Here is a 57,671-nt window from a genome sequence, read left to right on the forward strand (position 1 = left end):
GGTCGGCGAACGGGAACCGATTCGTGCACGCGGCACCGGCATGTTCTGCGGTTCCTGGTGGGATATCACGACAACGTAACAGAACCGTTGGTCGCGCTCGGCAATCTCCCAGGCCAGCTGTTGCTCGTCACCGTTGGTCTCTGCAACGGGCTTGAGGTCCGACATCTGATTGTGAGGAACAGCATAGAACCATAGCCGCAGGTTGCCCATTTGCTCCAGTGGAGAAAATTCAAATTTCCCAAAGGGTTTCGCCACAGCGATTCGTTGCAACAGATCATCGCGTTCTGCTTCCAGCGTCTGGATACGAGACTGCAGTTCGAGCGCCTTCTGCTCGACCTCGACCGCATTAAACAGGGTGTGGTCGCTCACCTGACGGCGACGTTGGGGCGAAGTGAGCAGGAATTTGAGAGCCTCACGTGCGTCACTCGATGGACCAACCTCGGCGCTTGAGTCCGTACCGCTGCCGAGCGGAATGATTTCCAGCGAACCGAATCGGTGCAGATCATCCAACAGCGCCTCTTTGTCGCCGGTCAATCCAACAAACGTCGCATGCTCCAAGGGGACAATGCTCATAATTCGTCGTCCTCCTCAGTATCCCAACCGCTGCCTTTTTGAAGTTGCTTGACCTTGGACAGCTTTGAGGTAATCACCGCCGCTCGCTCGGCGTCGCCCAAGAAGATGCGGATCCGCTGGATATTTTTCTTAGCAGTCGGAATGAGAATCTTCTCAAACAGGTTGACCCGCTGCGTAATCCTCCGCAGGGCTTGGTTGAGTATCTCGACACGTTGGCTGGCGATGCGGGCTTGAATACGTGCTTCGGCCGCATCCTTTAATCGCTGCACAAAAATATCGACCCAAGCAGGCGTGGCCAGTCGCGAGTACTCGAAGATCACAAACTCCAAATGCTCCAAAGTCGGCAATCGCGTACCGACGACGTTTTGTTCGCCCGTGCGATAACCCTTCATTTCGACGAGATCTGAAAAATCAATATCCTCGTCCGCCAGCATGGGGAGTTCTTCTCCGATCCTGGCATCGAGCGCCTCGGCCGCCCGCATGGCCGCTTGATGTTCACGTCTGGCTTTTTGTGCTTCGACTGTGAGTTGACGTCGCTTTAAATCCAACGATGGCAGCAGTCGCTGATACAGTTTCAGCTGCTGTTGCTGTTGTTGAAGCGAGTTCTTGCTAAGTCGAAGTTTTGCCATAATCCAATCAGCCGTGCAATGACCCAATACCAGGCTACGGGCGGAAATGCCGTTGGGCGGCTGCAATGCCCGCAGTGCGACGACTTAGGGAAATATTTGTCAATCAGGTTTTGTTTCATCAGCAACTCCTCGGAATCAAAGCATTCCGCTAGCGTTTTCCAGCAAAGATCCAACGCCTCAATAACACCCATCGATACCCGGATATCCATAAACCGCTCGCAGAAAAGCTTCCCGAATTTTAACAATTTCGAATCGAATGCCGACAACTCAAACGCCATCGCCTGCTTGCGTTGAGATTCGACGGCTTCGGAATAGAGCCGAATCATCGTGTTCATAATTTGCGAGTGATCTTCGCGCGTCGCCTTGCCGACCACATGTTGCTTCAATCGCGATAGCGACCCGAACGGGTCGATGATTCCACCATGCAAGTAAAACTGCCCTTCGGTGATGTAACCCGTATTGTCGGGCACGGGATGGGTCACATCGTCACCCGGCATCGTGGTTACGGTAAGAATCGTGACTGATCCTGCCCCTTTGAAGTCGCACGCTTTTTCATAGCGTTTGGCAAGCTGCGTGTACAAGTCGCCCATGTATCCTCGCACGGCCGGGATCCGTTCTTGCGCTACGCCGATTTCTTTCATCGCATCCGCATAGGCGGTCATATCGGTCAGCAGCACCAGGACACGCTTGTTTTCTTCGACGGCAAATTTTTCGGCGACCGCGAGAGCCATGTCAGGCACCAGCAACCGCTCGACAAGAGGATCCGAGGCTTGATTGACAAACATCACGGTCCGCCCAAAGACGCCGTGCTCTTCGAACGAGGAGCGGAAGAAGTGGTAATCGTCGAAGATTAATCCCAGCCCGCCGAAGACCAACACATCGGCATCGGCCTGGAAACCGATGCGCGCCAACAGTTCGCTATGTGGTTCGCCGGCGACCGAAAAGATCGGAATTTTTTGGCTCTCGACCAGACAGTTAAACAAGTCGATCATCGGCACCCGCGTTTCGATCATCTTGGTGGGCATCACGCGCATCACCGGATTGACCGTGGGGCCGCCGACGTTGATATGCGGCTCGGCGGAGAGGTCCGGCCCGCTGTCCAATGCTTCCCCTGAGCCTCTAAAGATCCGCCCCAAAATATTCGGCGAAAAGACGACATCAAGCGGCCGACCGAGGAATTGAACAGTCGCGTCAGTGGACAACCCTTTCCCACCTGCAAATACTTGTAAGCTGGCGAGTTTATGGTCCAAGCCGATGACACGTGCCAACGACCTTTCGCCATCGGTATTCTCGACTTCCGCCATACCTCCCAAGTCGACACCCGACGCCTGCAGTCGAATCACGTCTCCCACAATTTCCTGGATGCGCGTGTAGCGGACCAATTGCTCTAGATCACCCGCCATGAACCGTCTCCTACTTATCCGGTGCCGAAATTCGATACAGCAGCGTGTAAAGCGTGGGCACCATGACCATCGTCAGCAGTGTGCCGACGATCAGACCAAAGAAAATCGTGACGGCTAAGGCTACCCAGAAGACGTCCTGCAGCATAGGCAAGCCCTCCCAGCACGGTCGTCCCTGCTGCATTGACCACTGGATTCAAACGTGACACGGCGGCCTCGAACACCGCGTTGTACGGGGCCAAACCTTGACCGTCCGCACAGGGCGGATCGGTTCAGGTCCCGCTGAAAGTTTTGAGAAGCCACCATAAAACCACTCTAACAAGTCAAAAACTTCTTGATTATCACTTTGCGGAAATCATTTCACAGAGTTATCCCTTAGAGAAATGCAGCGGGTCCGATCCTTTGTCATCGCCCAGCATATAGAAGTCGAGTTGCCCTGCTTTCAGAATCACTTGGGCCAGCATGACCCCCTCGTCGTTCATCTCTAGTGCGAGAATGCCGTTTTCGTCGACACTCCACACACCGGTCACTTGGCTGGCCTTCCCTTGTTCATCAAACTTCCAAGAGAATTTACCGTCTTCCTGCAGTGACATTTCAAATTTTCCGTTACCACGTTTTGCGGTCCAAGTCCCGTACAGATCGCTGGCTTTGATCGTTGCCTCGGGTTGGGGCGGTTCGACCTGTTTGGCTGGATTGGGAACTTCCGCATTCGGATCCAAACCCAGCAGCAACTGTTTCGCCAGCTGATCGTTGGGGTTAATTTCCAACAGTTTTTTCAGTTGCGCAATTGCGGGATCGTTGTGGCCGGCCGTGGTATAATGATACGCGAGCAAAAACCTCGCGGCAGCGTCTTGCGGATTCTTGTTGCGAAACTCTTCCAATTTCCGCAGTTGCTCGGTGTACGTACTGACATCGGGATAGAGGCCGATCAATGTCGTCCAGTCGAACCCCGGTCCGACGCTCAGCACGGGGTACAGTGTCGCGGCCGAATCCTGATATTTTCCCATCGCAAATAGGATCAACGCGCGAAACTCATGAATGACAGCGTCGTTCGGAAGTTCCTGAAGCGCCGCATTGGTCGAGGCAAGAGCAGCCTCATAGTCACCGGTAAAAAACTGCTGCCGTGCCTCGTCGAAATTCGAAAGTTGTTCGGGCGTCACCTCGGCCGGCGGAGCGGTATCGCTGGGATCAGCCGCCAATGTTTCCTCCATCGGTGCCATCACAATCGGCTCGGAATAATCATAGCCGCCGTAATCACCTCCGTCAGAGTAATAGGGGTTCGAGTAATCCGAATAACCGAACGCCCACCCCACACGATTGACCGCCCAGGTTGTAATTCCAAAGGCTGTCAACGCGGGATAGTTGTCCCACCAATAATCCCAACGAGCGCCCGATCCCCACGCACCATGCCAGCCGCCGTGATACCAATCGCCATGATGGTCGTGCCATTCATCATGCCGATTCTCCCAACGATCTTGGCGGTCCTGCAATCGATCGTCGCGGTTCCCTTGACGGTTATCCTGGCGGTCTCCGCGATTCCCTTGACGATTCTCTTGGCGGTCCCCACGATTCCCTTGGCGATCTTCGCGATTACCCAAGCGGTCCGAAGTCCGATCGCCGCGGTCAGCAAGTCGGTCTTGCAATTGGCTTTGGCGATCAGCGACTCCCGGTCGTTCGCCTCGCCCAGGTCGTTCACCGCGACCCGGTCGTTCACCAGCACCAGGGCGATTCCCCAATCCCGGCAACGTCGCAGCAGCGGCACCACCGGCAATCCCTGCGGCGATCCCGCCGCGTCCGCCCCCGCCCCGACCAGGACGCGTTGATGGCAACTGCGAGGGTCGCTGAGAACCACCGGGCCGTGTGCCACTGGGTCTTCCGCCCCCGGCTTGTGGGCGGTTTCCGGCATTGGGACGACTAGGACGTTGCCCAGGCTGGATCGGGGGACGTCCTCCGCCAGGCCGTTGCAGATTGCCCGACCCGACACCTGGACGACCGCCTGTGCCAGGGCGGCTGCTGATCGGCGGTCGACTACCACCAGGCCGACTACCACCGGGTTGGCTGCCTGATGGGCGATTACCCACCGAAGGCCGCGAACCCCCACCGGGACGCGATGCTCCCCCTCTGCTGGGCCGGCTAAAGCTCGGGCTGGAGGGGCGCGAAGGCCTGGACGGGCGCGAAGAAGGCCTGGACGGGCGAGCCCCGCCATAACTTCCACGACTTCTGCCGCCTCCACCACGACTTCCGCCACCGCCGCGGAAACCGCCTCCGCCACCGCGTCCACCACCACGCCCGCCGCCCCCGCGTCCCCGCGCGTGGATCTCAAGGGCCAGCATTGATGTCACTGTCACCGCGACTATTAGATAGATGAAATATCGTTTCATGGCAAATTGCCTTTTTGATAGGAGATGTATGCGAATGGGGTTGATCACGCTCTGGTTAGCGTCCACTCAACTATTTGGCTGTGCTCTTTGGCTCGGGCGGTCGGGGAACCATGGTCACCAGCGGCCCTGTGCCGATGATCTCCTTGCCCACGACGATATTCTGCAACTGCCACGTCACCATTTCCGCATCGATCACGGTGTAAACGGCGGTTCCCGAAACCGCTTTGCCGTCAGCATTGACTCCCGAATTGATCAGCAGCCAACGGTTTCCGTCGCGCGTCCATTCGCCAGTGAGGTAGCCCCCTTCCGAATCGAACGTCCAGGACCGCAGCTTCTTCTGATCTCCGTCCCAACCGATACGCTGCAGGCCGTCCAAAGTGCGACCGTCGTAAGTTTCCACTGTGAATCGCCGCAATAGAAAGTTTCCGTCCTCCGAAAATTCGCAATCCGTATGCACCACCGAATCGCGATCTTCATTGACCCACTCCCCGATTAACCAGGACAATTGAGCCAGCTGTTCTTGCCGGCTTGCTTCCTCGCGCGGGAGGTCTTTGAGCGTATTTATCCGCCACGTCCCGTCTTTGTCTTTTTTATGGATCGCAACATATTTGTTTCGATAAAGGGGACCATCATCGTAGTCGGAAGCAACGACCTCGCCTGACTCAATCACGACGTCGTCGCTGATGTGCTTCACGCGTTCGATGACGATTCCTTCAATCATCGCTTGCGCGTCTGTGTCGAACACGTCCTGGAACATCGCCACGATTGCCCCACGCCCTTCGGTCTGCTCGCCAAATTCGTCGTAGAACTCCGCATCTTCAGTAAAAAGTTCGCCGATTGCGTTTGCATCCCTTTTTGCATAAGCATCCACATATGCCTGAGCGCTGTCCCAGAACGGTTTTTCAGCGGCGGGAATCACGAACGGTTTGTCGCCGCCGACTTTTTGGGAAACGGTCCCACTGGATTCTTGTGGCTTCGCTGGCCTGGCGGCAGCAACCGATAGCAATTCCCCCCGCGGCACCTCCGCACTGGGGCGCGGATTGTTGCCTTTTTTCGTGGGGCTCTCTCCGGTGGCGACGAGTGATAGCCCTAAATAGACACCCACCGCTAAACAGACCGGTGATATCAACATCGTGTACTTGGGAAGTTTCATCAGGAGTGCTCCTTGTTGAAGTCCAACAGGACAAAACGCAACACTTCACAACGCGCGGGCGCCGCTCGGGTTTCGCAGATGGAGAACCATTTCTCGACAGTTCGTCGTTGGCAGCATCGGTGGCAAAGGCCGTCTCGACCTGACCGATTCCAAAGTTTCAGCGGCGAAGAGCAGGCAATTCCTGCCATGGGCCGACGTTTTCATCAGTAAGAGATGTGGAGTCGTGGGATGTGTTGAGTAAAAAAAGTAATATAATCAATAAGTCTCGGCCACTCAAATAAACATTTACACGGATTATCTTGCAAGCAATCCTGGACGCCGTGCCCGACATAGCCGACGATGGAGATCGACATTACGCAAACGTTCCCAAGTTTTCCTCTCTGCCGACAACAAGTCGCGCAATTTCTCCACTGCTTCGTGAATCCGAACCAAAATCAAACGTTTCGAATATTGAAAATATGTCCAACTCAACAACCGACCGCAATCTGCTGTTTGGTTTGATTGCGATGCAAAGCGATCTGATCGACATGCGGCAATTCGTCGATGCTTGCACTCTGTGGGGATCGCGAAAGGAGAGTTCACTCGCCGAAATCTTAGTGGAACAACAATGGCTGCTGCCGGAAGACCGGGAACACGTAGAGTACCTGCTTGAGCGCCGCATGAAAAAAGCGGGCGGGAACGTACGCAAATCGCTCTCCGCAATTCCCGACGATGTGAAAACGGCGCTGCAGAGCATCGGCAACCGCGACATCGGGAAATCGCTGCAAGCAGTGCAAACCGATCAGCGAATCACGACGTCAGTCGCCATCACGCCACCGCACCGACCAGATGAGCGGATTACCCGGCGCGGCTTGCACTCGACGGGCGGAATCGGACACGTTTGGCTGGCCCACGACAAGCTGCTCGATCGCGAAATCGCGCTGAAGGAACTGAAAATCGATCAGTCCCAATCGGCAATCAACCGCGAGCGGTTTTTTCGAGAGGCGCAAATTACCGCCCAGTTGACACATCCGGGAACGGTTCCGGTTTTCGATTATGTCGACGACGGCGGGCGCAGCTTTTATACAATGAAATTCGTGAAAGGCCGCACTTTCACCGAGGTCATCGCGGACTTTCACCAATGGCGGCGACAAAATGCCAAAACCGGTGTCAGCAGCCAGTTGGTGCAATTGCTGACTCAGTTTGTCAGTATTTGCCACACAATCGCATATGCCCACTCGCAACGAGTGATCCACCGCGACTTGAAATCTGAAAACGTATTGGTCGGCAATTTCGGCGAAGTGGTCGTGCTCGATTGGGGACTCGCCAAGCGACTCGACGATCAAGAACAACTCGCCGAGACAATACCCGCAAACCCCGACGCCACAATCATCGCGTCGGAACGCGATCCCCGCCACTCATCCCAGACGATGCAAGGGGACAAACTAGGCACACCCGCATATATGTCGCCCGAACAGGCCCGCGGCGAAGTCGGCATGATCGATGAACGGACCGACATTTACGGGCTCGCTGCGATTTTATACGAGATTTTGGTCGGTGATCCTCCGTTTCTCGGAAAGAGTATCATCGAAGTGTTAGAGCACGTCATTCATGACGCACCCCGGCCGCCCAGTGATTGTGTGGATGGAATTCCGGCGGAATTGGAAAGGATGTGTCTTAAAGGATTGGCCAAGAAACGGGATGATCGGCAGCAGTCAGCTGAAGAATTGGCTGGAGAGATTCAATTATGGATTGCCGAACGCGCAGAACGAAAACGGACAGAGCAGGAACGTGAACGCTTCTTCAATTTGTCGCTCGACTTGCTAACGATTCTCGATACATCAGGTCGTTTGACGCAGACGAATCCAGCATGGGAAACGGTTCTGGGCTGGACGACCGCGGAACTAGAGGATAAGCCGGTCTGGGAATTGATCGACCCACTCGATCATGAGCGTGCGACCAAAAATCATGCGCGGATCCTCTCCGGCGAGCCGCTGACACAAATGGAATATCGCTGCATTTGCCGCGATGGCGGATATCGCTGGATCCTTTGGAATGCCAAATTGATCCCCGGCGAGTCCTCCATTTATCTAGTCGGTCGGGACATCACGGAACGCAAACAAACCGAGCAGACCTTTCAAAACCTGCTCGAATCCGCTCCGGATGCAATGGTCGTTGTCAACGACAACGGGACGATCGTTTTAGTCAATGCGCAACTCGAACGACTGTTTGGCTACCCGCGAGATCAGCTGTTGGGCCAGCCCATCGAAACCTTGGTCCCCGAGCAATTTCGCGCCGAGCATCCGGCGAAGGTCGCGGCTTTTATTGCCAATCCGAACGCCCGCCCCATGGGCGCCGGCCTTGAATTGTATGGTGAGCGAAACGACGGAACAATTTTCCCCGTAGAAATCAGTCTCAGCCCCGTCGAAACCGAACAGGGCATGCTGATATCCTGCGCTATCCGTAATATTGAAAAACGCCAGAAGGAACAGCAAAGGCTGCAAGCGATACTCGATTCAACACCCGATGCCATGGTGATCGTCGACCGGAGCCGCAAGATCATTATGGCGAATCAACAAGTGCAGCGTCTATTTGGTTTCGGCCCCGATGAGTTAGTAGGCGAAGAGATCGAGATTCTCGTACCGCAACGGTATCGCCCCGGCCACCCCTCAAAGTTCGCCGCCTTCGCTGAGAATCCGGAGTTCCGCCCGATGGGTACGAACCTGGAACTGTTCGGCCAACGTAAGGATGGATCAGAATTCCCCGTCGAGATCAGCCTGAGTTCGTTCACAAGCGACGACGAATCATTTTTCATCAGCACAATTCGGGATACCACCGGTCGCAAGCGGTCGTGAGAAGATTTGGCTCATTGTCGACCGCCGGATTGGCATGAGCCTTTTTTTACTCGGATTCGGGAACCAACTTCGGCGGCGTGATCTTGCCTTTAGTCGCATTCACTTCGCCACCATCGCGGACGCGTTGCAGCCCGTTGATGACCACCCAATCACTTTCCGACAAGCCGGACTCGACGACCTGTAAGCCATCGTCGGTCAGAACTCCCAATTCTACGGGCCTCTTCTCAACCCGATTCTCTGCATTGACCACCATGACGTACTTCAAATTGAGATCCGTACCAATAGCGGTATTCGGGACGAGCAATTTCGCTTGCGGCCCATCGGAGAGTGGCACACGCACACGGACAAATAGACCCGCTCTGAGATATTCGTCGGTGTTGACGAACTTTCCCCGCAACCGAACAGTTCCGGTTGAGGTGTCGACCTGATTGTCGACGAAGTCAATAAATCCCTCGTGTGGAAACCCCGTTTCGTTAGCCAACCCGATAAAGACCGGCCAATTTTGCTCGCGGACCGGAACATTGGGGACATCGGGATTTTTTATTCGGGACTGTTTGCGAACTTCGAGAATCGTAAATTCATCCACATCGAAATAAACATACATCGGAGTGACACTAACCAACGTCGTCAGCGGCGTCCCCAATGTTTGATCGGCGGTGATCAAATTTCCTTTGGTGACGAGGGCGCGACCGACGCGGCCTTTGACCGGTGCCGTGACCTTCGTGAAATCCAGATTGAGTTGCGCCTTTTCAACATCCGCTTGAGCGCCGCTCAGCCCCGCTTTTGATTCCAACACGAGTGCCTTGGCCTGATCGAAGTCTTCCTGCAAACCAGCGCCGGACTTCAGCAGTTGAGTTTGGCGAGCCAAGTCGGATTCGTTTTTAGCGATGGCCGCCTTCCAGCGATCGATCTCCGCATTCGCAGAGTTCAGCGCTTCCTGGAAAGGCCGGGCGTCGATTGTGAACAGCACAGTTCCTTCTTCGACGATGTCCCCTTCGACGAAATTCACCTCAGTGATATAACCGGTCACTCGCGCGCGAATCTCCACGCTCTCCTTCGCTTCCACGCGACCGGAAAACTCCCGCGACAGTATAATTTCCCGCTGAAGTGGCTCAGCGACTGTCACTTCAGGTGGTGGCACCGGGACCGGGGTCACCGTTCGTCCTTCGCAACCGAAAACCCCCATTGTCGCCAGACAAAGCCCCCAAGCACACGCTCTTAGCCAGCGCCCTCCTACCGCCCATGAAAATCTCATCACTCGCCTCGACACCGTAGGATGACTAGAAATGACCGTGCCAAAATCCACCAACTTCGGCAGACACGCTGTTTTGACGACGGTGCCCACCAAGATGCAGCTAGAACTGTAACTACTTTCTAGCTGGAAAACGTTGGATAAACCAGACTTCGTTACGTGAATTGCGGAATTCTCCGAGATTTTTGAAAACATCCCATCGGCTCACAAGCAGCGTCATCAACTTGGAAACCCGCGAAATATTCGTCACAAATTCGACGCTGCATCCCGATGCCGTCTGATTGGAACAACAGCCCCGTAATTTCTTGCTCTGTGGTGAGAAGCATCTCAACAATCTCGTCCGTGAATTCGTCCGCTATCACAACGACAACGCGCCTCTCTCAGATCGCGGATTTTGAAATGTTACAAGAAAAAGTTCTTTTTTTGAAAATTATTCCCAAATCGTGGCTCATGACGAGTGTGGTTGGGCATTTCAGTATAGAGCGGCAGCAACGCTGCTAAGTCCCACACACTGAACACGATTTTTTGGAAACCGAAAAGATGAGCCAATCCCGCTAGCAACGCAAAGCCCATAAACAACTCAGCCGCCGCATCAATAAATCACTGACGTTTGAGAACCTGGAAGAACGCAAACTGATGGCCGGGTCGATTGACTTAGATGGAGGCGTGATCACTATTGAAGGAACTGAAAGTAACGACGCGGTTACGGTATCCACAATGGGGCGCCAACTCCAAGTCTCATTGACACATGGAGACGAAATACATACGCAGAACTTTGACATCGATACGATCACTGAAGTGAACTTTAACGGTTACGAGGGCAATGATTCCTTCACAAACCATACGAATATCAGATCTGTTGTGAACGGTGGCAGTGGCAACGATACGTTGCGAGGGGGAACCGGGAGCGATCTGTTAATCGGCGAGATGGGCGTCGACATGTTGTACGGTGGAGCCGACAACGACACATTGAACGGCGGCGGCAACGGTGACTACCTGTTCGGTGAATCAGGCCACGATGTATTATTCGGGGAAGGTGGAACTGATTTCCTAGACGCAGGAGAAGGAAATGACACGCTCAACGGGGGATCTGGCAATGACACACTTCACGGGGGAGCTGGCGATGATGTCATGTCTGGAGACTGGGGCCATGATGTCATATTTGGGGACCTCGGCAATGACTCCTTATACGGCGGATCCGGCAACGACAGGTTGTATGGCGGCGACGGTAACGACTCGCTGAACGGAGATGCGGGCAACGACTCCATGTGGGGCGGACGTGGCTGGGACCGCTTCGACGGTGGTGACGGTTTTGATCGCATCAGAGACTGGATGTTCAAATTCCAGAATGATCAGTTCAGCTTCGAGTCGATGACCGGTGTCGAATGGCTCATGTAAGGCCTGAAGGTTGCCGCTGGAGCGCTTAAAAAACGAGGAGCAATCTTTGTCCACCTCATAACATTCAGGTCGTATTCTTGGAGTTATGTCACCTCATAACCCCACAGTCGCCTCATCACACACGAGTCGGGACGTGCCGAGAAAACAGAGACAATTGGCCAACCGATCGCAAGCGGGGACAAAGCGTGTCACGTGCGACAGGTGGGAGAGACAAATTGGCGAAACGTCACTCGTCGCAACTCTTTACCACAACTGGCGACAAAACGCAAAAAGCCGAGGCACAGGGCCTCGGCTTTGTTCGTTCACACGCGGGTCGAACCAGATTCGACAGCGTGCGTTAAATGGCGGGGACAGGATTCGAACCTGCGACCTCGAGGTTATGAGCCAACTTTTTCCGACCGCGAAAAGCCTGAAATTCCTCGGTGTTTATAGGCATTCTAGCCACCAAAACGCCTTTTGCAAACATTATTACTGAAGTGCATTGTTTCCCATGTTTTCGCGGTACTTTAAGAATCGGCCGGTAGCGAATCCGGTAGTCTACCGGTAGTCCCGCCTCGCGCGTGTGAAGAGGTAATTCGAGACTCGGACCAACAACACGGGTGACAATGTCCCCCTAGGCTCTTGACGAACCGGACAATGACGCCTCTCGCGTGCGTGCGTATAACGCTCAGTTTCAACTCCGCGCTCCCGGGCCAGAGTGACCTTCCCCGCGTCTCAATTCGCCTACGTTTGACTGTTGGCGTCTGGTTGTTACCTGAGGTTCTGAGTCGCTTCGCCCGTCCACGTCGATTCTAGGGGGGGCGTCTGGGCCTATTACTGCCGGAATGCCCGTTGGCGCGTATCCATCGCGCCGGATCGAGGGTGGTTTGTCAGCCATGGTCTCCATCCTCATTAGTCGATCGCCTTACCGCACGACGAACACGAACGGTTTACGTATACATCGAATCGTGGGAGTCTGTCGACGCAGTCGGGACACGGATCTCGGCCAAGTGCGCCGGGTTGCGCCGGGTCGAAACGGTTGCCTATAGAATTTGCCAAATCCATACGCGGACCAGATAAACCCGGCGCAACTTGGCGCAACCCCGTTTTTTCGAGGGTTTTTCAATGATCACCTCCCGGAGTGGTTTGGTCGAAGTCCTCGAAATCGTCCCGCAACCTCACACCCAGGTAGACATTCTTGTTTCGGTTTGGCCCGCTGGTCTCCTTGGTTTTTGTATACCTCTCGGCCATGGCCCGCCCGAACGCGGTAGAGCTCCACTTACCTCCGCTCTCTGAGTAGGTGTGGTACAGTTCCGAGGCCACGCCCACAGCTCCGGACTCCTCGACGCAATGTTCGGCGAGAAAGTCACCCAGGGGGTCGGAATCATCGCGATAGCGCCCGGTCGCTTCCGTAACGGTTTGGGGTTCCTGAAGTCCGACCTTGCGATACTCCAAGAATCCGCGGACCAGCCACGCGAGGATGCCGCGTCCTTCGTTCTGGACGAGCCAGACGTCGTAGTCGGGGATCGGGTCCACGACCTTCCGCAAGTCGACCGTGAAGGGGATCAGCTTCACGCGTCGCCAGATGCCGTCATCGGTGCCGTTGATGCGTGGCAGGTGGTTTGTGCTGAGCCAGAAGGTATGAGACCGCTCGAAGGACCAGAAGTCCTCTTTCATCCGCCTAGCGGTAATGGTGCGGTCGCCGGTCAGTTCTTTGACTCGGGCCTCTCGGAGCGACGAATTGTGTTCCGGTTCGGAGATGGCGACGAACCGCTTCTGGTACAGCGCCGCCTTCTCAGTTGGATGGTTGGTCTTTTCGCCAAGAAGCAGATCGTCATTGGCCAAGGTAGCGTACTCGCCCAGAAGATCGGTGACGACATTCCAGATCGTGGACTTCCCGTTGCAGCCCTTTCCCCAAGCGATGGGCAGGATATGTTCGCCCGTGTCGCCGCTGAGCGAGTAGCCAAGTAGTCGCTGGACGTAGCGGATAACGTCATCATCCTTATTGAACACAAGGGACAACATACGCTCCCAATTTGGGCATTTTGCGCTGGGATCGTAGGCGACATTGGCCAATTGAGTGATGCGGTCGGCCGGATTGTGGGGACGTAGTTCGCCCGTCTCTAGGTCGACGGTGCCATTGGGGACGTTGAGCAACTTCGGATCCGCGTTTAGCTCGTCGACTTGGCAGACAATTCTCTCATCGACAGCGGCAAGCTCAAGGAAGCTGCGAATCTTGCTCGCTTGGTTGGCCTGTTTAATGGCCGTGACGACTTTGGCCAGATCATCCCGGTCAAGATGCGGGGCGATTTTTACCACTTCCGCCCATAGTGCCTTGCTGTATCGCTTGGCTCGCTGAAGGACTCCGACGCCGCTGTCGTCCACCCATCGCGTGCCGTCCCAGGAGAGCCACCGCTTCCACGGTGGCACGTAGAGCACTTCTTGTTGGTACTGATCCACGAATCGGGTAGCGTGTGCCGAGTCGGTCTGGCCGTGAACGTAGGCAATCTCTGGTAGCTTGGCCTTGTACGGATCGGCCTCCCTTGGACGCTTCATCTCCTGTGCGTTAGAATCTGTTGTGGGCATCAAGATACCTCCTTGTTGCCTCGTGGAAACACGCAAGTGCCCGGCTCTGCCCCGGGCGTTTTTGCATATGCGAGGGTTAGACGTTGGCGTCGAAATCACGCTCAGCCTGCTGCATGGCCCGCTCCTGCTGTCGTGATGTCCGGACGGGCCGAGTGTCGCCGTCGGCTAACGCTGTTCGCCGATCGCAGAATCTTTGGACTGCCTCGGCAGAAACGAACCGCTTCCCGCCGATCAGAATGGATTCGAGCTTGATACCGCCAACGCCGTGCAACACCCAACGCCAGCAGCTTGCCTGAGAGGGACGCCCGGGAATATGTTTCGGTGCCTCAGAGACCGGAAATACGTCTTCGGTCGATAGGTCGATCATGATTTTGTCTCCACAACAAGTGACTAAAATGAGTCAACGATGAGGAGATTCAATCACAGAAGCATGGCGATACATCGGCCAGAACATGGCAATATTCGGCCAAAATATGGCGATGCAATTCTACGACTCGATTTCGAGCCAGCAACCTCGACCCTGTTCCGAGCGAAACAGGCTCCTGAGCTGGCGAGGAAGTGATTCCTTCACCCGCTTTGGCCGGATGTCACCATCAAGGTGGCTCGCAAATACCGGCTTTGGATGGGATTTCACGCACTCGTTGAGCAGTAATGCGGCGTTCGGAGAAACTTCGTACCACATGTCGTCGAGCCGCACTCGGCTATACGGGATATCCACCTCAATTCGGCCACCTGATGTTGTCGAGGCACCTGCGGTCGGTCCTTGTTCATCCGAGGGCTGGCCGTCCTTGTCCGGTGGGAACTGCTTTAGACGTCGTTCGATCGCTTCAAGTAGATTCTGCAACTCCTCCGCCAGAATGGCGCAAGCGGTTGCTTGAACATCTGCGCAAAGATTAAGTCGCCAGACGGCTAACTCTCTGGCATCATCGCTCACCGCCGCCGTGAAGGCTGCCGGGGGACCGTTCTGCTGCCCTCTGAGTTGGTCCACCGCCGTCGCGAACTCAGATTGCCAATCCGCCCGAAATCGGTTGTTGAAGGTTGGTGCTAGGTGCCAACGGATGAACGTAAACCACGAAAACACGTAGCGCAGTCGCGGTTCGCTCTCTTCTGGGAGGTAGAAATGGGGACGGTAGATCGAGAACATTCCACGACGCCAACACTGGCAGAGCAACTCTCCAGCTTGCACGGCGAACACGTTATTGACGTCGTGTTTCAAGATCTGTGGGGGGCTGCCACGGAGGGGAGCGAGACGAAACCGTCCAGCAAGGTCTTCAAAACTCCGAGCAGCTTCTCTAACTTTTCCCAGCAGAAAAACTAATTTGCCGATGTCCGCACATGCATCGATCTGAGAAATGTTGGCCACCATAATTCACCTAACTTCTAACCGGGCCGGACAGGGCAGGTGTCACCAATGGCAAGTGAAGACGGCAACGGCCTGCCGAGTCCGATTGAAGACCAAGGCGTTTGCAAGTCGCACGAGGCCATCCTGATACCGCCAGCATACCGCGAAATGGCCTGATCGACGAGCCTCACGCACCGGCACCAGAGATCCACCAAGGGCTGGCGGCCCCGATACTGTCTTCCCTATCTCTATTCAGTAGATGGTCCCAAGTCCTTCGGCACAAAAAAAGAACCGCTTATTGTGGGATTCGGGATCGCAAAACCGAACAATGTCTTGTTGGACATTGAAGTCCGATTATTATCCTCCTCCGGTTCTAGAAGGGGAATATAGAAAGGGACTGGCTAGAGCAGTTGTTAGCCCTATTCACTGAGTCGAGCTGGCCAACCGTCGCCAGTGGCATAGGTGCGAACCACGCAACGACGGCCAGTCGATCGCGGAAGCTACTCGCCACCAAACAACGCTCTTTGTTTTGACTTCTTCGGTATCCGTTTCGGTTTGGGTTTGGGTTTCCCGTTGGGCATCTCGATCATTTCCATTCTCATGCCCTGACGATGAACTGTAAAGTCCTTGCACTGTCGCAGGTCTGCCCTACCCACCGCGATCTTGAATGGGAACAACGACGGCAATGTCAGCAACTCGTCGGCTTCAATCATATTCTTGTCTGCGGCAGCATGTGATGCCTTTAGCAACCAGATCTGAAGTCTCTTTGAACGAGTGGAGTTTTGTGGGGCTGGGCCAAAGTGCCCTTTCGCTTCAGTGTCTTCGACCGTATTCCAATCAACCATGCTTCTGACAACACGCTGATATGCTCGATTCAGCGTCGCACGTTCCCCCCAACCTTGAATCAACTTTCTATGTAGCTGCCTTAGCGTGAACTCGTCTTGTAGTTTGAGCAGCCGTCCAATTGCCGAGGCGCAATCGTCAAACAATGGATAGGCCATCAAACTCATGCCCCAGTGCAACCAAATACGATCTTCCGCACGAATAGATTTCAGGAGGTCGAATGCTTCGTCTCGGACGTATTCATGATGTTCTGGTACTCTAGCCCAAATCCGCATCAGAACTGTGATTGTCTTGCCACGTGCTGTCTCCATTGGATGTTCGTTTTCGAGATATTCGTGAAGGTACTTGCGCAGCATGGCCGGGTCTTGGTCCTGAGCAACTTTGTCAGCGAAAGCGTCAAGCCAATCGAGTTTTACCTTCCTGTCGAAGCCAATCACTGCGGTCATTCTTCCTCCTTACAGAACCGAACAAACGGAACGATGATTTCCTCCAGAGCAATACCGCCATGCGATACCACATTTTTGTCTTTGAACGTAAATGCCGACAATCCTTCCGGCAACAAAGCGAAGCGGTCGGACGGTAGACCAACACCAGACCACTCCAGACTCGCTGGAATGTCCGCCTTGGCCTGTGCTCGAAGCGAATCACTTTCGTAAAGCCGGGCACGCTTGCCCGTGACTTCCGGCAACACACCATCGTCGGGCTTGCCGACACCCTTGGCAGCAATGTTGCCGTGATCGGCTGTCATAAAGACTTCGTAGCCTTCACCTATCAGCCGGTCCAAAAGCGAAATCACCCGTTTGGCTTCGAGTCGAACGGCATCGTGCATCCCTGCCGCTCCTTGCTTCTCGCCGTGCATGATCTCGTCAACGGTGTTGACTACGATGCCGACGATTGACTCGTTCGAGTTGGCAAGGCACTTATCCAGACTCTCCGTTTCACCAGATGTAACCTTCTTCGCATAGTGTACCAAATCGGCGGCGACCCCCTGATCCTCCCAAAACCGTTTCCAGTGACGTGGTTCAGGGCTGGTATCGTGCATCGATTTGGCGAAGTACATCGGCGGCTGAGCCGCAAAGATCGATTGGCGAGAAATCGACGTGAGCGATGGCACCCAAGCAAACACATTCGTCTCTTCGAGTCGCCACGTCGCACGTTGTTCCTGAATCAATCGACGCAGGATCAGCCACTGATCCAGTGCCAGCCCATCCATCACGACCAAGGCCAGCTTCCTCAATGACTCGTTATTCCTCACAGAGACGAGATAATGAGGAACATGGTGAACCATAACAGGATTCGGAAGAGACGGCAGGTTGTAGAGACTCCCGAAACGTTCTTTCATCCAGTCGGCGAATCGACACTCGACCTGAACGTGCAGGTTGTGCCAGCGATTACGGGCGGTGCTTTCGATGTGCTCGTCGATTTCCCAACGGAGCACAACAGCTTCAGCCCACGCGCGAGCAAACTTCTGCCAGTCGGAATGCGAAGCAGAACCTTTCGGGATGCCGGTCTCGGTCTGCTCGACAAGTTTCGCATAACGCTTCAATGAATCAGCCACAGGATCATGTTTAACGCCGACATGAGCCCACTGAGGCACTGCCGCCTTAGATTTGCAGTTGATGGGATTGAGGAGCCCTTCGAGGAACAGCGTATCAACGTAGGCTTGTACTTCAGGATGATCGAATGGAATCAACAACAAGTCTGCCGAATCCGACCATCCAAAGCTAGCATGCGATTCGTGAACCTGTAGAGTCGCCTCGCTAGCACCGTCAAATGATTCGATGAGGTGCTGCCACTGCTTCTGAACGAACTGAAGGAACAAAGATTGATTGGACAAAAAGTCGTCGAGTTCCCAGCCTACATACTTAACCTTCAGATTCTCGACCAGATGTTCGCTTAGAACCATGGGCAATATCCGACCGCTACGGTGCAACTTCAACAGGGCGACGGCCAGATCAGCCGCCGTGCCGATCATGCTCCGCTCGATGCCAAAACACCAACGGAGCACAAAATCGCTGGTCGCTTTCCGTCCCAGCGTCGATTCATGGTCCTGTTCGTAGGCGTCGAATAGCGGATCAAGCAGTGACCGATCCAATGCCTTCAGCACCGGGTAGTTCAGGTTTGGAAACAGTTTGTCGAGACTGAATTCCAGCTTCCGACCGGCCTTCAGCAAGTCATACGGCAACTGCTGAAGATCGTCTTCGTTGCGAAGGACGACGACCAGTTCTGTTTTCTCTCCACGATCCCAGATCGAGCGGTACTTCGACTCGTAGGCGTAGCGAAAAGCGACAGAATCCTCAAAGGGAATCAGATCAAACCCACGCTGTTTGATCTCCGTCAGCATTTGCTCTTCGGTCAGCAAACCGTCCGGGTCGGAAACCAGAGTGAGTCGGTAGATTTCCTTTTTGAACTCTTTCAGAATCGTCTTGCGCCAGTCAGCCATCGGATGCCTCCACGAAGAGGACACAGACAGGCTGGAGTTCCGGGAACACCCGTTCTCGCCGAGTCAGTGCGGCGGTCCATTCCCGTTCTTCTTCGTCCAGCTTGCGAATCCGAAACTGCCGAACTTCCGGCAGGCCAATTCGATTCAACGCCTGCCGACGAACATGAAAGGCGTAGCGTCCTTTCTCACGTTCGCTGCGAATGTTCTCCTGATGATGCGTGTGCAATTCACCAAACAGATTCTCGCCGTGCTTTTCCGCTTCTTGTCGCAGTTGCCCGAAGGCGGCTTGGCTCGCTTCGCCTTCGATGGTGCCCGTTTCTTCGATTTTGGGTCCACCTTGCAGTAGGTTTTCCCAGATCGTTCGTGCTGTTGGCAGAAACGTGCGACCTTCATTGTTGGTGAACAATGGTAGGATTCGCACATGGCCGCTGCCGATGCTGGGATTCCCTTCGCTACTTCTTAAAGCCACCTGCCACAGTGACCAAAAGCCCACAATCTTCGCCGACAGTCCGCCAATCGTAAGCTTTGGGATCGGTTCACCGGCGACGGCACGTGGCAGAAGTTCGACCAGTGCCCGCAGTTTGGAATTTTCCAAGCTGACGTGATTCAGCCCTTTGTCCTGTGCCTCACGACCGAAGAAGCAGATGTCGTTCATCTCTTCGCCGTCCGGCCACGTTAGGTCGTAGGCAAACAGCTTCTTCTCGACTCGACCGCCTTCGGCTTGGAGGTACGAAGTCGTCATCCGTTCGATCCAGTACGGCATCGGATGATTCACGTAGAGCGATGCCAGCTTTGCATCGAGTGATGATTTCTCATAAAGCGATTTTCCAGACTGCTCGTCTTCAGCCCGTTCCCGGACCTGCATCATGAGATTATCGACATTCTGTTCGATCCCATCTGGATTCACGATGGCCTTGGCAAACACTCGCTCAAAGTCCGCACCGCTCTCGGCAGAATCGAGCACATCGCCGGTCTTGTCTACTCCGAATTCAGCGTAGATGATCTTCAACTTCTCTTCGAGCACCTCGTGGACGCGAAGTTCCACACTATCCTCAAAGATCAGATTGAAGGCTTTCACGAGGTGCTTCTGGCCGATGCGGTCAACTCGGCCGATCCGCTGTTCAATCCGCATGGGATTCCACGGCAAGTCGTAGTTAACGACCACGTGAGCAAATTGCAGATTCAATCCTTCACCACCGGCATCGGTCGATACCAGAATGCGTGCTTCCTTAGAAAAGTCCTCTTGAACACGTTGGCGTGAATCGAGATCGAGCGAACCATTTAGGCAGACTGTTTTGAATCCATGTGACGTGAGTAGCTCCGCCAGCATCTGCTGAGTCGGCACGAATTCGGTGAAGATCAGAAACTTTAGCTCGGGATCGTTCTCTTCCTGACCAGTCTTGTAAAGCAGATCGAGCAGAGCCTCGGCCCGTGCGTCCGGCCCCTGAGCCTGACAACGCTTCGCCGTATCCAAAAGCAGCTTTACTTCCTCACGTTCGTTATGCAGTCCGGCGATCTTGGAAGCCAGCAGTTCCTCCATCTGCTCCTGACTGTCCTCGCTGAACCAGTCGCTTGACCCGTCGCTGAGATCATCTTCTGTGATCGTGGTCGATTGCAGAATTCCAATGCGCCGTTCCAAAGCCGAGGCTATGGCTCGTGTGCTGCTGGTGACAAGTCGCTGCATCAGAATCATCAGGAAACCAAGATACTGTCGATTATCCCTCATCGCTTGGTTGTAACCTTGGCGGACATACTCGGTGACAGCTTCGTATAGCTGTTCTTGAAGAGCGTGCTTCTCCTGCCACTTCACCGTCACAAGCCGAGTCGAACGAGGCATGAACAAAGGCTCGCCACGGTCATTGATGGCGTTTCGCTTTTCGGTGCGAACGACAAACGGGGCGACGTTCTCGTGTTTGATTGAACCGATATCGGGAAAGGCATCCTGATCCAGCAGCGACATCAACCGATGAAAGCTCTCGGTCTTTCCCTGATGCGGTGTGGCCGACAACAGCAGCAGATAGGGAGCCGCATCGGCAAGCGCCTTGCCGAGTTTGTAGCGGGCGACGGTATCGCTGCTTCCACCCAGACGATGCGCTTCATCAATAACAATCAAGTCCCAACCAGCAGCGATCAGGTCGCCGATGCGTTCCTGATTGTGTCGCTCGATGCGTTCTCGATTCCAGCCTCGGCGCTTCTCCAAAGGTTTCACGGAATCAACCGGACAGACCACCTGATCGAACCTGTGCCAGATGTTGTCGTCGCCAACCAAATGGCGATAGGCCGAGAAGTCACTGGGCGACAGTAATTGAAAATCTTCGTGAAAGTGAGTTCGCATTTCCTGAACCCACTGCGTCACTAATCCCTTGGGAGCAACCACCAGCACTCGTTTGACGAGACCACGCAGTTTGAGTTCTCGAATTACCAAGCCAGCTTCAATGGTCTTACCAAGGCCAACTTCATCGGCGAACAGGTATCGCACCTTGTCGCCAGACATGGCTCTGGACAGCGCCGCCAACTGGTGCGGCAAAGGAATGACGCCCGCTTCCAGTGGAGCGAGCAATACATCTTCAGCCAGTCCCTCAACAACTCGTGCTGCTCCCACTCGATACAACAGGTTGTCGAACGACTGCAACCGTGGTTCGTCGATTGGCGAAAGTCGATCTGCCGTGACCCAGGCAACAGCCTCTGCATTCGGACGCCAGACGAGATAGCTGGTGTGATCCCAGATCGTTTGCGATTCAAGTATGCGCACAGACTCACGATACTCTTGGCTGAACGCCCAAGAGCCAACGCAAAGTTTGTCACTGAGCGATTTAGCACCCATGACGCTCGTCAGCCTCCTTCCTTTTTGCGATTCAACCGGCGAGCTTTCAAATCGACGCCAATTATGGTGAGCACGTACTTCTGATTTGGGTGACTCGGAGTGTCAGGTTGGGTCAGCTTGAGAATCCCGCTGTCGAGCAAAGGTGCGATCTGTCGTCTGCGAAACTGCTGGCGGCTCGTCTCGACATTCATCACGTCTATCAAATTCGTAAGTGATTGCGGTACATCGCACAGATCGATGACGGACCATTGCTCTTCGGATAGAACTCCAGCGTCGTCCTTGGAGAACCGTTCACGCAAGTGCTCAGCTAAGAGAACATGCTTGACTTCTCCTTCACGAGTTGGCGTAACAAGCCGTTGGACGACCAAACGGTTCATGATTTGTTCAGCATCGGTAGTAAGAAGTCCCGTGACCGTCTTCACACCAAGTAGGTCTAGCTCCCCAGACCGTATCGCCAAAGCAAACGCACTTGCTTCGTGCTCATTCAGGTCAACACCCAGCATTGCTTGCATGACAAGTTGCTCGTCCGTCACAAGCTCCCACCGAGGAGTAGTCAGTTCAAACTTCTTGTCGGCTTTGTCGTTGTTGATCTTAGGCCGGTCGAACCCAAGCTGCCGCCAACTCTTGAGAATCTCTCGGAGCCCCGTACCTGCCTGCTCACTCAACCCGATACGGCGGAAAGCGTTGACGATCAGGGGGTTTCGTACCGGTTTGTCGCCGGGCTGAAGCAATTCCTCGTCAGTCGAGAACGCATCTCCCGGATTTGAGAAGACCCAAACGTCTCGGTAGAACTTGATCGACGGTTTTCGAGCATGGTCTGCGTAGTCTTGATGCAACAGGACATTTATGGCTGCTTCACGAAAGGTAATGTAATCGGGCGTAGCGTTGGTGCGTTGAAGTGTATCCGGGTCGATCTCGAACTTCTCAGGACTGTTCTTCCTGTAGCCTTCGATCAATTCCTTCCACGACTTGATTAGGTTCTCTTCAACAACGATGCGGTCATACCATCTTTCATCCGGTTGCTCTTCGTCACACTCAGCGTCGATCCACTGGACATCGACAATCGGCCTCGGCAGAACCTGTCGTAAGGCGGCACCGGTTCCAAATAGCAGGATCGAAGCAACCGTTGGCTTGAGTTGGCCATCCTTCTCAACCACGAGTCCCCACTCATGTAGAAACTCCACTTGCGACTTATCTTCATGGCCTGTCTTGCGCTTGTCGAATTCACGCCGATACCATTTCAATGCGTCATCATCGAAGCACCGATCCGGGGGCAATTCAACAATGTCGCCGTCAGGTCGTTCTTGGGCTGCATCTCGAATGAATCGACGCAGTTCCTCTTCGGAACACTTCAAGTCCGATGCGCCACGTCGGATGTATGACTCCCGCCAGTCACCCTTCAGATGAACAGGCTTGTCGTCTCGGCTGACTTCTGGAATGTAGAAGGCGAGTACCGTTCCGTCTTCGTGATCGAGCAATTCAGCTTCCAATTCAATGCGACGGCTCATCTTATTTGCGCTCCGCAGAGCGGTAATGAAGTCGTTTTGCACTCTGTCAACAGTTACGACACCCACTACGCTCAGATTCCCGTCGTCGTCCTTCACTCCAAAGACTACCCAACCACCTGCCGTATTCGAGAAGGCGGAAACCGACCGGTAGATTTTATCGGGCACGGCACGCCGAGCTTCCTTGAACTCGACATCATCCCACTCGTGACCGTCCAGCATTCGTTGAAGTTGTTCCAGGTTCACTTACGTCACTCCCCACTTAGCATCACGGCGTTGTCGTAGTACATCAGCAGTGCTGGGTCTTCTTGGATGATTTCCTCACGCACACGCTCAGCCATCTCGACAATGGCCTTGTAGTCGTTCTTCTGCCAACACTCCTTGAAACCTGCTCGCAACGCTTCTGTTCGGACGGTCTTGAGCTTCTTTTTGGTCGCTTCTCGGTACTCGTTGAATTCTTTCATCAACGCCCGGTGCCGAATTTTCTCCAAGTCCACTTCCTTTCGAGGATCGGGCACATACCAACGACCTTTGGCTTTGGCTTTCAGCTTGGGATCGCCTTTGGGCAGATTACGAACATCCTTGAAGTTGCTCGACAGGTATCCATGAATTTGGCTGGGCACGTCATCCTTGTCGTCATAGCAGAGAAAGTTCTGATCCAGTAGCTCTGAGAGTTCGAGAGTTCGTTCGTGTTTTTCCCAGCCAGCAACTTCTTTCATGAACTGTGGCTGAAGCTCTTGAAACGACTGCGGCTTTTGCTTGAGTTGCTGCTTCAGCCATTGAATCGCACTGGCTTCATCGCTGACGAACAACTCAAGCTGAGCAACCTTCTCAACGGTCATTCGCTTGCGGTCGTACTCCTCCACCTGCTCTGGGAGGAAGTGCATTCCATCTCGTTCTGGAAACTTTTGGTAAAGCTCTGCACGGAACTCGGCTGAGGAAAGTGGCACCGATACGCCCCGCTGAACATGAAAAGCCACCATTCGGTCAAACAGAAGGTTTCCTTGACGTTCGGCAACTGGCTCTATTTTTCCCGCTTTGACCACGAACACCGGTAACTGGTTCAAGTGTGTGTTTACGAAGTCCCATGCTCCATCCTCGGTTCCAGCCTTCTCTTTGAATCGATTCTCCAAGCCACCGTTTGGTTTGTATGCAGAGATAATTAAGTCTCGCTTTACGGTATTACCGCTCACAACTTGCTGGAATGAACCCTGCTTCTTGTCCAACGTCCGAACGTCCGCAACCACAAAACCGGCATTCTCAAGTGCCTCCTGAATCGCATTCCACACGCTGTTCCGAGAGTTATGAAACTCGACAGTCATCCACCTTCCCGGCTTCAGGACTCGACAGTAGTTTTTGAAACACTCACTCATCAAATGCTGGTAGTCGAGGAGCGTCTTATCTTTCACACGGTCAACGATAGCCTCTTGCAATGGCGCAGTTCTCACGTCGTGCCACGATTCGATGAGGATGTTCAGGTCCGAATAATAGATATTCTCACCAAATGGAGGATCAGTGAAAATGTAGTCAATGCTGTCTTCGGCAAGGCAGACGGATGCCAAGTCTTGTGTAGTGATTACCTGATTTCCGTTTTCAACCATGTGCGATGCGAAAGCGCTACTGAGACGCTTCAACTTGCCTTCCAAGTTGTACCACGGTGACACTTCAGAAAGCTGCGATGCAACATAGAAGACACCGCTCAATGCACGGTTTGTCTGCGAAAAGTGCGACGGGCTATATCGATTCAATACGGACATCCCCCAGACAGCTTGTTCAACGAAGAACAAGAGCATGTTCTTTAGCCGTCGCTCAGGGCATTGGGATGCTCGCTCCCATAGTGCCGATAGAATGTGTGAAGGACGAGGAAGGAAGAAGTGGTGGAGATGAGTTATGTTTGCTGGTTTCATTCGGCCAACACGACGCATCTGCATATCCGGTAACTCAAGCATCGGCATGTGCGTCGGCATCGGAAGATCATCAACTCGCTTTAACACATCCATGTCGAAGTCGTCAGGTGTTTTTACGTATTTCGAGCCCTTCGCCGAGTAGTGGATTGCAACCGGTACACGTCTCGGAAGCGGGACTGGTTTATCCAAGGCACTATCGAATTTAGATTCATAGAGTAGCGTCAGGTTGTTCTTGCTTGACTCAACGCCGCAGTGAGGACATGGAAACGCTTTCTTTACTTTGCCCGATTTGCTATCCAATGCCTCGTCAACGAAGACAATCTCACCGCCACATTCTTCACATGAAAAGACTTCACTCCACACTGTGTATTCGATACGTCCCTTTGTCTTGCCATCCGAGTGCAACGTCTCGTACATCCAGCCGAACTCGTCTTCAATCTCGCTGAGTATGCGAGTGCCCTCCTTCTTCAATGCTTTGGCGTCAACGGGACTGCCGTAGTTTGAGGCAATGAACGTTGCAATCGGCGCAAGATCGTTAAGCACTGCTTTTCTTGCGCCGAGAGACGAGAAGGTTGTTGCAACGGCTTTTCCTTCGGGGTTCGGTCTCTCCTCAGAAATCTCGCCGCCGCTGGAGACTCGATAACCGAGGCCCTCGACGGCACTCTTGCTCCCACACAATTGAGCAGCAACACCTGTCATCCCCGTGCCGCAGAAACCATCGAAAACGACATCGCCCGGATCGGTGTAGTGGAGCAAATACCGCATGATCGCTTTGTGCGGCACCTTGGTGTGGTATGAGTGTGCGGTGTAGATCGAGTCCGTCTTCCCTTCACTGACATCTGCGGTAAACGGCTCCCGGTGATATTTGGTTTTGGGGTCGTATTGAGTTCCGTGATGCTCAACGAAGTCTTTCAAGAACGGATTCGGACACGCCGTGTAGTACGGTGGATCAGACATCGCAAGGATGTGCTCGTCATCTCCAAGTGGGAATCCGGGCATCTTCCGAAAATCCGTCTCCTTCAATTTTTCTGCCAGCAAGTTGAGGAAGTGGGCTCGTCTTGCGCCGTCGTTTGCGAATTGAATCCCAAGGCATTCGACTGGCTCTGAGCCGTAGTCATAGTCCACTTCAAAAAGCTCGCCCGACCCTGCCTTCGCTGGAACGAGCTTATTCTTGAACAGTTCTTTTTCCTGCTTCTCTTGTGACTTCTTTGCCATTGGTTATCCCTCGACCTCGATCACGATGCGGATTTTGTTGACCTCTTTGCCTCGGATCATGTCGTTGACAAACTCGTTGAAGCGTTCCCGGAATTGATCGACGGTACAGGAGGCACTGCCATCACTCAGCTTGCTGAGCAATGCGTTTGGATTGACTTTGATCGGCCTCAGACCGGACAAGGCGCTTTCGATGCCTTGGACAAGTTCCGTGCTGATCTTCTTGGGCAGACCGCCATCCTTCACCAGTTTCTTGACGGCCTTTTGCTGCGGTGGGTCGAGTAGCTTGATGCTTTCCTGTACGGTTGGATCGCCGAGGTTGGAGACAATTGTTTCGGCCCAGCTATCAAGAAGCTTGTCCATCTCTTCGTCGATGGCGTCGAGTTGTGCGGCCCCCGTAACAGCGCTCTTTTCGTCACTGGGCCGGAAGTTGCAAGTTGGGCACACCGGGCTGTTTTCAAGGTTTTCCTTGCCGAGCTTGTAGCACACCTTTAGATTGCCCAGTCGTCCGGTCATGTCCGTCAGGCTGCCTGATGACAGGACGGAGATGTGTGCCAACGCCCTGAGTCGTTCGAGTCGGTCGTCTTTTTCGAGCTTGTTTTTCTTGGTCTCTTCATTGACGCCAAGTCTGCTCTTCTTGTGCAGATCGAGGTAGTGATCCTGAAACTCCTTCTTGCACTTTTCGATGGCCTGAACGAGTTTTTGCCGAAAGCCGGGATCACGGCGTTTCTCGGCATCACGAAGCTGTGGTTGCCAGTCGTCACAAAGTTTCTGCGACTTGGCGATCCAAGGATCGCCGGTTGGCAGAACCGCACCGGCTGTAGTGAGATACGAAGTCAGTGGATTCAACTCACTGACGAGAGCGTTCGCTGCTTCAAGTTCACCCAGCAGATCGAGGCTTTTGCCATACGCCTTTACCTCGTCTACCGACGTTGTGAAATTCTTCAACTTGCCGGGCGAGTTGAACGACTTCAACTTCTCCAGAAAGCTCTGAAGATTATCGAGTTGCTGCCGATACTCTTCACGCTTCTCCAACGAGATCAGTTCGTGACCCCAGCACGGCAAACCGGACTGTGCGTGCTGTTTTGCAAAAACGACTCGGTTAACGACGCCGCTCGATTTTTCGTTCAACTGAATGATGCCAGCTTCCCGTGTGTTCGGGTCTTTGATGAGTCCTTCGGGCAGCCCAACCAACTCGAACAACTCAACAAGCGCATCGAGCGGTATGTCCTTCGGTCGTTCAACATGTCGGAATTTGCAGAAGTCTTCGACCGGTTTCTTTCCCGCATCGGCAAGTGACGAGGCATCGATGACTTCCTTGCCCACCAGTCGCAAAGTGATTGTGCCGCTGTGAACCAGCGACAACAGAACGAGAACAAGCAATTCCGGCTCCAGTTTATAGTCGATACCAACTTCGACGTTCTGATATTTCTCTTCGAGTAATTCGCTGCGATTGAGGACTTGTCCTTGTGGCTTGGCTTCCAGCCTCTTGACCACAGACTTGGCATACCGGGATTCGTGCGGTCGAATCTTGTCGCCATCAACTAGCTCAAGCCCGTCAAGAATTGCTGTTGCTAAGTTGGTTCGCAGCCCGCCGGACAATGCTCGAATACCATCGGCGACAGCATCATCAAGATTGTTGGTCGTGAGCGACACGGAGAACTTCGGGTATTCCGGGTATCGTTCATCAAACGTCGATTCCAAAGCGACAGTGCCGACAAGGTTGACCATCTCGCGGACGGTCATGCCGCCTGTCTTATGTCCCTTCAGGAACTCGACCATTTTCTTCGCCGATCCCTGATGGACGACATCAAAGGCGGTCAGCATGTGCTCCCGAAGCCACTTCGTCAGTGACTTCAGGTGCATGTCCGCTTTGTCCATGTAATTCTTCTTGGTCGCACTTCCCGCTTGTGCCGCCATTGCCTGAGCACCGGCGTACAGGCGCAATGCTCGGTCGCACGCTTCGTCGGGATGCTTGAGCAGAAAGAAAACTTCGTCTTGCAGGTCGGCCTTCCAGTTCTTCTTCGGTGGCTCGAACGGCTGCATGAAATACAAGTAGAAGTCACGAGGCGGCTGCGTGTTTGGTCGCTCATTGGGAGCACCGAAAAAGAGGTAGCCATTGCGGAAGACTCTATGCGTGTGCCATTCGAGTTCGTGTTCCCAAATACGGAAGCCTGTCCTGTATTCGGGCGTATCTACACATTCCATTACACGCTTGAGCGACTCGAAGTAGTAGCGGTCGAGTTCGCTCTTTGAGAGGCTTTCAGAACGTTTTTCGATCTCGGTATCGTAGTCGATGTTCTTTTCGAGATCGAGGTAATACTGGTCGTTCTCTTTGTTGTGCGTGATGAACTGGCCGCTCATCGTCTTCACGATCTCATTCAGACAGGACTCGACCGTCGTTCGCAGAAAGTCGCTGTTTCGTTCCGGTAGTGCCTCGTGATAAAGGCATAGGTCGTCTCGAATCTCACTGGCCGTGGGACCGATCTTGGCCTGAATGTCGTCGGTGGTCAGGCGATGGACCGACAGGGCATGGCTGATTCGTAACGCCATCGGCGTGTATGCCTTGCGAGTAAATGCCTGCTTAATTCGGTTCTCAAGAACTTTGCTCTTGTCGATGACTTCCGATACATCAGGAAGAGAGCGGATTGATGGGTTGTCCCGCAGTTCACTCCAATATGAGTCGTAACTGACCAGACCGGTTTCGTCGGCGGGCACGTCTTTGTCCAGAAGTTGCTTCATCTCGGCGCTAAGCGTCTTGAGAATTTCACGCTTTTCCGCAACTGAGATTAACTCAAACCGTTCAATGTAAGCCGGATGAATAGGGTAGAGTTCGACGAACGCATCGATGCGCTCTGCCATCGAGTCGTACAATGGGGTGAACTTTTCCAAATGCTCTCGAATCCATGCTCTCTGCTTGTCGGTCTTTGTCAGCAACCGTTCGGAGACAACGAAAGCAACGTCTTCCTGTGCGATGGGAACCTGCTCGAAGCGTGCCTGAACTCGCCGAAGCTGGTCGGCGACAAACGCAAACCTTGGATTCTCGAACAGCATCTCCTGCAAACCGGCCAAGAACCGAAAACGCAGCGTGCTGCAAACCTCGCCGACTTCACGCAGGAAGTTCAAGTCGAGAATCAATTCCTGATCGTTTCGACTTCGCAGATAGTCCAGCAACTCGTCCACGAACAGCAACAGTCCATGATCGGGATACTTCTCGTGAAACTTGCCCATCATCTCCGTCAGGCCGTCCTTGTTGTTGCGGACTTTCTCGGCTGGTGGGAACGAGTGCGTGACTCCCATCTTGGCGAGACTGTCTTCAAGTTCCCCGCAGATGTAGTCACGCAGACCCATCTGTGTGGAACCGATTTCGGAACGGATCACTTTGAATCGACCGATGATCGGCTTGGCTGCTTTCGCCACAGCCGGATTGCGACAGGCACCGGTCAGGTCTTCATGCTCGGCCAACGCCGAGATAAAAGACATGAGGTGCGACTTACCTGTACCGTAGTTGCCGACAATTAACAGGCCCTTGTTGTCGTATGGCTCGTCGAACTGGAGATTCGGGAAGACGACATCCGTTAGCTTCTCGGCCATCTTGGCGGAGATCACGAATGTCTCAACCAGACTGCGAGCCTTGTCATGCGAGTCCGCTTCCCGAAGTTGGATAACGGATTCAATCGGTTCAAAGTCAATAAGTTCTGAGTATTTCATTTGGTTCAACCATCAATGGCTTGCTGCTGCGGGGCTGGCAATCGAAAGCACAATTGCTTCGACATCCTTTTCCTGCACATATTCCGGGTGATCCGGCTCGGCGTAAGTGAGCACGCCGTCGCTAAAGGTTCCGTTCCACGCCACGACGACAATTCGGTTCTTTGAGTGATGCCGCAGAAGGGTCAGGGTGTTCGTCTGCAACGCCTTATCGAACAACAGTTCAATGTCATCGAGTAGGATGGGGCTACCTTCCTCTTCGTCGAGCAAATCGGAAAACAGCGTGGAGACTTTTGCTGGACGCTTCCGGCGAGGAATCTCCAACAGCTTCTGGCTGAGGCGGAGATTGACATTCACAAGAGGACAGGCTTTTGCATCGACCAAAGCACGGAGAAGCTGCGTCTTGCCGCTGCCGCTCTCGCCAATGAGAAGCACGAGCTTCTCGTAGCGGGCTTCAGCCTGCTCAATCGCTTCCTTCAGTTTGTCGATGTCCGTTCCCGGCATGTCACTCAAGCTGCCTGTTGTTCAACTCAATCCGACCAATCACTTCGGCTTTTGACTCTCTTCCTGCGAACCGGGTGGCTCACGCACCTGATCGAGCAAGTCATCGAGTTCCTGCTGTTTGAACAGCCGGTAGCCGTTCACAGGGTGTCGATGCACTGCGATCTTCCCAGCGTTCTCCCAGTTGCGGAGCGTGTTCGGCGACACACCGAGGTACTCCGCTGCTTCCGAGATGCGTAAGAAATCTCTCAAGTTCTCCACTGCCAGTCTCCTTAAACCCAGACGCCTCAAGGTCCACGTTCACGACTTTAGCAAACCTTACCAAGGTGGATTATGTTTGACAATCAGGTACAGTCCCGTGGGCTGGCTGAACAGAGTATTGATTAGCTGTGAATAATCGTATCCGGTCGATAGCGATAAGAAACAACTAAAATGACGTGGGTTGATGCGTCTAAACTGAACACATATCAGTTCGCACAAACTCGATTCCCAATCGACTTAATCCCTCTGGCTGCAGAATTGATGCGACATAGGGAACAGGTAAGACCTATAGTACAGATCATCCAAGCGAGATAAGAACAATGGAGTTTGACTGGCAACTTGCTGAGCGATTGTTCGAGAAAATCTAGCACCCCGGCTATGCGTACTTGGCGGCCATTTTGGGACCTCGGGCGAGGCATCCTATGGGTACGAATGATGTTTGAGCGGATGTCTCATCGTGGTTGAAGGCGAGCCAGGTTTCAGGCTGCCCTGAAGCGCCTCTGATCGCGCTTTTGTCTGGGGGGACTCTTGTTGAGCGTTAGCGATTCCGTCACTGCGATTGCCGTCCAACGATCTCAGCCGTGAATTGAGAACACCGGACCGTCGTCCGACAGCGCCATTGTATCAGCCGCGGCGGTGATTAAAGAGCGAAACGGTCATCATCAGCCGTTGTCGTCCTGGCTCACTTCAATGTCGAAATCCGGCCATAGGGTCAGTTGTCCAGCGCACCACCGCCGTCCCCGTCTCCGTTTCCGTTTCCGTTTCACTGGAGCCGGTTTTTCCAGAGTGTTGCCCCCCGGATGCACCGGCGGCGCCTGGTTGGGATTCGGGTACAGCAGCATCTCGTTTGCTTCAAGTGGTAGGCGGACGTATCCCATCAGCAACTCGTCGCCCGTGACCTGAATCGTCAAGCACTTCTCGCCCTTGAACGTCGGCAGCAGCCTGCGAAAGAGCGTTGCCTTCAAGAACAGCACGCCCGGCTCATAAACTGTGGCGGGAATCTTGCCGGAGACTTCCAGCCCGTCGAGCTTGAGGAAGTCGTCCCTAGCCTCCAGGCGCAGAAATGGCCCAGCAAGTCCCTGATCCTTCTTCCGCCGGTCGTCTCTCACTATCGCGATGACCCGCTGAAAATGCGGCTTGTCGATAACGAATAACATCGGTCACCTTGGCTGGCCGCTCAGATCGTCCAAGACTGCCAACGCCAGTGGCGGGCAGGGTGCAACGAGCCAGGGAAAGCGGCCGCCCCCGGCCCGATTTAATCCGTCGAGAAGCGACCTCGACGAGCATCTGGCAACGACCATCGTACCCACTGCAATAGACGCATGCTACGGAGTGCCCGAGAAACCCTTTCAGCCGCCCCACGCGCGGGTGCCGGGGACGAGGGACGAATTCCGCACCTATTGCCGCCCTCATCCCGGTCTGATAGCGTGGACAGAGTCAAACCTTTTGCCCGCAACTCATTTAGGCGTACTCGGCATGACGCAGCAGGCTGTCCTCGCCAAATTCGACTCGCTGAACGTCTGGAAGAAAGGCGATCAACGGGCTCCGCATAAGCCGCTGCTTGTGCTCTACGCACTGGCCCGATGGCAACAGGGCGAACCGAACATCTCCTTCGAAACCGCGGCACCAGTGCTCACGGAGTTGCTCCAGGAATTCGGCCCAGATCGCAAGACCTACCACCCTGAATTACCGTTCTTCCATCTGCAGAGCGACGGCGTTTGGAAGATGACGATGGACGGGGAACCGATCCCCCGAAAGGGAGCGCAGAATTTCACGCGCGGTGAACTCCTGAAACACCACTCGATTGGTTGCTTCTCGGACGACGTGCAGGCAGCGCTCAAACGGAATCCCGAACTGGCCGTAGAGATCGCCACAACAATTCTGGAAGGGCACTTCCCGGAGTCGTACCATCCGGAAATCCTCGCCGCCGTCGGCTTCGACGCCGAATCTCGATCCATCTCCAAACGTCGACCGCGCGACCCCCGGTTCCGCGACCGCATTTTGACGGCCTACGAGTATCGATGCGCGATCTGCGGGTTCGACGTGCGTCTGGGCTCACAATCGATTGCCTTGGAAGCAGCACACATCAAGTGGCATCAGGCGGGCGGACCAGACATGGAAATGAACGGTATCGCACTCTGCGCCCTGCACCACAAAGTCTTCGATCTCGGCGCGTTCACTATCAATCGCGAGTTGATGATCGTCGTTTCGGAAAGGGCCAACGGATCAACGGGGCTGGAGGAGAACCTGCTACGCTTCCACGGCAGCGATCTGCGGGCGCCCCAGCGACCGGAGTTTGTGCCGCGCGGGGAGTTTACGGAATGGCATGGCAAAGAAGTGTTCAAGGGGAGGCCACGGTGGCTTCAGGCGTGATCTCCACATCACGCAATCCGCGCAGAACGATGTGACCGAAGCAGGTTGCACCTCGACTACCAGCTGCAAATGACGGTTCGTCCTTACGCACGGACGACAACTGAAAACGGGCCTTGACTCAACCTCATCGCGTCTACATCTGTAAGTTCTGAATAGTTCTTCCTTTTGGCAACCGAGTTTTCTTAATCTCCGAAACATCTTTATCAAAACTCACTTGCAGACGGCCCTTTGGGATGTTCCAGAATTCTCCTAGCTTGCTTTTGAAATTTTCGACTCCGACCGGACGATACGAAAGCTCCCAAGCGGGGTCAGCGGCGTCCTCCTTCGACGGAATCGTTTGCTCAACTCCGTTACACGTAATACTCGTTATCACGGCAGGGTCTTCGGCAAGGTCGAGTACAATCTTCGCTTCCAGGCGTTCCGGTGACGCGTTGGGGAGCACGCCGAGCCGGTTACGGTGCGGTTCGAGTGCGGCGCGAATAAACGTTATGCTGTTTGTGAACTTGCCAATCTTTTCGATCGAGAAGAGATTTGCGAGGTGTTTTTTCTTGAGCTTGATATCCCTAAAGGCCCCTTCGTGATCGAAATATGCCTCGTAGAACATTCCGTTAAGGACATGCACAGCCCATCCATCCGGGATTTTCGCAAGCTGTCGACGAAGATCATTCATCACCTCCGTCGCACGGTTCTCGTTGCCTTCGGCGCATTGATAAATGTTGCGACCGAGCACAAACGCCTCGTCCACCGTTCGCTCAGTCCACTTCAGCTTTGTGAAGATTTCTTCGATCGCGGGACTTTGCTTGTACCAACTGTATGAACGAAGGGCGAGGATAATCTCTGTTACCGGGCTATCGGTCGGCATAGGAAAATCCACATCCGCGAGGCTAGAATCGGCATAGCCAAATGCTTTCAGGTCCGCGGGTGGCCGCTCCGGCCGTCTTTCCGCGGCTCGGCGTTCTTGTTCGCGCTTGTCAAGCTGCTCTTGCTCCCGAAGCCGAGGCTGTTGCAGGAGCGACATTGCCGAGACTCGCACGTGGCTAAATGGTGTCACCAGCGGCTGGGCGTTTATGGTTCGCAACTCGACATCTGCGGACCAGAAGGCTTGTTGAAATCCTTGGCTCACCAGCTCTGTGCGTTCGATGAAGGCAAGAGGCTGCGCAATCTGAAGGGCCGCCACAAACTGGTCAGATGTGAACTGGGTTAGCCGCTCTCCCATCTCGTGGCGTAAGCGGGGGATCGTGTCGAACCGCAGGAGTTTGTGCAACATTTCCATGACGAGAGGGAATCCGGCGCGCACGTATCCGTCGGACAGCTTCAATATCTCATGCTCGTTATTGAAGAGGTGGGCATTTATATGATCCAGAAGCTCGGATAGCCGGTCCTCGCTAATTGTCGACACTCGCACTTCCACTTCGTCTTCGACATTCGGTGGTAGGCATGGCTCAGACAGGAAAAACAGGTTTCGATTGAAGGCAGTGGCTAGTCGCGAAATGTAATGGCGGAGTTCGAACTTGAGGCTGCGGCGCGGCAATTCGTGTAGTACCCCAAAGAAGACAGACAGTAAACCAGTGCTGCCTCGTTTTCGCTCGGTCTTGAGCCTGGCAACGATCGGCTCCAATTGCTGGACCGCATCCCCTACGATGACATGGAGGCTACCGCCCGCGGCCTCGATTAGGGGTTTTGTATGCCTGTTTGCCAACTCTGCTGCTGCATTATCGTACTCTAGCAGAATTGCGCGGCGGATCGACGTGCCCTTGACTATCGCGAGGAGATCCGAGCCATCGGCGCCGCCGACACTTAGGGCTGTGAAATCCTTGAGCAGTTCGTCGGTCAGGCTCTTAGTGCCTTTGAGGCGGTCGATCACAAATTGCGCCTTCCGCAATCCCTCGCGCTGGAAGCTGTCGGTGTATTCCAGGGCAGCCTTATCCTCGTCGTGATCGGTTTCGTACACCCGCCGCAGTATTTCCTCGATGCGCTCGTTCCAATTAATCATCGACGAATCTCGCTTGAGGTTTCCGAGGCGGAACCGAGCAAACACGAGCAATTCAGTGCGGCAAGCACTGCCAATAACTGCCCATCCATTGCCGCTCGCGCTCGCCCTTCGTTTACGCACAGCTTGCGACGCTGCTTAAATTACTCGTGACTGGAGTATGAGATCAAGTGACGTCCATATGCAATTCGATGGTCGATTACTCCCTTGAAAGAGTTTCTTCTGCCTCTCTCTATTCATTCTCCAGTACAGAACTAAACACTAACGCAACGTGAATGCGATGCCACTGCAATATGGTTGAGGCCGCAAGATTTGAATTTGAAAACCTAACTTCTAGCGGCAATAGCTCGCTCCGGTCACCCCAATCGGGAGGATTGGACTTCCGAGGTAAGTTGCGGAGGATGTTTCCAAGATAAGTTGCTGAGGTTGGTCAAACCGACGCGATTTTAACTCTTATGCTTCTCCGGTACCAAGAAAATTCACGCAGTTGGGCAGTCAATGTGAAAACAACCACTTTCCGCCAAAGCGCATAGGAGGGCGTGTCCTGTGCGTCCAACGACGCGTCCCCACACTGCTTCGGTCCGACAACCGCTGCACTTCCCGACCGTCAGTAACGTGTCGGCCGAATATCCCGGCTAGGCATTCTGCCCGCGCCCCCTCAGTGCGTTCCATTGCGACCATCCAGTACACACACTCGTTCCTTGCCCATCTTGACACTGATTTCCGGGCCCGGTTGGAGGGGGAGATAGTAGGAGTCCCAGCGCGACCACCGGGGGGAGTTGGTTCGATTTCCGGTCGGATCGGCAATCGACTTTTCGACGATCAGCCTTCGTCCTCTCTCATCTCGTCGAGCAGTCGCTCCACCTCCACAATGGCCATGCGCTCGTGCCGCCACACCAGAGCCTCATCATCACCCGAAGCGGTGGCCTTAGCTGCCACGTCCACGTACTTGGCATACGAGCGGATGCTGGTCTCCAACCAACCGAGTGCAGCCCACGAGGGGGCAGGAGACAAAGCCCGGGCCAGATGAACCAGGGTCGCACCCGATGATCGCTCCTCGACGATCCGCAGCCTATTCGCCTGCACCCATGCTACTTCAGCAGCAAGCGAAGCGTTGGCAGGCAGCTCCGGCCATGCGTCTGGAATGGCCGACAGTCCTTGGATCTGGCCAGCATCAGAATGGGAAATCTTCCCATTTTGGATCGGTGGGTACATACGGTGGAGTTCGCCGTAAACCCATTGCTGCCTTGAGGCTTTGTCGGGAAACCGCTTCTTGGACATCCTCATCATCTCGTCGCGTTCAAGCTCGATTTGCCCATACCATCGTCCCTCACGCTGAAGCCTCCGCGTCACGGTCAGCGGATCAACCTCGCGCGTGTGAGTCGCCCCCGCCGTGGAAACACCAGGGGACTGCGCCGCCCTCTCTACTTGATCCGCCGTGCCTGATCCGTCCATGATTTACCCCTTGCGCCTGTGCCCATCGTGCGGCCGCTCTGAGTGGCCGCATCGCACTATTTTACGACGAGATATGCACAAGCCAATGCCGCTTTTTCGTATCAGCCCACCTCCCGCATAATCTCCACCGCTTTCTGCAGATCCCGTTCGGCATAGACTTGCGTGACGTCAGCTGATGCGTGTCCCAGGATGACTTGGGCGGCTTCCAGCCCGTACCGTTTCCGGATCTCTGTTCCGGCGGAGTGGCGTAAGCGGTTCGGACTCCACCGATGGTCTGATTGCCACTGGTTGAGTTCGGCTCGCTGCTTGTCCGTCAGCCGCTCTTGCGACTGCTTAACGCTTTCACCGTCGCGGCGGCGGAGTGGTTCGGGTGCCGGGAAGGCTAGATCACACGCCCGGTGGATCGCTCGCCGGTAGCTTCCGGTGGTGTACTGATCACCCGCGGTTCGCTTCGGTTTCCGCTTGCGGTTTGTGCCGGGCCGGTTGCCGCACGACAACGACGTCCTGCGGTTCGCGTGCTGTTCCGCGCGGCGACTCTTCTCCGAATCCACAGGGCGGAAACAATGCGTTTCTTTCTCACGCAACAGATACGGTCGCAAGATGTCCTGCCCTTTCGGACCGATGGGGATGAGTCGTTCCTGCCCGTGATGTTCGGTTTTGTGAGTGTGTGGTCGGTAGATCCAGACGTCCGCTGACATATCAATGTCGCAGGGGCGCAGATTGCAAACGTCCTGCGGACGACAACCAGTGATCCGCTGAAAACGGATCATATCCGCCACCACGGGTGTCAGATGGGGCAATGTGGCCTGCACGGTCGCATCGTCCACGGGTAGCACCCGATCCGGTTCACGGGCTTCTGAACGGCCTTTCCGCAAGCCGGAAACGGCCATCAGCCCGTGATACATATCGGGGCGGACGAGTTCGTTTTCAACCGCCCATTTGAAGCATCGGCGAATTCGACCGATCGACTTGTTGATGTATCCACGGCTCCAGCCGTTGTCGATCATTCGCTGCCGAACGGCCTTCAATGCCAGCGGCCCGAAGTCGTTGGCGTTTGTCCGGCCGTACAACTCCCGGACGATCTTCAGAGCTTCCTTGATGCAACCGTATTCACGAGTGACCTCGCCGTTTTTACGGTAGTACCGCTCGGCGAATTTCCGGTAAGCATTGATGATCTCGACGACCGTGCTCTCGATTTCGCTGCGGAGTTGCCGACCATTGGCCAGGAACTCAGCGATGAGGCGGTCATACTCGGCTCTGCTGGCTGCAGAGTTCCACTTCCCAAGATAGATGTCCTGACCGTTGATCGTGACGACAGCCTGCCCAGTGGGCTTGTGGCGACGGTAGGAAGGGACGCGAAGCGTGGAAGATTTCGGCATGGGATGCAACCTCCATTTCACCGAATCCGGTAGACTACCGGATTTCGTTGAAACTTCAGGCCGCACTGCCGACCGCCGGCAGGTAACACAAGTGCTTGTTTCGGCGGTACTTAGAAAAAATGGCGGGGACAGGATTCGAACCTGCGACCTCGAGGTTATGAGCCTCGCGAGCTACCAGACTGCTCCACCCCGCGTCATTGGGCGATTCCGGCGGGTGTATGCTTTGTCACCGGATCGACTTCTATAATAGCAGAGAATCACTAAACGTCGAGGGTCTCGACCGCGATTCTCACACTCTTATCGGCAAATTTCTTGAAAACCTCCAGTTTTCCTGTCTCAAAACTCCGCATTCTTGGGCGTTCGTGGGAATGGGATTACGTCGCGGATGTTGGCCATGCCGGTCAACAATAGCAAGGTCCGCTCCAATCCCAGTCCGAATCCACTGTGCGGGACGCTGCCGTAACGACGTAAATCCAGATACCACCAATAATCTTCGGGCTCCAAACCGCACTCCGCCATGCGGTCGGTCAGCACGTCCAGGCGCTCCTCACGTTGGCTGCCGCCGATGATTTCTCCTACGCGCGGGACCAGGACGTCCATCGCCCGGACCGTTTTTCCATCCTCATTACACCGCATATAAAACGGCTTGATGCTTCGTGGGTAGTCGTACAGAATCACCGGTTGTTTGAAGTGCTGCTCGGTCAAAAAACGTTCGTGCTCCGATTGCAGGTCGATTCCCCACGAGACCGGGTATTCAAACTCTTGTCCGCTTGCCAGCAGAATCTCCACGGCTTCGGTATACGGTAAGCGGATGAAGTCGTTGTCGATGATGTTGCGGAGCGTTTCCAAAATGGTTTTTTCGATCCGTAGATTGAAAAACTCCATATCCTCCGGACAGGCAGCCAGCACATCGGCAAGTATTGTACGGATAAACGACTCTGCTAAGTCCATGTTGTCGTTCAACTCATAGAACGGCATCTCTGGTTCGACCATCCAAAATTCTGCGAGATGCCGCGTTGTGTTTGAGTTTTCTGCTCGAAACGTGGGGCCGAAGGTATAACAGTCGCCGACGGAACTGGCGAATGTTTCTGCTTCGAGTTGTCCGCTGACGGTCAGTGATGCTTGCTTGCCGAAGAAGTCTTGGCCGTAATCGATCTCTGTTTTCACTTGCGCCAACTTGGCGAGGTCGAGCGTCGTCACCTGAAACATGGTGCCGGCTCCCTCGCAGTCACTGGTGGTGATGACCGGCGTGTGGATGTATAAAAATCCCCGTGACTGAAAGAAGTTGTGTATGGCGGCGCATAGGGCATTGCGCACACGGGCAATCGCTCCAAAGGTATTGGTCCGCGGACGCAGGTGCGCGATTTCGCGGAGGAACTCAAAACTGTGCCGCTTCTTTTGCAGAGGATAGGTTTGTGCGTCGGCCGTGCCTAACACCGTCAGCTCCGCCGCATGCAGTTCGATACTCTGCCCTTTACCGGGTGACTCCTTGAGTATGCCGGAGACGCGCACGCTGGCTCCGGTGGTGATCGCCTTGATGCTTTCGGCGAATCCCGGGACCGAGTCATCGACAATCACCTGCAGGCCGGTCATCGAACTGCCGTCGTTGAGTTCTAAAAACGCGAAGGCTTGTTTGGACTCGCGTTTGGTGCGGACCCAGCCGGCCACCTCAACTTGCTGCTCCGGTTGGCCGTCTTTGATGAGTTTAGCGATTTTCGAAAGGGTCATCCTGAGCCTCGTCGGGGGAAATACTTAAACTGAGAACACGATTTGCACTTCTGTGCTGCGGGAACCGTCCACAGCACGCGTCCCTGCCTGTCATCGTGAAAATCATAGCTGGGTGCCCGAATTCCGAGAAGTCCGGTTAGAAAAACCAGGCAGAGAGCGGAAATTGTACTACTCCGAGGCAAAGAATCTTGTTCTGTCGCGTGCAACATCCGTTTCGTCGGGTTAAAATAAAAAACCCCGACTTTTCCCTCCCGCGCTTTGGCGATTCTCAACGTATTCCCTCAATAGACCGCGGGTGCCTCGTGACGGCCGGGAAAATCCGTATCAACACGTTCCGTTGTGACGCATACTGCCCGCAGTACGGCATCACGTCCGGAACGGCAATTTGAAATCTGCCCGGAGAGATACTGGAATGAACGTTCGGTTCGGTTTGAGTACGATTTTGTGTTTGGCCTGTTTGACCGGCTGCCCCAATACGGAGGGGGATAAGCCTGCTCCCGACAAGGCCGCGCAAACCGAAACGCCTGCACCTCCTTCCCCACCAGAAGTGAAACCCGATGATCCCCAAGTCGTGGCCGCACTGGAAAAACTGGGAGCCCAACTGACCAAGAACGATGCTGGCAACGTCACAGCAGTCAGCTTGGAATCGCTTGAGTATACCACGGACGATCTGGCCGCTTTGAGCGGACTGCCCTCTCTGGTGGACCTCGATCTCGCAAAAACCGAGCCCGGGGATGAGGGTCTGGCCAAAGTCGCGGAACTCGAACAACTCAAGATTCTTCGCTTGCGCCGTTGCGGCATGAGTGATGCGGGCCTTCAGCACTTGGCTGTACTCGAGAACCTTGAGCAACTCCACCTACTGTATAACTCGTCGAATATCACTGATGCAGGAATGGAACCGATCGGAAAACTGTCCAATCTTCAACTCTTGGACTTGCGGGGTTGCACGCTGATTGGTGATGCCGGATTGGAGCATTTGAAGTCGCTGAAAAACTTGAAGAACCTCAAAATCCGTTCCTTCGGTGTTTATGACGCTGGTGTCGAACACCTGCAAGGCATGACGAAACTCAAGGCATTGGCGCTGGAAGATACGAAACTCAGCGATGCGGGAATGAAATACCTCAAGGATTTGACGAATGTCGTCGACCTCAACTTATTTCGCACGCAAGTCTCCGACGAGGGACTGCAGTATCTGTCTGGCATGAAAAATCTGAAGAACCTCAAACTGCGCGACACCTCGGTCGAAGGCCCCGGCTTGGAGCATTTGCAGGACGCAACAGGCCTCACCATCTTGGATTTGAGTGAAACGATTGTCGGCGACGATGGCCTGCAATACCTGGCCCCCTTCACCAATCTTGAAGACTTAAACCTGTGGTACGACGACGTTAGCGACGAGGGACTCGTCCATTTGATGCCGTTGACCAAACTGAAAAAGCTCAACCTAGAAAAGACCATGGTTTCGGACATCGGTGCCGAACAGCTCGCCAAATTCACAAACCTAGAGTCGCTCAACATGCGGGAAACCAAGCTAACCGACACCGGCTTGGAAAAACTGCAAGGACTGACGCAGCTGACTGCTCTGGATGTGGGCGGGACGGAAGTGACCGATGAGGGTGTCGAGAAACTGCAGGCAGCGTTGCCAAACTGTCAGGTCAAACGTTAGCCTATTTATAGGCTGAGATTGAATCGTTGTGAGTGGTACGGATTTTCCCGCCGAGTCGTTTTGTTTCGGGTATTTCCGTCATAAATAGTAACCGGCCGGCGTCATCGCCCGCCATATTGTAAATTCTTTAGTTAAGGAACCGGTCGATGAGTCAAGATACGACACGCCGTGATTTCATTCAAACGACGACGGCACTGGGAGCCGCTTGGTGGGTCAGTGGTGGCCCGAAAGCATTCGCCAAAGAACCTTCGCCGCTGGAACGCGTCCGTTATGCCTGCATTGGTGTCGGCGGTAAAGGTAAAAGCGACTCTGCCGATGCCGGTCAGCACGGCGACGTGGTTGCGATCTGCGACATCGACGAAAACAACCTCAACAAAGCCTCGAAAAAGTTCAAAAAGGCCGAGAAGTTCGTCGACTACCGCGAAATGCTCGACACGATGGGCGACAAAATCGATGCGGTCACGGTCAGCACGCCGGACCACTCCCACGCGCCGGCCAGCGCTATGGCGATGAAAATGGGCAAAGCCTGTTTCACGCAAAAACCGCTGACGCACAGCGTCTACGAAGCGCGTCGCTTGGCCGAAATCGCCAAGGAATCCGGCGTTCCCACAATGATGGGCAACCAAGGAACGGCCAAATCCGGTCTGCGGAAAGCTGCTGCGATTATTAAAGAAGGTGGATTGGGCACGATCAAAGAAGTGCACATCTTCACCAACCGGCCTGTCTGGAAACAAGGGGGCGAACGCCCTGCGACAGCAACTGTGCCGAAGGAAGTCCACTGGGATCTCTGGCTCGGACCGGCACCGGAACGTCCCTATGCCCCTGGCTACCATCCCTTCGCTTGGCGGGGTTGGTGGGATTTCGGAACCGGAGCGTTGGGCGACATGGCTTGCCATACGGTCAACATGCCCTTCATGGGCTTGGACCTGCGGAATCCGACCTCCATCGTTGCGGAATCGTCCGGTCACAACCGCGACAGCTACCCGCAACAATCGAAGATCGTGTTCCAATTCCCGGCCAATGAAGCCCGTCCGGCGTTGCCTTTGATCTGGTACGACGGTGGCTACAAACCGGACGTTGCCTTGCTGTTGGGCGAGGACTTCAAGCACGATAGCGGTTCCATTATTGTCGGTGAAAACGGCACGCTGTATTCCTACGGCGATTACGGCGACAACTGGATGTTGCTGCCAACCGGCGAAGTCAGCGAACCGAATGTCGAGTTCGAAGAATCGCCCGGTCACTTCACCGAATACCATCAGGCGATCACCGGCGAACGCAAAGAAGCCACGTCGAACTTCGTCAATTACGCCGGACCGTTGACCGAGACGATTTTGCTCGGCAACTTGGCGGTTTGGGCCGATGGCAAGAAAATCGAATGGGATTCCAAAAACCTCAAAGCGACCAACGCTCCTGAAGTTGCTGGAATCATCAGGAACCATTACCGGGACGGCTACACGCTGTAACCCGTTCAATCAGCAGAACTTTTGACAATCACCGCGAGATAGGCCCTCTGCCAATCTCGCGGTGATTTTTTTATCGCGCCAAAATCGCCAAGACACCCGGCCAAATCGGAAAACTGTGGGAGAATTGGCTGATTACCACGGCTGGATTCTGCCGCGTGCGGCGCTTTGTCGAAATTATCTTCTGGAAGCATCGCCCCTGGCTGCCTATGATAGGAGCGTGGCCTGACCGCGGAGCATGAGGGTCGAATACAGCAGATTTGAATTTCGTTTTGAGCAAGGGTGTTCGATGCGTCAGTGTCATAGCTGCGGACATTTGTTGTCAGTGCATTCGCCGGTCTGCGTCTCCTGCCACGCGCCGGTGACCACCCACGATGCCGAGACGGCTCCCAGCGACCTAGAATCGCATGAGGAGACCCGGAATACCTCAACGGGAAATCTGGTCGCTGTCGCGCGGTTTTCCAATTCTGCGGAGGCGGGTTATTTCGCCGACGACCTGGAACACTCTGCCCAGATCGAGTCGCGGCTGATCATCCAAGAACAGTTTGACGCCCTGACCGGACGCTGGCGGCACGACTATGTGTTACAGGTCGACGAGTCACAGGCCGAGAACGCCACAGCCTATCTGAACGCCCGCGTAAGTGATAGCCCCGAGGACGAGTACGAAAGAATCGATCCACTCACCGCTCTGCCCAGTACGATGCCCGCCACCGGCTTGAACTGGATTCCCATCTTGCTCACAACGTTGGCTGCCGGTTCGATGGCCTATTGGGGTGTGAAAAAAATCGAGGAACGTCCGCAGCCTCCCGCTCTGGGCAACCAACACCCACAGCGCGTGGATGACCTGTGGAAAGCAGTCGTCAATGCCGACGGTCCTTGGATTCAGCAAATCGGCAACGGCCCCGGCATCCGCGTCATGCGAGCCGACGCGAACGGCCGGATCGTGATCCAAGAAGACCGCGATGGCGACCGCCAAATCGACCACGAATTCCGCCTACGACGCTGACGCCAATCAGTCCCATTGAACCGACCGGTCTGCGATCATTGTTTCAACTGGGACCGTTTGACGCCAAAGGCGATTAGGCGGACGGGAAGGTTGCGGATGATCGGGAGTTTCAAGAACCAGGGCGTATGGAAGGTTTGCGAATCGTCTAAACCGGCTTGAACGATTCGCTTCTGGATGACTTCCTGAAATCGCTGGATGACCTTTGTGGGGAATTCGCGATGCTTTCGCACCAAGTCCAGATCTGCGGTGGTCACGTTGCCTTTGAGTAGCGGCTCGGAGAGTACGTTGGCCGTTTCGATCGCATCTTGCACGGCATAGTTAATCCCCACGCCGCCGACGGGGGACATCACGTGCGCCGCATCGCCAATCAACAACAGGCCCGGCTTGGACCATTGTGTTAATCGGCTGGCTTCGACGTTCAGCGGCGTGATCTGTTTCCAATCGGTGATGGTCTCCAAGCGGTCGACCAACTCGGGAGCGAGTGCGGCCATCGACTCGCGGAATTTTTCTAGCCCCTGTTCGCGGACATCATGGAATGAACCTTTGATGATCAGATAACCCAACTGCCAATGGTCCCCCCGTTCGAGCATGACCAGCATGTGTCCGTTGTTGATGCGAAACGTGAGGTCCACGCCGTCATCCGGATTGCGTGGCATGCGGAACCAAAGCACGTCCATCGGCGGCGCTGTTTTGACCGGTGTCAGCCCGGCCAGTTTGCGGAGCTTGGAAAACCGGCCGTCGCAGGCAACCGTCACCGGAGCGCGACATTCTTCGGAACCCTCGGCGGTGCGATACTTGACCCCCACGCAGAGACCGTCTTCGTGAATCAGTTCTTGAACATTGGCCCCCATGATGAGTTTGAAGTTCGGATACTTCGCTGCTTCGTCGGCCAAGAACTTCAGAAACTCGCTTTGCGGCATGAGCACAATGAAAGGAAAGCGAGACTTCAAACCATTGAAGTCGGCAAAGGTGATTGTTTCCGACGGTGTCTGCATGCTGACCGTTCGCAACTTGGTGTGCGGCAATTCCAGCAATGCATCGGCCAGTCCCAACTGGTCCATCAATTCCATCGTCGAGGGATGCAGAGTGTCACCGCGAAAGTCACGATCGAAATCTTGATGAGCTTCGAGCAACGTGACGGCAACACCACGTCGCGCTAACAAGAACGACAACACCACCCCCGCCGGTCCCCCACCGACGACACAGCACTGGCAGTTTGAGTCCGTGGAACCAGAGGAGTCCGCAAGAGTCGGGGAAGGGGATACCGCCATGTATGCACCGTCCAATTTGAGTCGCGATAGAAATGCATCATCCGGCGACCGATGCGCCGTCAGGCTGGATCGTAAGGACTCGACGCGATTTTGACCAGCGGTGTTTATACGCCAACTTAGCTAGAAGCTGCGACGCGAAATGGAAAACTCAGGCCGCACAATTGTTGTTTCAGTGACTGGGGGGTTAGGCAGGCTGCATGTCATTGAGCATGTCCGGCGGGTTGGATATCTGTTTACTCTGAAGCGGATTCCGGGAACCGTCTTGACGGAAAACCGCGAAAACCTTAGCATTCTTGATATAAAGTCTACGGCGTATTGATAGGTAGCGACGGTCCCATCTTGTCCGTCGCGGTTTGAACCACTGTTGGAAACAGCTCTCATGATGAGAAGTATTCCCGGCGGGGCAGCCAGCGGGTTTCATTTCACATCAGGCAGCTCGCCCTATCGGATGGTTCATAGGACGTAATCCATGCTTTGCCATTTGGGCAACAATTCACTCACGGTGCATGCACCGGCCAAGGTGAATTTGTTTTTGAAGGTCTTGGGACGTCGAGCGGACGGATTTCACGAACTCGAAACATTGATGGTTCCTATTGGATTGTATGACACACTCCACTTGGAACCAGCATCTTTTGAACATATAGAGTTTTCGGTTTGGGGTCACGGGGCTGCCCGTGGCGGCAAATCAGTTGTTGATCAACAGAGTGAAATACCGGAGGGACGCACGAATCTTGTGGTTCGCGCAGCGGAGACGCTTCGTGAAGCGACAGGGACTTCGGCGGGAGCTCGCATCGTCTTGCACAAGCGGATTCCAGCCGCCGCCGGTTTGGCGGGAGGATCGTCTGACGCCGCTGCCGCATTATTAGGCCTCAATCAAATCTGGCGTTTGGGTTTGTCCCAAGCTCAGTTGCATGATCTGGCCGCGCGGCTTGGTAGCGACGTCCCCTTTTTCCTGTCATCGCGGGCTGCCATCTGTCGTGGACGAGGTGAAATCGTCGAACCAATCCGTTGGGCGACGCGTTTGTACTTTGTCATCGTCAGGCCGCACACGGGATTATCGACTGCTGAAGTTTTTAAACATTGCCGGCCGACGGGATCCAAGTGGTCAGCTGACGACTTGGCAATGACGTTGGCGAAGGGAGATTTAGGACTTGCGGGACGACAACTGCACAATTGCTTGTTGGAGCCTGCAGCGACGTTGAATCAAGACGTCGAACAGTTGAGGAGGACATTTGCCAGGCTGCCGGTCCTAGGACACATGATGTCAGGCAGCGGGACGAGCTATTTTGGAATTTGTACCCAGAGGAAGCACGCCAGGACGGTGGCGGCTCGTCTCCATGCGACGCGTATCGGAAGCGTGTTCACCGTCGAAAGCCGGCCCTAGGAGATGGAAGGAGAATGGCCGTGGAAATTACCGAAGTGCGGATTAAGTTGATGGACGATCCGCAAGAGCGACTGCAGGCCTTTTGTTCAATCACATTCGACTCCTGTTTTGTCATTCGTGACTTGAAAATCATCGAAGGCGCGAAAGGTTCATTCGTGGCGATGCCCAGCCGCAAATTGACCGATCACTGCCCCCAATGTAACACCAAGAATCATTTGCGAGCACTGTTCTGCAACCAGTGCGGCGCCAAATTGCAGGAAGACCGCGCCTGCAAGGACGATGACGGCCGTGCCAAACTGTACGCCGACATCGCCCACCCCATCAATTCCCGTTGCCGGGAAATGATCCAAACCTGTGTGCTCGAGGCGTTCAGCGAAGAAATGGTGCGGGCCAATCAACCGGACTATATCTGCCGTTACGACGACTACGGCGAGGATGCCTTTGCCGCTTTGGCCGAAGACGCCGAAGCCACGCCTCCTCAACGGACTCAACCACAACCGGAAACACCTGCGCAATCGGAACCAGCCGCTGAGTCGGCTGAAACGAGTCGGGTACGTCGCATCGAGTCGGGGTCACAGTTGCCCGGTTCGCCGCATCAAACCCCCGCCACATCGCCCAGCACGGCGAAGGCATCCATGACTCAGTCGGCTTCAAGTAATCAAAACGAAACCTTTGGCGACGGTATCCTCTAATCGCCGGCTATGCGATTGTTGTGCTTGGGCCTTGCGATATGGCTCCGTCCTGACCGCCGGTGGTTATATTGACCGCGCATATTTGGGGGGTGGTGGGTCAAGCGCCCTACAGTTGGTGGATCCGTTGCGCTAACTCTTTGAAATCCACCGAACGGCTGGTGTCGACTTCGATGACTTGAGCCGCTTCGTCAACGCCTAGCATCTCGCGCTGCTTTAGTTGTCGCTCTAGGATGGATAGGCCGGCTTCGGAGACGTCTTTTCCTGCTGCTGCCCGCGCTGCGACCCGCTGTCGCAAAACTTCTTCCGGGGCGGTAATATCCAAGATCACCAGCGCCGCACCCAATTCATCGGCAAGGTCGCGAAATTCTTCGCGCCGCTGGCGACTTAAAAATGTGGCATCGGCAATTGCTGTGAATCCCCCGTTGATGGCTGCACGCACCCCGTCGCACATTTGTCGATACGTCGCGGCGGTTGCTTCGCTGGAATAACGGATGTCGGCTAATTTGTCATCGGGGTATGTTCGTTTACGTTCTACATCGGAGCGCAACCGCACTGCCGGGAGCATCTGCAACAATTCCTGCGACACCGTGCTCTTGCCCGAACCTGACAGACCATGTGTGAGCACGATCCGTGGCGGCGGCTTTTGCAGGGATTGCTCAGCCAAGTCGAGATAACTTTGACACAACTGGTCATCAGTGGTCCGTGCTTCGGCATCTGCTTCCTGCGCCAAACGAAGGCCGGCCACCTTGGCACGGACGGTGGCCCTATAGAGTAGGTAATACCGCAGGACCTCAAGTCCCGCATAATCACCGGTCTGTTCCAGGTAGGCATTGAGGAAACGATAGGCGAGATCCTGGCGGTCACGGTCCTCAAGATCCATGACCGTAAAAGCGATCTCGCTCATCACATCGATCCACCGCAATCCAGCGTTGAACTCGATGCAATCGAAGAGCACAACGTTGTCATCCAGTACAATCATGTTGCCCAGATGCAGATCTCCGTGGCATTCACGAATCATACCCGTGGATTTGCGCCGTCGGAAAATCGCGCCGCGACTATGAATTTCTCGCTCCGCTGCCTTGTGCATCAACTCGACTTGTTCAGTCCGCTGTGGATATACGGACGATGCCGGGATGTGGCGAAAATTCTCAGCGACCGGTTCCCACACCGCTTGTGGTCCCCCGTATTCGTCATCCGCAGTTGCGACATCCGTCGTGCGATGAAACTCGGCCACCTCGACCGCCAGCGCGTCGATGTGCTGCGGCAGCAATTCTCCGCACTGGAGCATCTTGTCAAAGAGCGCGTCTTGCGAAAACCGTTTCATTTTGACGGCGTATTCGATGGCTGTCCCAGTCCCGAATAGCCGCGGCTTGGAGGTTTCGTCCAAGATGGCCGGCACGATTTCTAAATAGATTTGTGGTGCCAATCGTCCATTGAGTCGCATCTCCTCGCGGCAACAATTCAGCCGCTTTTCCAGTGTAGAAAAGTCGACAAACCCAAAATCGACTGGCTTTTTGATCTTGTAAGCAAACTCACCCGCTAGCAGGACCCAAGAGATATGCGTTTCAATCAACTCCACCGCATCGACTGGATGGTCGTATGCCGATGGCTGTTGTAGGTCTTCGATCAAATGGGCTGGGTCGTACATAATAGACGGGGAGGCTTGCGGCTTGAGGTGACAGGCTTGAGGAACACGGGGTGTACGGTGCAGTAGGGCTCAAAAGGGGGTCCCTAGTATGGTATACTGTTAACGAGACTGTCGAAACGGAAACGTCTCCATCGCCCTGGTTCCCAAACTCCGGTTTGGGAACCCAATTTCTCGAAGCTCTGCTTCGAGTCCAGTGGCAATGAGCTGCCGAATCTCAACGGAACTGATTCACGAGCGAAGCGGAGCTTCGCAAAAATAGCGTTCCCAAACTGGAGTTTGGGAACGAGAGTTACTCCACGAACACTCCTCATGTTGGACAACTGAACGTGTTGCGCTTGACCACCGATGAGCAGGGATTGTGGCCCTCGACGAGCCGCCGCGAATTGTTGCGGATTTGCGGACTCGGTGGGCTGATGTGGCCGTTTGTCGGCGCCGCGCCGCTTCAGGCGAAGTCGACGCAACAGCTCTCCGGTTTCGGGCGGGCTAAGTCGGTGATTGTGGTCTATGCCAATGGCGGGCAAAGCCAACTGGAAACCTGGGACCCCAAACCCGAAGCTCCTGCGGCCATTCGCGGCGATTTCGCAGCCATCCCCACAGCTGTTCCCGGCACGTTGGTTTCCGAACACTTTCCACGACTGGCCAAGTTGTCCGACCGTTACGCGATCATTCGCAGCATGTCGCACGATGATCTCGACCACGGTTCAGCAACCTACCTGGCGCTGACGGGCCGATTTCATACGCGCAAATCCTCCAACCCTCTACCCGCACCGACCGATGCTCCCACACACGGTTCGATACTGGCGCGGGTACGGCCCACGTCTCAGTTTCCGTATTCCGCTGTGCACATCAACGGACCCGCGTTTGTCCCCTTGATTGCTGGACCGGGACAATCGGGTGGGTTTTTGGGGCGGGATTACGATCCGCTCGTGTTGGGCGACGTGCACGAGAAAGCGGTCGGCTTGCCCGGGCTTTCGCAGCAACCGAGCTTGCCCACGGTACGCCTCGATGCACGGAAGACCTTGCTGGAGAGTATCGACGGTTTTACCAAACAACTCGATCGCGGTCAGCCCATTGGGGATGTCGGCGGATTGTACGAACAGGCGTATCGCATGCTTGCCTCGCCGAACTGCCGCGACGCGTTTGACCTCACGCAAGAAACCGACGCCTTGCGTGATCGCTACGGCCGCAATCGCGCGGGACAAGCCTGCTTGCTCGCCCGCCGTTTGGTCGAAGCCGAGGTCCCTTGGGTCACCGTCTTTTTTAATCAGAACGCGCGGGGACAAGACGACGCGCCCAACGATACCGACCTCTACGGTTGGGATACGCACAACGATATCTTCGTGGCAATGAAAAACTACCTGATGCCCCGTTTCGATTTAGGATTTTCGGCGTTGCTCGAGGACTTAGAAAACCGCGACCTGTTGGACACTACGTTAGTGGTCTGCATGGGAGAATTCGGCCGCGCGCCGCGGATTGCCTTCGAAAAAGGTTTCGCGGGAGAGACACCCGGGCGGAAACATTGGGGGGCGGTCTATTCCATCGTCATGGCTGGAGCGGGAATTCAACCGGGCATGGTTTACGGAGCCTCCGACAAGATTGCGGCATTCCCCACGGTGGACAAAACCGATCCCGCGGACGTGACCGCCACAATGTTCGCCGCCTTGGGCATCGACCCGGCGTCACATTATCAGGACGGGCTGGGCCGCCCTTATGCGATCAGCGAAGGCCAACCGCTGGCCGGGCTGTATTGAATCGCGGCTGCGGCAAACTGGAATTGGCAGCCATGCCAGGGCTCTCGCCGAGGTCAAATATGAAAAACGGGCGAACTTTTGGATTCCTTCGCTTGTCCGGATAGCATATTCTCAGGCCAGAATCAGCCTGCCGTCGATTTTCAATTGCGTTCAACCAAAACCGTACGTGCGTTCCACGTTTGTCGATTCAATCGCTCGTTGAAGGGAATCGTGATGAAGAAATTTGCTTGCATTTCATTGTTGGTGGTAGCACTGGCAAGCTGCGGATGGACCGCCGGAAATTGGTTCTCCACAGCCACGGGGCAAGAGGCAGTCGCCAAACGACCGACACCCAAGTTACCGACCGATCAACCGCAACTCTTCGAAGGCATGGGCTCGCATCGTCGCACGATCACGACCAAATCGCCCGAAGCCCAAAAATATTTCAACCAAGCGCTCACGTGGATGTATGCCTTCAACCACGACGAGGCCATCCGCTCGTTTCGGCGTGCTGCGGAATTGGATGACCAGTGCGCGATGGCGTGGTGGGGGATCGCCTTTTGCGAAGGGCCGAACTACAACGACGAAATCATGACCGAAGAGCGTTCCGCCGCCGCTTGGGACGCACTACAACAGGCACAGGCCCGCATCGAAAACACGACTCCCGTCGAGCGCGCACTCATCGAGGCACTCGGCCACCGTTACGCCAAACCGTGGCCGGAAGATCGATCCGGGTTGGAACAGGCGTATGCCGATGCGATGGCCAAGGTCTGGGAAACCTATCCCGACGACGCTGATGTCGGCACGCTTTATGCCGAAGCATTGATGGTTCAAAAACCGTGGCAGTTATATGCACTCGATCAAACACCGGCCGAAGGGACCGACAAGATCATCGCCACGCTTGAACGTGTGATGGAAATAGAACCCGACCATCCTGGTGCCAATCACTATTATATTCACGCCGTCGAGCCGAGCAAAAATCCTTACCGCGCGCTCCCCGCTGCCAAGCGGCTTAGTGATCTCGTCCCTGCCAGCGGACATCTGTTGCACATGCCGTCGCACATTCATGTGAAGACCGGATTTTGGGACGAAGCGATCGTGCAAAATCAAAAGGCGCTCCGCTCCGACACCAAATACCGCGCACGCTCCGCAAACCATGCGATGCAACACACCTACATGGTGCACAACGCCCACATGCTGGCCTTCACCTCGATGATGACCGGCCGCGAAAAACAGGCGCTGGCCGCTGCCCGGGCGACGTGGGACAATGTTCCCCCGGAAGTGCTAGAAGCAGTCGGCCCGATCATCGATTTGTGGATGTGTTCGGTGTATGACGTGCAAAAACGATTCGGCCGCTGGGACGCGATTCTGGCCGAGCCGCCACCGCCGGAATATCTTCCTCTCACCACAGCCATCTGGCGGGCGCATCGCGCGGTCGCCTACGCAGCCAAAAAAGATTTCCCCGCCGCTGCCCGCGAACAGGCCGAGTTCCGCAAAGCCAAAGCGGCAATTCCTGCAGAGCACATGGCATTCGGCGATCCGGCACACACGATTCTGGAAGTCAGTGAATACTTCATTGCCGCCGAAATCTCGCTGCAACAAGGGGACTGGAAAACATCGGCCGAACTTCTCGAACAAGCGGCAGTCGTCGAGGATCGATTGAACTACGGCGAACCACCCCAATGGCTGCAGCCGGTTCGTCACACGCTGGGAGCGGTCTACCTGTCCGACAAACGATATGCCGATGCCGAACGCGTCTACCGCGAAGACCTAGCCAAATGGCCCCGCAACGGTTGGTCGCTGTACGGCCTCAGCCGTGCGCTGGAGCTGCAAGGCAAAACCGAAGAAGCCAACGGCTACCGACAACTCTACCGCGGCGTCTGGGCCCAGGCCGATGAACCGCTCGGAACGAGTTGCAAATGTATTCCCAAGCTCTGAACAATCCGTAGGTCATGCTGTGCATGACAGTGCTCTAGAAAATGTAAATCCATCACGATTCGTCATGCACAGCATGACCTACTACTAAATATCGACCGGCTCAGCGCCAACCCTACGATCTGGGTGGCTGGGGACGGACAAAGTCCGCCCCCAGTTTAAAAGGCGGAAGGATGTCAAACGACCTGGGGGCGAGCGAATGCTCGTCCCTAGCCACCCAGAGTCTGACATTTATTGTTAACCAATGGCGTAAGCCGCCAAGCGTTACGCCACGGGCCACTTGCCGTGAAAGACTTCAACCGCTTCGCCCGTCATGAAGACCTCGTCGGTCTCGGACCATTCCAGCTCTAAATCGCCACCCAACAGATGGCACAACACGCGCCGTTCCGTGAGGCCGGCCAAAACGCCCGCCAACAATGACGCGCACGCTCCGGTGCCGCAAGCTTGGGTTTCTCCCGATCCGCGTTCCCAGACGCGCATGTTGATTTCGCTCGGCGAAACGACCTGGATAAATTCAGCGTTCACGCGATTGGGGAACGCCGGGTGGTTCTCGATGTCCGGTCCGACGCCGTGGACCCATTCGTCGCTCAGTTCATCGATGAACGTAATACAGTGCGGATTGCCCATCGACACACAGGTGACCATCAAGTCGCGACCGGCGACGTGCAACGGAACGTTCACCGGCGGATCACCGGCAAGCGTGGTGGGGATCTCGCTGCTTTTGAGAATCGGACGGCCCATATTCACGCGGACGCGATTTGCGATGCCACCACTGACCTCCAACTTCAAATCCAAGACCCCGTTGCCGGTCTCGATCTTCAGATTTTCTTGGGCGCAAATGCCGTGGTCGTAGACGTACTTGGCGACACAGCGGATGCCGTTGCCGCACATTTCCGATTCGCTGCCATCGGCATTGAACATCCGCATGCGGGCATCGGCTTGCTCCGACGGGCAAATTAGGATCAAACCATCGGCGCCGATTCCCTTGTGCCGATCACTCATGGCGATCGCCGTGGCAGCAATATCAGCCGGCGGCTGCTCGTCAAAACAATTCACGTAGACGTAGTCATTCCCCGCCCCGTGCATCTTAGTAAATCGCATAATCTCGTCGCTTCAATCAGTCGTAGATGGGGATGAAAGCTCGTTGCTGTGATACAACCAAGTTTGATTTCACGCAACAATTTGGTCCTATCAGGAGCAACGAGCATGTCCAGTTTATCGTTTTTTGTCGGACTCGACTACCACCAGTCGTTCATTCAGGTCTGCGTGTTGGATCGCGAGGGCAATGTGTTGGCTAACCTCAAATCGCCGAACAGTGCGGAGCATGTCGCCTTACTGGTGCGCGGGGTGGTTCCCAAATCCGCACGGGTCTTCGTCGCCCTCGAAGCTTGTACCGGAGCAGCCAACTTTGCTGAAGAATTGGTCCGCCACACGGGTTGGTCCGTCGATCTGGCCCATGCCGGCTACGTCGCCAAACTCAAACAAAGCCCCGACAAAACCGATTTCAGCGACGCGCGTTTGTTGGCAGACCTGGAACGTGTGGGGTACCTTCCGCGGGTCTGGATGCCACCGGAGTCGTTGCGGGATCTGCGGAGGCTGGTGCGGTATCGTCAACAGTTGGCCGCCGCGCGGCGAAACGTCAAGTTGCGGATCACGGCTCTGCTTCGCGAGGAACGTATCGTCGCAGAGCAACGCCGCTGGACCAAAGCGTGGCAGCACTGGCTGGCCGGGCTAGACGAAATCTCGCCTCAGATGCGGTGGGTGATGGACCAGCATCTAGAGGCGCTGCAGCGATTGGAACGGGAGATCCGCGCAGCCGAAGCACGTCTCTGCGCGGCGACCTGCGATGATGCGATCGTCCAAAAACTGTTGGAGATCAAAGGTGTGGGCTTGGTGACGGCTGTGACGTTGCGTGCGGAAATCGGCCGGTTCGACCGCTTTCGTACGGGGAAACAGTTGGCTCGTTTTTGCGGCATGACTCCGCGAAATGCCTCCAGCGGAAACCGCCAGGCGGACGCCGGTTTGATCAAGGCGGGGAATCCGGAATTGCGGCGTGTGATCATCGAGACCGCCCATCGCCTGGGCCGTTACGACCTGCGTCTGTCGAAGATGAACACGCGTTTGCGTCGACGCGGCAAGCCGGGCAGCGTGGTGGCGGCGGCGATCGGCAACCGTTGGATGCGTTGGTTGTACCATCAAATGAAAACCATTTCCGTTTAAGAAAGCGTTCGCCATGTCCAGACCTCAACTCCAGCTCAACAAACGAGGGTCGCCACGCCCGCCACGCCGTCCTCTCGACCTCCTGGTTGTGCAGGCCGAGACGACGGCGAGACGAACGAGGCTCATCGAACGTATAATGAAAAAGTGAATGCAAGTGACGATTGTTGATGATGATTGCTAACCCGTGCTGATGCTGACTTGCTCGAGCCTGACCTGGGCCGGCGGCCGCCGTGTCGCTACGCTCGTCCTGTAGATGGGGCTGTCACATCACCTCGAAGCCACCCACTTGGGCTGGGAGAATTCCCTTGCTCGGATAGAAGAATGGGGACGCACGTCATCACAGCATCGCCACTTGACAAGCAACGAACTTTCATAGAAGGTCAGGCAGCCGCCTGACGCAATTGTGGGTAGTCGTTCCGATGTGTGGGACGCGTTTGGGTTGTGCCGTCAGGCGGGAGCCTGACCTACGGTCTTGTTACGTTTGGGTGTCGTTTAGACCGCGGAAGATGGCTCGCCGTAGCGGGTTGTCCCGGGGGGTGAATTCTTCCCCCTCTTCGGGTGGCAATTCCAAGGCGGTCGCCATCATATGATACTTGGCATCGATGTCATCCGCATAGTGCACCAGCAGCGATTCCGGCGTGTGCGGCGCGATCGGCGAACCCCATTCGGGCAGGTTTTGATGCGCGATGATAATGTGTTCCAACCGCAGTAATGTTTCAGCATCCAGTTCATCAATGGCACTGGCGTATTCCCGCACGATATCGCGGCCCAACAAAATATGCCCGACCAAACGTCCCTCGGCAGTATAGGCGAATCCTTGCGGTTGGGATTCCAACTCGCGGAGCTTGCCGATGTCATGCAAAATCCCACCGGCGACGACCAGCGACTTGGAGAGCGGCGGCTCGGTCTCGGGATAGTAGGCAAGATATTTGTCCGCCAAAAACAGACAGGTCCGCGTGACGGAGAGGACGTGTTCTAAAAACCCGCCGCGAAAGGCGTGGTGATTGCGAACAGCAGCGGCTGAGTCTTTGACCTGTGCTTCATTGTCCATTAAGAGATTCACAACGAGTTGCTTAAGCGGTGCGTCGGTGATGTGCTCGTCTACAATTTCCAGCAATTCGGCAAACATCTCCTGCGGATCGAATCGCGTTGTGACGAAAAAATCAGCAGGATCAAAACCGTCGTCGGCATCGTCGTCGGTGACTTCGCGGATTTGCAACAGATCAATTTGCGGGCCGTATTGGTTTTCTTCGTAGCGGCAGCGGATCTTATAAAAACCACCCGCCTGCCAAGACGACTCGCAATCAGCGAACCAGCGCGTGTCGTTCCAAATCATGGCGGTCGCCTTGCGCGCCGCATCACGAAAGCTAACACGGAAATAAGGCTTGCCGTCTCGCGTTTTGGCGCGATCCTTGGCGGCCAGCACGACAAAACAATCCGCCTGTTGGCCCGGTTCGGCGTCGCTGAGCGGTGTGATCGGTGGTGGGTCTGACATGGAAACGGTCCCTCGCGCGGGGGAATTCGAGATCGTTTTCGACAATGCAGCGGATCGTTTACTTTACCCACGGTCAACAGGTCATGCAAATTTAGAAAAGTCCTGTTGGGAAGACAGGGCATTATCCACATGGGTTCACAGCAAGGTTATTCGCCGCAACCTCCTTCCACACAAGACATTACAGAGACGCACCAGCTGTGATTTCCCCGCAAGATTATGCTCGGCTTTTTCCGTTCGCCGGACATTGCTATAATGAATCGCAGCACCAAACGCGTTGGATGGTGTGTCCATTCGGTCGTGATCGATTGTTGAAAATCGAAATCAAAACGGAGCCTACAGAGTCATGTCAGTCATCATTAGCGAAAAAGCCGCCAGTGAAATCCAGCGGGTCATTTCCGATCAAAAACACCCGGACAACACGGTTTTACGAATCGGTGTCGCCGGCGGCGGGTGTAGCGGATATCAGTACAGCTTGGGATTCGACACGAATTCTGACGCTGCCAAAGACCACATTACCGAACAACACGGTGTAACTGTTGCCGTCGACAAACGGAGCGACTTGTTCCTTGATGGCACCACGGTCGACTTCTATGAAGGCCTGGACAAACGCGGATTTACGTTCGACAACCCCAACGCCGTTAAGAGTTGCGGTTGCGGAAGCAGCTTCTCCGCCTAAGCGGACTAGACAGCTGAACGATCCGGGCAGTGAAACGCATCTGCCAGCGAAGTGAATACAACAGGCCGCGCGACATGATGCTTGTCGCTGCGGCCTGTTTTTTTATTGCGCGGTGAATTCGTTTTCTTCAATCGCGATCGGCTCGTCAATCGAAAAACCATTCGCGTCGGCAGGCGGGGCGTATCCATTGAGCAGGGCGACATTCGTATCGTCCCCTTCGACACCGTGCAAAAACCGACGTGGGATACGGCAACTGACCGTCACACGTGATTCTTGAGAATAGTCGGTTTCGGTGACATCGGCATGGGCTGCGAGATAGGCCAGTAGCCGTCCGTTGCCGACATAGGTTTCGACTTCCGCATCGAGATACCCGTCTCCCAATCGCTCGGCGACCCGTTCCGCTAACGCCGCCAGGCCGGTTCCCTCGGCCGCGCTGACGGAGATTGCCTCCGGATGCGCCAACCGCAGAACATCGTACACCGACCGGTCGTGGATGGCGTCGATCTTATTGAGAACGAGGATCGCTTCCGAGCCATCAACGCCGATTTCCTTGAGAACTTCGTTGACGGTGGCGATGTGTTGTTCGGCATCGACGTGGGTGCCATCCACAACGTGCAATAACAAATCGGCGTTGCGGACCTCTTCCAATGTCGATTTGAACGAGGCGACCAGATTGTGCGGTAAATCGCGGATGAATCCGACGGTATCGCTGAGCAGCACGTCCCCGCAATGCGGTACGTTCCACCGCCGCGTCCGCGTATCGAGCGTGGCAAACAGTTGATCGGCGACCAGCACGCCCGCACCGGTCACGGTGTTCATCAGCGTGCTTTTTCCG

The 57,671-nt window shown here is 55.0% G+C and carries 40 protein-coding genes and 1 tRNA gene (2 of these 41 running past the window's edge); 12 read left to right on the forward strand and 29 right to left on the reverse strand.

Annotated elements, in window-relative coordinates; genetic code table 11:
* The 6 genes from Mal52_RS27925 to Mal52_RS27950 all read right to left on the reverse strand — a co-directional run.
* Positions 1–573: the start of a V-type ATP synthase subunit I gene (locus tag Mal52_RS27925; protein WP_145380183.1), read on the reverse strand. It extends 1,302 nt beyond the left edge of the window; 573 of the gene's 1,875 nt are visible here — the first part of the coding sequence; its start codon is at positions 571–573; its stop codon lies beyond the left edge, outside the window.
* Entirely contained in the window at positions 570–1,202 is a 633-nt protein-coding gene (locus Mal52_RS27930; RefSeq protein WP_145380184.1) for a V-type ATP synthase subunit D, read from the reverse strand. The genes Mal52_RS27925 and Mal52_RS27930 overlap by 4 nt, the downstream gene beginning before the upstream one ends.
* A complete protein-coding gene (locus Mal52_RS27935; RefSeq protein WP_145380186.1) occupies positions 1,148–2,605 on the reverse strand; it encodes a V-type ATP synthase subunit B in 1,458 nt (485 codons plus the stop codon). The genes Mal52_RS27930 and Mal52_RS27935 overlap by 55 nt, the downstream gene beginning before the upstream one ends.
* Positions 2,606–2,615: 10 nt before the next feature.
* Entirely contained in the window at positions 2,616–2,750 is a 135-nt protein-coding gene (locus tag Mal52_RS30380; protein WP_261343598.1) for a hypothetical protein, read from the reverse strand.
* Positions 2,751–2,970: 220 nt separating this feature from the next.
* The gene (locus Mal52_RS27945; RefSeq protein WP_145380188.1) at positions 2,971–4,431 is read right to left on the reverse strand and encodes a tetratricopeptide repeat protein; all 1,461 of its coding nucleotides are present in this window, start codon (positions 4,429–4,431) and stop codon (positions 2,971–2,973) included.
* A gap of 622 nt (positions 4,432–5,053) precedes the next feature.
* The gene (locus tag Mal52_RS27950) at positions 5,054–6,136 is read right to left on the reverse strand and encodes a YybH family protein (RefSeq protein WP_145380190.1); all 1,083 of its coding nucleotides are present in this window, start codon (positions 6,134–6,136) and stop codon (positions 5,054–5,056) included.
* A 458-nt stretch (positions 6,137–6,594) separates the two neighbouring features.
* Here Mal52_RS27950 and Mal52_RS27955 point away from each other — a divergent pair, with 458 nt between their 5' ends.
* On the forward strand, positions 6,595–8,970 hold the full coding sequence (locus tag Mal52_RS27955; protein WP_145380192.1) for a PAS domain S-box protein: 2,376 nt from the start codon (positions 6,595–6,597) through the stop codon (positions 8,968–8,970).
* Between the two features lie 46 nt (positions 8,971–9,016).
* On the opposite strand, the gene Mal52_RS27960 is transcribed toward Mal52_RS27955, so the two are convergent.
* Complete coding sequence (locus tag Mal52_RS27960) at positions 9,017–10,126, reverse strand: efflux RND transporter periplasmic adaptor subunit (RefSeq protein ID WP_197533543.1); 1,110 nt, start codon at positions 10,124–10,126, stop codon at positions 9,017–9,019.
* 732 nt (positions 10,127–10,858) lie between these two features.
* Between Mal52_RS27960 and Mal52_RS27965 the strand changes: the two genes are divergently transcribed.
* Positions 10,859–11,620, forward strand: coding sequence for a calcium-binding protein (locus tag Mal52_RS27965; protein ID WP_145380195.1), 762 nt, complete (start codon positions 10,859–10,861; stop codon positions 11,618–11,620).
* A gap of 1,101 nt (positions 11,621–12,721) precedes the next feature.
* Here Mal52_RS27965 and Mal52_RS27970 read toward each other — a convergent pair.
* From Mal52_RS27970 to Mal52_RS28025, 12 genes are all read right to left on the reverse strand, one after another.
* Positions 12,722–14,155: a DNA primase family protein gene (locus Mal52_RS27970; protein WP_197534524.1), complete on the reverse strand. Its 1,434-nt coding sequence runs from the start codon at positions 14,153–14,155 to the stop codon at positions 12,722–12,724.
* A gap of 106 nt (positions 14,156–14,261) precedes the next feature.
* A complete protein-coding gene (locus Mal52_RS27975; protein ID WP_145380199.1) occupies positions 14,262–14,552 on the reverse strand; it encodes a DUF1580 domain-containing protein in 291 nt (96 codons plus the stop codon).
* A 120-nt stretch (positions 14,553–14,672) separates the two neighbouring features.
* Positions 14,673–15,551 carry a hypothetical protein gene (locus tag Mal52_RS27980; protein WP_145380200.1) on the reverse strand — a complete coding sequence of 293 codons (879 nt, stop codon included), beginning with the start codon at positions 15,549–15,551 and terminating at the stop codon, positions 14,673–14,675.
* Between the two features lie 476 nt (positions 15,552–16,027).
* Positions 16,028–16,816 (reverse strand): hypothetical protein, encoded by a 789-nt coding sequence (locus Mal52_RS27985; RefSeq protein WP_145380201.1) that lies wholly within the window; start codon positions 16,814–16,816, stop codon positions 16,028–16,030.
* Positions 16,813–18,813 carry a BREX-3 system phosphatase PglZ gene (pglZ, locus tag Mal52_RS27990; protein ID WP_145380202.1) on the reverse strand — a complete coding sequence of 667 codons (2,001 nt, stop codon included), beginning with the start codon at positions 18,811–18,813 and terminating at the stop codon, positions 16,813–16,815. Before pglZ ends, Mal52_RS27985 begins: the two co-directional genes overlap by 4 nt.
* A complete protein-coding gene (locus tag Mal52_RS27995) occupies positions 18,806–21,637 on the reverse strand; it encodes a DEAD/DEAH box helicase (protein WP_145380203.1) in 2,832 nt (943 codons plus the stop codon). Before Mal52_RS27995 ends, pglZ begins: the two co-directional genes overlap by 8 nt.
* Positions 21,638–21,645: 8 nt before the next feature.
* Positions 21,646–23,388, reverse strand: a complete 1,743-nt coding sequence (locus Mal52_RS28000; protein ID WP_145380204.1) for an RNA-binding domain-containing protein — start codon at positions 23,386–23,388, stop codon at positions 21,646–21,648.
* Positions 23,389–23,393: 5 nt separating this feature from the next.
* Positions 23,394–26,264 carry a DNA methyltransferase gene (locus Mal52_RS28005; RefSeq protein WP_145380205.1) on the reverse strand — a complete coding sequence of 957 codons (2,871 nt, stop codon included), beginning with the start codon at positions 26,262–26,264 and terminating at the stop codon, positions 23,394–23,396.
* A gap of 3 nt (positions 26,265–26,267) precedes the next feature.
* Positions 26,268–29,972 (reverse strand): DUF6079 family protein, encoded by a 3,705-nt coding sequence (locus Mal52_RS28010; protein ID WP_145380206.1) that lies wholly within the window; start codon positions 29,970–29,972, stop codon positions 26,268–26,270.
* A gap of 12 nt (positions 29,973–29,984) precedes the next feature.
* Entirely contained in the window at positions 29,985–30,473 is a 489-nt protein-coding gene (brxF, locus tag Mal52_RS28015; RefSeq protein WP_145380207.1) for a BREX-3 system P-loop-containing protein BrxF, read from the reverse strand.
* A 39-nt stretch (positions 30,474–30,512) separates the two neighbouring features.
* Positions 30,513–30,731, reverse strand: coding sequence for a MerR family transcriptional regulator (locus tag Mal52_RS28020; protein WP_145380208.1), 219 nt, complete (start codon positions 30,729–30,731; stop codon positions 30,513–30,515).
* A 662-nt stretch (positions 30,732–31,393) separates the two neighbouring features.
* The gene (locus Mal52_RS28025; RefSeq protein ID WP_145380209.1) at positions 31,394–31,888 is read right to left on the reverse strand and encodes a hypothetical protein; all 495 of its coding nucleotides are present in this window, start codon (positions 31,886–31,888) and stop codon (positions 31,394–31,396) included.
* A 319-nt stretch (positions 31,889–32,207) separates the two neighbouring features.
* On the opposite strand from Mal52_RS28025, the gene Mal52_RS28030 reads away from it, so the two are divergent.
* On the forward strand, positions 32,208–33,104 hold the full coding sequence (locus Mal52_RS28030) for a phosphorothioated DNA-binding restriction endonuclease (RefSeq protein WP_145380210.1): 897 nt from the start codon (positions 32,208–32,210) through the stop codon (positions 33,102–33,104).
* A 133-nt stretch (positions 33,105–33,237) separates the two neighbouring features.
* Here Mal52_RS28030 and Mal52_RS28035 read toward each other — a convergent pair whose 3' ends face one another.
* From Mal52_RS28035 to asnS, 5 genes are all read right to left on the reverse strand, one after another.
* Positions 33,238–35,097 carry a hypothetical protein gene (locus Mal52_RS28035; RefSeq protein WP_145380211.1) on the reverse strand — a complete coding sequence of 620 codons (1,860 nt, stop codon included), beginning with the start codon at positions 35,095–35,097 and terminating at the stop codon, positions 33,238–33,240.
* 819 nt (positions 35,098–35,916) lie between these two features.
* A complete protein-coding gene (locus Mal52_RS28040) occupies positions 35,917–36,375 on the reverse strand; it encodes a hypothetical protein (protein WP_145380212.1) in 459 nt (152 codons plus the stop codon).
* Between the two features lie 275 nt (positions 36,376–36,650).
* Positions 36,651–37,928, reverse strand: a complete 1,278-nt coding sequence (locus Mal52_RS28045) for a tyrosine-type recombinase/integrase (RefSeq protein ID WP_145380213.1) — start codon at positions 37,926–37,928, stop codon at positions 36,651–36,653.
* A gap of 120 nt (positions 37,929–38,048) precedes the next feature.
* Positions 38,049–38,122 (reverse strand) — tRNA-Met (locus Mal52_RS28050).
* A gap of 142 nt (positions 38,123–38,264) precedes the next feature.
* Positions 38,265–39,656 (reverse strand): asparagine--tRNA ligase, encoded by a 1,392-nt coding sequence (gene asnS, locus Mal52_RS28055; RefSeq protein ID WP_145380214.1) that lies wholly within the window; start codon positions 39,654–39,656, stop codon positions 38,265–38,267.
* Between the two features lie 412 nt (positions 39,657–40,068).
* On the opposite strand from asnS, the gene Mal52_RS28060 reads away from it, so the two are divergent.
* The 3 genes from Mal52_RS28060 to Mal52_RS28070 all read left to right on the forward strand — a co-directional run bounded on the left by Mal52_RS28060 (position 40,069) and on the right by Mal52_RS28070 (position 43,785).
* On the forward strand, positions 40,069–41,319 hold the full coding sequence (locus Mal52_RS28060; protein ID WP_145380215.1) for a leucine-rich repeat domain-containing protein: 1,251 nt from the start codon (positions 40,069–40,071) through the stop codon (positions 41,317–41,319).
* 146 nt (positions 41,320–41,465) lie between these two features.
* Positions 41,466–42,782: a Gfo/Idh/MocA family protein gene (locus Mal52_RS28065; protein WP_145380216.1), complete on the forward strand. Its 1,317-nt coding sequence runs from the start codon at positions 41,466–41,468 to the stop codon at positions 42,780–42,782.
* 286 nt (positions 42,783–43,068) lie between these two features.
* A complete protein-coding gene (locus tag Mal52_RS28070) occupies positions 43,069–43,785 on the forward strand; it encodes a hypothetical protein (RefSeq protein WP_145380217.1) in 717 nt (238 codons plus the stop codon).
* Positions 43,786–43,820: 35 nt separating this feature from the next.
* Here Mal52_RS28070 and Mal52_RS28075 read toward each other — a convergent pair whose 3' ends face one another.
* Entirely contained in the window at positions 43,821–45,056 is a 1,236-nt protein-coding gene (locus tag Mal52_RS28075) for an FAD-dependent oxidoreductase (protein WP_145380218.1), read from the reverse strand.
* A 469-nt stretch (positions 45,057–45,525) separates the two neighbouring features.
* Here Mal52_RS28075 and ispE point away from each other — a divergent pair, with 469 nt between their 5' ends.
* Both ispE and Mal52_RS28085 read left to right on the forward strand, forming a co-directional pair.
* Positions 45,526–46,440: a 4-(cytidine 5'-diphospho)-2-C-methyl-D-erythritol kinase gene (gene ispE / locus Mal52_RS28080; protein WP_145380219.1), complete on the forward strand. Its 915-nt coding sequence runs from the start codon at positions 45,526–45,528 to the stop codon at positions 46,438–46,440.
* 14 nt (positions 46,441–46,454) lie between these two features.
* Positions 46,455–47,132, forward strand: coding sequence for a SpoVG family protein (locus Mal52_RS28085; protein WP_231962469.1), 678 nt, complete (start codon positions 46,455–46,457; stop codon positions 47,130–47,132).
* 106 nt (positions 47,133–47,238) lie between these two features.
* Here Mal52_RS28085 and Mal52_RS28090 read toward each other — a convergent pair whose 3' ends face one another.
* Complete coding sequence (locus Mal52_RS28090) at positions 47,239–48,780, reverse strand: bifunctional aminoglycoside phosphotransferase/ATP-binding protein (protein ID WP_145380220.1); 1,542 nt, start codon at positions 48,778–48,780, stop codon at positions 47,239–47,241.
* A gap of 326 nt (positions 48,781–49,106) precedes the next feature.
* Here Mal52_RS28090 and Mal52_RS28095 point away from each other — a divergent pair, with 326 nt between their 5' ends.
* Positions 49,107–50,531, forward strand: a complete 1,425-nt coding sequence (locus Mal52_RS28095) for a DUF1501 domain-containing protein (protein ID WP_231962470.1) — start codon at positions 49,107–49,109, stop codon at positions 50,529–50,531.
* A gap of 213 nt (positions 50,532–50,744) precedes the next feature.
* Positions 50,745–52,448, forward strand: coding sequence for a tetratricopeptide repeat protein (locus Mal52_RS28100; protein ID WP_145380221.1), 1,704 nt, complete (start codon positions 50,745–50,747; stop codon positions 52,446–52,448).
* A gap of 261 nt (positions 52,449–52,709) precedes the next feature.
* Here Mal52_RS28100 and dapF read toward each other — a convergent pair whose 3' ends face one another.
* The gene (gene dapF / locus Mal52_RS28105) at positions 52,710–53,546 is read right to left on the reverse strand and encodes a diaminopimelate epimerase (RefSeq protein WP_145380222.1); all 837 of its coding nucleotides are present in this window, start codon (positions 53,544–53,546) and stop codon (positions 52,710–52,712) included.
* A 105-nt stretch (positions 53,547–53,651) separates the two neighbouring features.
* Between dapF and Mal52_RS28110 the strand changes: the two genes are divergently transcribed.
* Complete coding sequence (locus tag Mal52_RS28110) at positions 53,652–54,665, forward strand: IS110 family RNA-guided transposase (RefSeq protein WP_145375389.1); 1,014 nt, start codon at positions 53,652–53,654, stop codon at positions 54,663–54,665.
* Between the two features lie 475 nt (positions 54,666–55,140).
* Here Mal52_RS28110 and Mal52_RS28115 read toward each other — a convergent pair whose 3' ends face one another.
* Positions 55,141–56,160, reverse strand: coding sequence for a 3'-5' exoribonuclease YhaM family protein (locus Mal52_RS28115; RefSeq protein ID WP_145380223.1), 1,020 nt, complete (start codon positions 56,158–56,160; stop codon positions 55,141–55,143).
* A 343-nt stretch (positions 56,161–56,503) separates the two neighbouring features.
* On the opposite strand from Mal52_RS28115, the gene Mal52_RS28120 reads away from it, so the two are divergent.
* Positions 56,504–56,836, forward strand: a complete 333-nt coding sequence (locus tag Mal52_RS28120; RefSeq protein ID WP_145380224.1) for a HesB/IscA family protein — start codon at positions 56,504–56,506, stop codon at positions 56,834–56,836.
* Positions 56,837–56,938: 102 nt separating this feature from the next.
* Here Mal52_RS28120 and hflX read toward each other — a convergent pair whose 3' ends face one another.
* Positions 56,939–57,671, reverse strand: the 3' portion of a protein-coding gene (gene hflX / locus Mal52_RS28125) for a GTPase HflX (RefSeq protein ID WP_145380225.1). It continues 638 nt past the right edge of the window; 733 of the gene's 1,371 nt are visible here — the last part of the coding sequence; its start codon lies beyond the right edge, outside the window; its stop codon occupies positions 56,939–56,941.

The organism is Symmachiella dynata (assembly GCF_007747995.1).
Lineage (GTDB): Bacteria > Planctomycetota > Planctomycetia > Planctomycetales > Planctomycetaceae > Symmachiella > Symmachiella dynata.

What these genes read in the sequence shown, in the direction of transcription:
- Mal52_RS27995 (WP_145380203.1), bottom strand. Translation starts at nt 21,637, where the DNA reads ATGGGTGCTAAATCGCTCAGTGACAAACTTTGCGTTGGCTCTTGGGCG.
- Mal52_RS27985 (WP_145380201.1), bottom strand. Translation starts at nt 16,816, where the DNA reads ATGACCGCAGTGATTGGCTTCGACAGGAAGGTAAAACTCGATTGGCTT.
- ispE (WP_145380219.1), top strand. Translation starts at nt 45,526, where the DNA reads ATGCTTTGCCATTTGGGCAACAATTCACTCACGGTGCATGCACCGGCC.
- Mal52_RS27970 (WP_197534524.1), bottom strand. Translation starts at nt 14,155, where the DNA reads ATGAAGCGTCCAAGGGAGGCCGATCCGTACAAGGCCAAGCTACCAGAG.
- dapF (WP_145380222.1), bottom strand. Translation starts at nt 53,546, where the DNA reads ATGCGATTTACTAAGATGCACGGGGCGGGGAATGACTACGTCTACGTG.
- Mal52_RS28085 (WP_231962469.1), top strand. Translation starts at nt 46,455, where the DNA reads ATGGCCGTGGAAATTACCGAAGTGCGGATTAAGTTGATGGACGATCCG.
- Mal52_RS28120 (WP_145380224.1), top strand. Translation starts at nt 56,504, where the DNA reads ATGTCAGTCATCATTAGCGAAAAAGCCGCCAGTGAAATCCAGCGGGTC.
- Mal52_RS27955 (WP_145380192.1), top strand. Translation starts at nt 6,595, where the DNA reads ATGTCCAACTCAACAACCGACCGCAATCTGCTGTTTGGTTTGATTGCG.
- Mal52_RS28070 (WP_145380217.1), top strand. Translation starts at nt 43,069, where the DNA reads ATGCGTCAGTGTCATAGCTGCGGACATTTGTTGTCAGTGCATTCGCCG.
- asnS (WP_145380214.1), bottom strand. Translation starts at nt 39,656, where the DNA reads ATGACCCTTTCGAAAATCGCTAAACTCATCAAAGACGGCCAACCGGAG.
- pglZ (WP_145380202.1), bottom strand. Translation starts at nt 18,813, where the DNA reads ATGGCTGACTGGCGCAAGACGATTCTGAAAGAGTTCAAAAAGGAAATC.
- Mal52_RS27975 (WP_145380199.1), bottom strand. Translation starts at nt 14,552, where the DNA reads ATGATCGACCTATCGACCGAAGACGTATTTCCGGTCTCTGAGGCACCG.
- Mal52_RS28115 (WP_145380223.1), bottom strand. Translation starts at nt 56,160, where the DNA reads ATGTCAGACCCACCACCGATCACACCGCTCAGCGACGCCGAACCGGGC.
- Mal52_RS28075 (WP_145380218.1), bottom strand. Translation starts at nt 45,056, where the DNA reads ATGGCGGTATCCCCTTCCCCGACTCTTGCGGACTCCTCTGGTTCCACG.
- Mal52_RS28035 (WP_145380211.1), bottom strand. Translation starts at nt 35,097, where the DNA reads ATGATTAATTGGAACGAGCGCATCGAGGAAATACTGCGGCGGGTGTAC.
- Mal52_RS27965 (WP_145380195.1), top strand. Translation starts at nt 10,859, where the DNA reads ATGGCCGGGTCGATTGACTTAGATGGAGGCGTGATCACTATTGAAGGA.
- brxF (WP_145380207.1), bottom strand. Translation starts at nt 30,473, where the DNA reads ATGCCGGGAACGGACATCGACAAACTGAAGGAAGCGATTGAGCAGGCT.
- Mal52_RS28005 (WP_145380205.1), bottom strand. Translation starts at nt 26,264, where the DNA reads ATGGCAAAGAAGTCACAAGAGAAGCAGGAAAAAGAACTGTTCAAGAAT.
- Mal52_RS27930 (WP_145380184.1), bottom strand. Translation starts at nt 1,202, where the DNA reads ATGGCAAAACTTCGACTTAGCAAGAACTCGCTTCAACAACAGCAACAG.
- Mal52_RS28100 (WP_145380221.1), top strand. Translation starts at nt 50,745, where the DNA reads ATGAAGAAATTTGCTTGCATTTCATTGTTGGTGGTAGCACTGGCAAGC.
- Mal52_RS27980 (WP_145380200.1), bottom strand. Translation starts at nt 15,551, where the DNA reads ATGGTGGCCAACATTTCTCAGATCGATGCATGTGCGGACATCGGCAAA.
- Mal52_RS28030 (WP_145380210.1), top strand. Translation starts at nt 32,208, where the DNA reads ATGACGCAGCAGGCTGTCCTCGCCAAATTCGACTCGCTGAACGTCTGG.
- Mal52_RS28040 (WP_145380212.1), bottom strand. Translation starts at nt 36,375, where the DNA reads ATGTCCAAGAAGCGGTTTCCCGACAAAGCCTCAAGGCAGCAATGGGTT.
- Mal52_RS28045 (WP_145380213.1), bottom strand. Translation starts at nt 37,928, where the DNA reads ATGCCGAAATCTTCCACGCTTCGCGTCCCTTCCTACCGTCGCCACAAG.
- Mal52_RS28110 (WP_145375389.1), top strand. Translation starts at nt 53,652, where the DNA reads ATGTCCAGTTTATCGTTTTTTGTCGGACTCGACTACCACCAGTCGTTC.
- Mal52_RS28060 (WP_145380215.1), top strand. Translation starts at nt 40,069, where the DNA reads ATGAACGTTCGGTTCGGTTTGAGTACGATTTTGTGTTTGGCCTGTTTG.
- Mal52_RS30380 (WP_261343598.1), bottom strand. Translation starts at nt 2,750, where the DNA reads ATGCTGCAGGACGTCTTCTGGGTAGCCTTAGCCGTCACGATTTTCTTT.
- Mal52_RS27935 (WP_145380186.1), bottom strand. Translation starts at nt 2,605, where the DNA reads ATGGCGGGTGATCTAGAGCAATTGGTCCGCTACACGCGCATCCAGGAA.
- Mal52_RS28065 (WP_145380216.1), top strand. Translation starts at nt 41,466, where the DNA reads ATGAGTCAAGATACGACACGCCGTGATTTCATTCAAACGACGACGGCA.
- Mal52_RS28090 (WP_145380220.1), bottom strand. Translation starts at nt 48,780, where the DNA reads ATGTACGACCCAGCCCATTTGATCGAAGACCTACAACAGCCATCGGCA.
- Mal52_RS28025 (WP_145380209.1), bottom strand. Translation starts at nt 31,888, where the DNA reads ATGTTATTCGTTATCGACAAGCCGCATTTTCAGCGGGTCATCGCGATA.
- Mal52_RS27950 (WP_145380190.1), bottom strand. Translation starts at nt 6,136, where the DNA reads ATGAAACTTCCCAAGTACACGATGTTGATATCACCGGTCTGTTTAGCG.
- Mal52_RS28010 (WP_145380206.1), bottom strand. Translation starts at nt 29,972, where the DNA reads ATGAAATACTCAGAACTTATTGACTTTGAACCGATTGAATCCGTTATC.